This window comes from Curtobacterium sp. MCBD17_023, assembly GCF_003224415.1.
Classification (GTDB): Bacteria; Actinomycetota; Actinomycetes; order Actinomycetales; family Microbacteriaceae; genus Curtobacterium.
Genome location: NZ_QKLJ01000019.1, coordinates 1 through 53,568 on the forward strand (window position 1 = coordinate 1; position 53,568 = coordinate 53,568).

The 53,568-nt window shown below is 72.7% G+C and carries 50 protein-coding genes; 21 read left to right on the forward strand and 29 right to left on the reverse strand.

What is annotated here, in order from left to right; all coding sequences use genetic code 11:
* Positions 1 to 368: 368 nt before the first annotated feature.
* From DEI84_RS14150 to aroA, 3 genes are all read right to left on the reverse strand, one after another.
* Positions 369 to 1,154: an inositol monophosphatase family protein gene (locus DEI84_RS14150; RefSeq protein WP_110891328.1), complete on the reverse strand. Its 786-nt coding sequence runs from the start codon at positions 1,152 to 1,154 to the stop codon at positions 369 to 371.
* Positions 1,155 to 1,242: 88 nt separating this feature from the next.
* Positions 1,243 to 2,295, reverse strand: coding sequence for a ribosome small subunit-dependent GTPase A (gene rsgA / locus DEI84_RS14155; RefSeq protein WP_110891329.1), 1,053 nt, complete (start codon positions 2,293 to 2,295; stop codon positions 1,243 to 1,245).
* The gene (gene aroA, locus DEI84_RS14160; protein WP_110891330.1) at positions 2,292 to 3,710 is read right to left on the reverse strand and encodes a 3-phosphoshikimate 1-carboxyvinyltransferase; all 1,419 of its coding nucleotides are present in this window, start codon (positions 3,708 to 3,710) and stop codon (positions 2,292 to 2,294) included. Before aroA ends, rsgA begins: the two co-directional genes overlap by 4 nt.
* A 152-nt stretch (positions 3,711 to 3,862) precedes the next feature.
* Here aroA and DEI84_RS14165 point away from each other — a divergent pair, with 152 nt between their 5' ends.
* Genes DEI84_RS14165 through DEI84_RS14175 form a run of 3 tightly spaced genes read left to right on the forward strand, consistent with a single transcriptional unit; the run spans position 3,863 to position 5,419 of the window.
* Positions 3,863 to 4,684: a sigma-70 family RNA polymerase sigma factor gene (locus DEI84_RS14165; RefSeq protein WP_110891363.1), complete on the forward strand. Its 822-nt coding sequence runs from the start codon at positions 3,863 to 3,865 to the stop codon at positions 4,682 to 4,684.
* Positions 4,681 to 4,923, forward strand: a complete 243-nt coding sequence (locus DEI84_RS14170) for a zf-HC2 domain-containing protein (RefSeq protein ID WP_110825167.1) — start codon at positions 4,681 to 4,683, stop codon at positions 4,921 to 4,923. The genes DEI84_RS14165 and DEI84_RS14170 overlap by 4 nt, the downstream gene beginning before the upstream one ends.
* A 58-nt stretch (positions 4,924 to 4,981) precedes the next feature.
* Positions 4,982 to 5,419 (forward strand): GNAT family N-acetyltransferase, encoded by a 438-nt coding sequence (locus tag DEI84_RS14175; protein ID WP_110825166.1) that lies wholly within the window; start codon positions 4,982 to 4,984, stop codon positions 5,417 to 5,419.
* A gap of 94 nt (positions 5,420 to 5,513) precedes the next feature.
* On the opposite strand, the gene DEI84_RS14180 is transcribed toward DEI84_RS14175, so the two are convergent.
* Complete coding sequence (locus DEI84_RS14180) at positions 5,514 to 9,338, reverse strand: multifunctional oxoglutarate decarboxylase/oxoglutarate dehydrogenase thiamine pyrophosphate-binding subunit/dihydrolipoyllysine-residue succinyltransferase subunit (RefSeq protein ID WP_181420477.1); 3,825 nt, start codon at positions 9,336 to 9,338, stop codon at positions 5,514 to 5,516.
* A gap of 189 nt (positions 9,339 to 9,527) precedes the next feature.
* Here DEI84_RS14180 and DEI84_RS14185 point away from each other — a divergent pair, with 189 nt between their 5' ends.
* Positions 9,528 to 10,967, forward strand: coding sequence for a GuaB1 family IMP dehydrogenase-related protein (locus tag DEI84_RS14185; RefSeq protein ID WP_110891331.1), 1,440 nt, complete (start codon positions 9,528 to 9,530; stop codon positions 10,965 to 10,967).
* Between the two features lie 78 nt (positions 10,968 to 11,045).
* On the opposite strand, the gene DEI84_RS14190 is transcribed toward DEI84_RS14185, so the two are convergent.
* The 3 genes from DEI84_RS14190 to DEI84_RS14200 all read right to left on the reverse strand — a co-directional run bounded on the left by DEI84_RS14190 (position 11,046) and on the right by DEI84_RS14200 (position 14,286).
* On the reverse strand, positions 11,046 to 12,086 hold the full coding sequence (locus DEI84_RS14190; RefSeq protein WP_110891332.1) for a hemolysin family protein: 1,041 nt from the start codon (positions 12,084 to 12,086) through the stop codon (positions 11,046 to 11,048).
* Complete coding sequence (locus tag DEI84_RS14195; RefSeq protein WP_258368398.1) at positions 12,083 to 13,453, reverse strand: hemolysin family protein; 1,371 nt, start codon at positions 13,451 to 13,453, stop codon at positions 12,083 to 12,085. Before DEI84_RS14195 ends, DEI84_RS14190 begins: the two co-directional genes overlap by 4 nt.
* 209 nt (positions 13,454 to 13,662) lie before the next feature.
* Positions 13,663 to 14,286, reverse strand: coding sequence for an HAD-IA family hydrolase (locus tag DEI84_RS14200; RefSeq protein WP_146236385.1), 624 nt, complete (start codon positions 14,284 to 14,286; stop codon positions 13,663 to 13,665).
* A 24-nt stretch (positions 14,287 to 14,310) separates the two neighbouring features.
* On the opposite strand from DEI84_RS14200, the gene DEI84_RS14205 reads away from it, so the two are divergent.
* Complete coding sequence (locus DEI84_RS14205) at positions 14,311 to 15,159, forward strand: ADP/ATP-dependent (S)-NAD(P)H-hydrate dehydratase (protein ID WP_110891334.1); 849 nt, start codon at positions 14,311 to 14,313, stop codon at positions 15,157 to 15,159.
* A gap of 104 nt (positions 15,160 to 15,263) precedes the next feature.
* On the opposite strand, the gene DEI84_RS14210 is transcribed toward DEI84_RS14205, so the two are convergent.
* Positions 15,264 to 15,989: a YceI family protein gene (locus DEI84_RS14210; RefSeq protein ID WP_258368394.1), complete on the reverse strand. Its 726-nt coding sequence runs from the start codon at positions 15,987 to 15,989 to the stop codon at positions 15,264 to 15,266.
* Positions 15,990 to 16,173: 184 nt separating this feature from the next.
* Here DEI84_RS14210 and DEI84_RS14215 point away from each other — a divergent pair, with 184 nt between their 5' ends.
* The 4 genes from DEI84_RS14215 (at position 16,174) to DEI84_RS14225 (ending at position 19,542) form a co-directional block, all read left to right on the forward strand.
* A complete protein-coding gene (locus DEI84_RS14215) occupies positions 16,174 to 17,451 on the forward strand; it encodes a glycosyltransferase family 87 protein (RefSeq protein ID WP_110891335.1) in 1,278 nt (425 codons plus the stop codon).
* Complete coding sequence (locus DEI84_RS14220; RefSeq protein ID WP_110891336.1) at positions 17,448 to 17,756, forward strand: thiamine-binding protein; 309 nt, start codon at positions 17,448 to 17,450, stop codon at positions 17,754 to 17,756. The genes DEI84_RS14215 and DEI84_RS14220 overlap by 4 nt, the downstream gene beginning before the upstream one ends.
* Before the next feature lie 131 nt (positions 17,757 to 17,887).
* Entirely contained in the window at positions 17,888 to 18,064 is a 177-nt protein-coding gene (locus tag DEI84_RS15780) for a hypothetical protein (protein WP_181420478.1), read from the forward strand.
* Positions 18,065 to 18,273: 209 nt separating this feature from the next.
* A complete protein-coding gene (locus DEI84_RS14225; protein ID WP_110891337.1) occupies positions 18,274 to 19,542 on the forward strand; it encodes an MFS transporter in 1,269 nt (422 codons plus the stop codon).
* A gap of 245 nt (positions 19,543 to 19,787) precedes the next feature.
* Here DEI84_RS14225 and DEI84_RS14230 read toward each other — a convergent pair whose 3' ends face one another.
* The 5 genes from DEI84_RS14230 to DEI84_RS14250 form a co-directional block, all read right to left on the reverse strand.
* Positions 19,788 to 20,459, reverse strand: coding sequence for a response regulator transcription factor (locus DEI84_RS14230; RefSeq protein ID WP_110825158.1), 672 nt, complete (start codon positions 20,457 to 20,459; stop codon positions 19,788 to 19,790).
* 130 nt (positions 20,460 to 20,589) lie between these two features.
* Complete coding sequence (locus tag DEI84_RS14235) at positions 20,590 to 21,906, reverse strand: hypothetical protein (protein WP_110891338.1); 1,317 nt, start codon at positions 21,904 to 21,906, stop codon at positions 20,590 to 20,592.
* Positions 21,903 to 23,060 (reverse strand): sensor histidine kinase, encoded by a 1,158-nt coding sequence (locus tag DEI84_RS14240; protein ID WP_110891339.1) that lies wholly within the window; start codon positions 23,058 to 23,060, stop codon positions 21,903 to 21,905. Before DEI84_RS14240 ends, DEI84_RS14235 begins: the two co-directional genes overlap by 4 nt.
* Positions 23,061 to 23,241: 181 nt before the next feature.
* A complete protein-coding gene (locus DEI84_RS14245; RefSeq protein WP_110825155.1) occupies positions 23,242 to 24,441 on the reverse strand; it encodes a homoserine O-acetyltransferase in 1,200 nt (399 codons plus the stop codon).
* 135 nt (positions 24,442 to 24,576) lie between these two features.
* Positions 24,577 to 25,908 (reverse strand): bifunctional o-acetylhomoserine/o-acetylserine sulfhydrylase, encoded by a 1,332-nt coding sequence (locus DEI84_RS14250; RefSeq protein WP_110825154.1) that lies wholly within the window; start codon positions 25,906 to 25,908, stop codon positions 24,577 to 24,579.
* Between the two features lie 213 nt (positions 25,909 to 26,121).
* Here DEI84_RS14250 and DEI84_RS14255 point away from each other — a divergent pair, with 213 nt between their 5' ends.
* Complete coding sequence (locus DEI84_RS14255) at positions 26,122 to 27,111, forward strand: helix-turn-helix domain-containing protein (RefSeq protein WP_110891340.1); 990 nt, start codon at positions 26,122 to 26,124, stop codon at positions 27,109 to 27,111.
* A gap of 7 nt (positions 27,112 to 27,118) precedes the next feature.
* Here DEI84_RS14255 and DEI84_RS14260 read toward each other — a convergent pair whose 3' ends face one another.
* Complete coding sequence (locus DEI84_RS14260; RefSeq protein WP_110891341.1) at positions 27,119 to 28,210, reverse strand: acyltransferase family protein; 1,092 nt, start codon at positions 28,208 to 28,210, stop codon at positions 27,119 to 27,121.
* Positions 28,211 to 28,294: 84 nt separating this feature from the next.
* Between DEI84_RS14260 and DEI84_RS14265 the strand changes: the two genes are divergently transcribed.
* The 5 genes from DEI84_RS14265 to DEI84_RS14285 are packed head-to-tail and all read left to right on the forward strand — an operon-like array spanning position 28,295 to position 31,702.
* On the forward strand, positions 28,295 to 29,092 hold the full coding sequence (locus DEI84_RS14265; RefSeq protein WP_110891342.1) for an SDR family oxidoreductase: 798 nt from the start codon (positions 28,295 to 28,297) through the stop codon (positions 29,090 to 29,092).
* A 43-nt stretch (positions 29,093 to 29,135) separates the two neighbouring features.
* A complete protein-coding gene (locus DEI84_RS14270; protein ID WP_181419527.1) occupies positions 29,136 to 29,666 on the forward strand; it encodes a phosphoribosyltransferase in 531 nt (176 codons plus the stop codon).
* A complete protein-coding gene (locus tag DEI84_RS14275; RefSeq protein WP_110891343.1) occupies positions 29,663 to 30,382 on the forward strand; it encodes a Type 1 glutamine amidotransferase-like domain-containing protein in 720 nt (239 codons plus the stop codon). Before DEI84_RS14270 ends, DEI84_RS14275 begins: the two co-directional genes overlap by 4 nt.
* A gap of 1 nt (position 30,383) precedes the next feature.
* Positions 30,384 to 31,070: a uracil-DNA glycosylase gene (locus tag DEI84_RS14280; RefSeq protein WP_110891344.1), complete on the forward strand. Its 687-nt coding sequence runs from the start codon at positions 30,384 to 30,386 to the stop codon at positions 31,068 to 31,070.
* A gap of 23 nt (positions 31,071 to 31,093) precedes the next feature.
* Complete coding sequence (locus tag DEI84_RS14285) at positions 31,094 to 31,702, forward strand: GNAT family N-acetyltransferase (RefSeq protein ID WP_110825149.1); 609 nt, start codon at positions 31,094 to 31,096, stop codon at positions 31,700 to 31,702.
* A 39-nt stretch (positions 31,703 to 31,741) separates the two neighbouring features.
* On the opposite strand, the gene DEI84_RS14290 is transcribed toward DEI84_RS14285, so the two are convergent.
* Positions 31,742 to 32,440 carry a FadR/GntR family transcriptional regulator gene (locus tag DEI84_RS14290; RefSeq protein ID WP_110891345.1) on the reverse strand — a complete coding sequence of 233 codons (699 nt, stop codon included), beginning with the start codon at positions 32,438 to 32,440 and terminating at the stop codon, positions 31,742 to 31,744.
* Between the two features lie 215 nt (positions 32,441 to 32,655).
* Between DEI84_RS14290 and DEI84_RS14295 the strand changes: the two genes are divergently transcribed.
* Together DEI84_RS14295 and DEI84_RS14300 are read left to right on the forward strand one after the other, a co-directional pair.
* The gene (locus tag DEI84_RS14295; RefSeq protein WP_110891346.1) at positions 32,656 to 34,158 is read left to right on the forward strand and encodes a GntP family permease; all 1,503 of its coding nucleotides are present in this window, start codon (positions 32,656 to 32,658) and stop codon (positions 34,156 to 34,158) included.
* On the forward strand, positions 34,155 to 34,697 hold the full coding sequence (locus tag DEI84_RS14300; RefSeq protein ID WP_110891347.1) for a gluconokinase: 543 nt from the start codon (positions 34,155 to 34,157) through the stop codon (positions 34,695 to 34,697). The genes DEI84_RS14295 and DEI84_RS14300 overlap by 4 nt, the downstream gene beginning before the upstream one ends.
* Before the next feature lie 38 nt (positions 34,698 to 34,735).
* Here DEI84_RS14300 and DEI84_RS14305 read toward each other — a convergent pair whose 3' ends face one another.
* Complete coding sequence (locus DEI84_RS14305; protein WP_110891348.1) at positions 34,736 to 35,740, reverse strand: SPFH domain-containing protein; 1,005 nt, start codon at positions 35,738 to 35,740, stop codon at positions 34,736 to 34,738.
* Between the two features lie 108 nt (positions 35,741 to 35,848).
* Between DEI84_RS14305 and DEI84_RS14310 the strand changes: the two genes are divergently transcribed.
* Complete coding sequence (locus DEI84_RS14310; RefSeq protein ID WP_110891349.1) at positions 35,849 to 37,165, forward strand: cytochrome P450; 1,317 nt, start codon at positions 35,849 to 35,851, stop codon at positions 37,163 to 37,165.
* A 21-nt stretch (positions 37,166 to 37,186) separates the two neighbouring features.
* Here DEI84_RS14310 and DEI84_RS14315 read toward each other — a convergent pair whose 3' ends face one another.
* The 3 genes from DEI84_RS14315 to DEI84_RS14325 form a co-directional block, all read right to left on the reverse strand.
* The gene (locus tag DEI84_RS14315; RefSeq protein WP_110891350.1) at positions 37,187 to 37,672 is read right to left on the reverse strand and encodes a tetratricopeptide repeat protein; all 486 of its coding nucleotides are present in this window, start codon (positions 37,670 to 37,672) and stop codon (positions 37,187 to 37,189) included.
* Positions 37,673 to 37,693: 21 nt separating this feature from the next.
* Positions 37,694 to 39,358, reverse strand: coding sequence for an ABC-F family ATP-binding cassette domain-containing protein (locus tag DEI84_RS14320; RefSeq protein ID WP_110891351.1), 1,665 nt, complete (start codon positions 39,356 to 39,358; stop codon positions 37,694 to 37,696).
* A 115-nt stretch (positions 39,359 to 39,473) separates the two neighbouring features.
* On the reverse strand, positions 39,474 to 40,211 hold the full coding sequence (locus tag DEI84_RS14325) for a hypothetical protein (RefSeq protein ID WP_110891352.1): 738 nt from the start codon (positions 40,209 to 40,211) through the stop codon (positions 39,474 to 39,476).
* A 71-nt stretch (positions 40,212 to 40,282) separates the two neighbouring features.
* Between DEI84_RS14325 and DEI84_RS14330 the strand changes: the two genes are divergently transcribed.
* A complete protein-coding gene (locus DEI84_RS14330) occupies positions 40,283 to 41,722 on the forward strand; it encodes an amidase (protein ID WP_110891353.1) in 1,440 nt (479 codons plus the stop codon).
* A gap of 188 nt (positions 41,723 to 41,910) precedes the next feature.
* Here DEI84_RS14330 and DEI84_RS14335 read toward each other — a convergent pair whose 3' ends face one another.
* The 6 genes from DEI84_RS14335 to DEI84_RS14360 all read right to left on the reverse strand — a co-directional run bounded on the left by DEI84_RS14335 (position 41,911) and on the right by DEI84_RS14360 (position 47,952).
* Positions 41,911 to 42,723, reverse strand: coding sequence for an ABC transporter ATP-binding protein (locus DEI84_RS14335; protein ID WP_375537656.1), 813 nt, complete (start codon positions 42,721 to 42,723; stop codon positions 41,911 to 41,913).
* Entirely contained in the window at positions 42,720 to 43,523 is an 804-nt protein-coding gene (locus tag DEI84_RS14340; RefSeq protein ID WP_110891354.1) for an ABC transporter ATP-binding protein, read from the reverse strand. The genes DEI84_RS14335 and DEI84_RS14340 overlap by 4 nt, the downstream gene beginning before the upstream one ends.
* Positions 43,520 to 44,419, reverse strand: a complete 900-nt coding sequence (locus DEI84_RS14345) for an ABC transporter permease (protein ID WP_258371797.1) — start codon at positions 44,417 to 44,419, stop codon at positions 43,520 to 43,522. The genes DEI84_RS14340 and DEI84_RS14345 overlap by 4 nt, the downstream gene beginning before the upstream one ends.
* 2 nt (positions 44,420 to 44,421) lie before the next feature.
* The gene (locus DEI84_RS14350; protein WP_110891355.1) at positions 44,422 to 45,375 is read right to left on the reverse strand and encodes an ABC transporter permease; all 954 of its coding nucleotides are present in this window, start codon (positions 45,373 to 45,375) and stop codon (positions 44,422 to 44,424) included.
* Between the two features lie 9 nt (positions 45,376 to 45,384).
* Entirely contained in the window at positions 45,385 to 46,884 is a 1,500-nt protein-coding gene (locus tag DEI84_RS14355; RefSeq protein WP_110891356.1) for an ABC transporter substrate-binding protein, read from the reverse strand.
* A 111-nt stretch (positions 46,885 to 46,995) separates the two neighbouring features.
* A complete protein-coding gene (locus DEI84_RS14360; RefSeq protein WP_181420479.1) occupies positions 46,996 to 47,952 on the reverse strand; it encodes an alpha/beta fold hydrolase in 957 nt (318 codons plus the stop codon).
* A 79-nt stretch (positions 47,953 to 48,031) separates the two neighbouring features.
* On the opposite strand from DEI84_RS14360, the gene DEI84_RS14365 reads away from it, so the two are divergent.
* The gene (locus tag DEI84_RS14365; RefSeq protein ID WP_110825134.1) at positions 48,032 to 48,946 is read left to right on the forward strand and encodes a siderophore-interacting protein; all 915 of its coding nucleotides are present in this window, start codon (positions 48,032 to 48,034) and stop codon (positions 48,944 to 48,946) included.
* A complete protein-coding gene (locus DEI84_RS14370) occupies positions 48,943 to 49,758 on the forward strand; it encodes an ABC transporter ATP-binding protein (protein ID WP_110891358.1) in 816 nt (271 codons plus the stop codon). The genes DEI84_RS14365 and DEI84_RS14370 overlap by 4 nt, the downstream gene beginning before the upstream one ends.
* Positions 49,759 to 49,996: 238 nt before the next feature.
* Here the strand turns inward: DEI84_RS14370 and DEI84_RS14375 are convergent, their stop codons facing one another.
* From DEI84_RS14375 to DEI84_RS14390, 4 genes are all read right to left on the reverse strand, one after another.
* Positions 49,997 to 50,353 (reverse strand): Fe-S oxidoreductase, encoded by a 357-nt coding sequence (locus DEI84_RS14375; protein WP_110891359.1) that lies wholly within the window; start codon positions 50,351 to 50,353, stop codon positions 49,997 to 49,999.
* Positions 50,354 to 50,356: 3 nt separating this feature from the next.
* A complete protein-coding gene (locus DEI84_RS14380; protein ID WP_110891360.1) occupies positions 50,357 to 51,757 on the reverse strand; it encodes an NAD(P)/FAD-dependent oxidoreductase in 1,401 nt (466 codons plus the stop codon).
* 80 nt (positions 51,758 to 51,837) lie between these two features.
* Positions 51,838 to 52,659: an arginase family protein gene (locus tag DEI84_RS14385; RefSeq protein ID WP_110891361.1), complete on the reverse strand. Its 822-nt coding sequence runs from the start codon at positions 52,657 to 52,659 to the stop codon at positions 51,838 to 51,840.
* A gap of 57 nt (positions 52,660 to 52,716) precedes the next feature.
* Entirely contained in the window at positions 52,717 to 53,442 is a 726-nt protein-coding gene (locus tag DEI84_RS14390) for a PspA/IM30 family protein (RefSeq protein WP_110891362.1), read from the reverse strand.
* Between the last annotated feature and the right edge of the window lie 126 nt (positions 53,443 to 53,568).

Genomic DNA, 53,568 nt, shown 5'->3' on the forward strand with positions numbered 1-53,568 from the left:
AGATGTGTATAAGAGACAGCGGTGGGAGGTGCCGGTGTGCATCGGGTGGGTGGCCCGGGACACTGGCAGGGTCGATGTGTGAACGGATCGCGGACGACGAGCCTGGGTGGGCTCGGTCCCGCTCGGGAACGATGAATCCATCGTCGTGGTCACCCCTCGGGTTAGGGCAGTCGGACGAGATGACGGTGGGTCCGTGGTGACCGGGACTAGGGATCCCGACGAGTACTGACCTGCCGCCACGAGAACGGTAACCCACCATCGGTCGTGCTGGAGGAACCGTCAGTCCGATGCGCCGATAGGCGTGCCCCCAGAACGGGGGGGGTGACGGCGGCGCTGGGCGAGCAGGGTCGCAGGTGCCCCCTCAGCGGTCAGGCCCGGCGGATCACCTCGACGACGGCGTCATGCACGAGGCCGTTCGAGGCGAGCGCACTGCCGTGCCACGGACCGGGGTCGCCGTCGAGCGAGGTGAGGCGGCCGCCGGCCTCCTCCACGATCGGGAGGAGGGCGGCGATGTCCCACGGCTTGAGGTCCGGTTCCCCGGCGACGTCGAGGACCCCTTCCGCGACCATCATGTACGACCACATGTCGCCGTAGGCGCGGGTGCGCCAGACCCGTCGCGACAGCGTGACGAGGGCGTCGAGCCGGTCGTCGTCGTCCCACTGCTGCAGCGAGTTGTAGCTCAGGCTCGCGTCCCCGAGGGCAGCGACGCCGGACACGTGCAGCGGTCCGTCGAACGAGTGGGCGCCGAGGCCCGCCGCCGCCCACCAGCGCTTGCCGAGGGCCGGTGCGCTGACCACCCCGAGGACGGGACGGCCGTCCACCGCGAGGGCGATGAGCGTCGCCCACACCGGCACGCCGCGCAGGTAGTTGGCGGTGCCGTCGATCGGGTCGACGACCCACTGGCGGTGTCCAGCGCTCACGGCCTCCTCGCCGGTGTCCGCCGTGGTCTCCTCGCCGAGGAAGACGTCCTCCGGGCGCTCCGCGGCGAGCCGCTCGCGGAGGGCGCGCTCGACGGCCTGGTCGGCGTCGGTGACCGCGGTGTGGTCGGCCTTCTCCGTGACGTGCAGGTCGGCGGCGCGGAACCGGTCGAGGCTGATCGCGTCGGCGGTGTCGGCGAGGGAACGGGCGAATGCCAGGTCGGCGCTGAGGTCCACGGGTCGAGCGTAGCGGCGGTCCGGCGGACCCCCGCACGACCCGGCCGAGTGGGTCCACCCGACGCCGGGGAACGCCGTGCGGGGTAGCTCACGCCGTGCCGGGGTCCTCCGCGCCCATCCCGGTCAGGAGCGCCCGGAACGAGTCGAGCCGCTCGATCCCGGCCGGCCCGAGCTCGCCGCCCGCGACCCGGTCGACGATCTCCCAGTCGTGCGCCTGGTGCAGCGGGATGCCGTCCGGGGCGTCCTGCACCGGCACCGCGTGCGAGGCGAACGCGCGGAACACGTTCTCCGGCTGCACGTGCCCGAGGCCGAACGACCGGACGCCGGGGGTGTCGATGACCCACCCGCCGTCCCGCACCCGGAGGGCGACGGACGACGACGACGTGTGGCGGCCGCGCCCGGTGACCGAGTTGACGACGCCGATCGCCCGCGTGGAGCCGGTCAGCGCGTTGACGAGGGTGGACTTGCCGACGCCGGAGTGGCCGACGGTGACCGTCACCTTGCCGTCGAGGAGCTCGTGCAGCGCCTCGAACGGCACGTCGTCGGCCCGGCTCGTCACGATGCGCAGGTCGAGGCAGGCGAAGTGCGCCAGGAACGGCGCCGGGTCGGCGAGGTCGGTCTTCGTGATGCAGAGGACCGGGTCGAGGCCGGCGTCGAACGCCGCGACGAGGTACCGGTCGATGAGGCGCGGCCGGGGTTCCGGGTCCGCCGAGGCCACGACGATGAGCATCTGGTCGGCGTTCGCCACGATGACGCGCTCGACCTCGTCCGAGTCGTCCGCACTCCGCCGGAGCAGGGTCGTCCGCTCGGCCACCCGGACGATGCGGGCCAACGAGCCCTCGCTGCCGGAGACGTCGCCGGTGAGGGAGACGTGGTCGCCCGTGACGACCGACTTCCGGCCGAGCTCGCGGGCCTTCGTCGCGGTGATGACGTGCTCCCCGTCCGCGTCGGTGACGAGCACGCCGAAGCGTCCGCGGTCGACGTTGGTGACCCAGCCCGACGGCGCGTCCTCGTACGTCGGCCGGGTCTTCGTCCGGGGACGGTTGCCCTTCGGGTTCGGTCGGACGCGGACGCTCGACTCGTCGTACTGGCCGTACGGTTCGTCCTCGTCGCCGCCGTCGGTGTCGTCCCACCAGCTCATGCCGGCGCCCCCTCTGCTGTCTCGGCCGCGCCCGCTGCTCCCGCGACGTCGGTGTCCCGGTCTGCTCGAGCGGTCCGGCCCGCCGTGGCGACCAGGTCGGCCCACAGCTCCGGGAACTGCGGCAACGTCTTCGCGGTGGAGCCGATGTCGTCGACCGCGACGCCCTCGGTCACCAGACCGACGACGGCGCCGGCGGTGGCCATCCGGTGGTCCTCGTACGCAGCCCAGTCACCGCCCGAGAGCCGCGCCGGTTCGATCCGGAGGCCCTCCTCGCGCTCGGTGACCGCGCCTCCGAGCCCGTTGAGGTCCGCCGCGAGCGCCGCGAGCCGGTCCGTCTCGTGCCCGCGCAGGTGCCCGATCCCGGAGACCTCGCTCGGGCCGCCGGCCAGGGCCGCCAGCGCGACGAGTGCCGGGGCGAGCTCGCCGCCGCGGGTCAGGTCCAGCTCCACACCCGGTAGGGAGGCCCCACCCCGGAACCCGACGCCGCCGTCGAACACCAGGTCCGCACCGTCCCGCGTCACGGTCGCGCCCCACAGCGGCAGGAGCGTCTCGAGGTCGGCGCCGACCTGCGTCGTCTCGGTCGGCCAGGTCCGGATCCGGACCGTCCCACCGGCGACGAGTGCGGCGACCGCGAAGGGTGCGGCGTTCGAGAGGTCCGGTTCGATCGTCACGTCCCGTGCCGCGATGGGTCCGGGGTGCACGACCCACTCGCCGACGCCCGGCTCGTCGACGCGGACGCCGCGGGCACGGAGGACCTCGACCGTCATCGCGATGTGCGGCATGCTCGGCAGCCGGTCGCCGACGTGCCGCAGGTGCAGGCCCTCGTCGAAGCGGGGCGCGGAGAGCAGCAGGCCGGAGACGAACTGGGAGGACGCCGAGGCGTCGATCTCGAGCGTCCCACCCCGGACCGAACCGCTGCCGACGAAGGTGAAGGGCATCGCGCCGCCGCCGTCGTCGGTGACGTCCACGCCGAGGTCGACGAGCGCGCGGATGATCGCAGCCATCGGTCGCTTGCGGGCGTAGGGATCACCGTCGATCGTGACCGGTCCCTCGGCCAGTGCCGCCAGGGGCGGCAGGAAGCGCATGACGGTGCCCGCGAGGCCGCAGTCGACACGGACACCGCCGTGCATGGCGGCGGGCGTCACGCGGAGGTCCGGTCCGTACGGGTTCGCCGGGTCACCCGCGACCGGCTCGACCTCGTCGATGCCGACGCCGAGCTGACGGAGCGCGGTCGTCATGAGGGCGGAGTCCCGGGAGTGCAGGGGCAGCCGGATCGTGGAGGGGCCGTCCGCGAGCGCGGCGAGGACGAGCTCGCGGTTCGTCAGCGACTTCGACCCGGGCAGGGCGACGTCCCCGGCGAGCGGGCCCGGCGCGACGGGGGCGGTCCAGGGGCGGGAATGCGTCGTGGCTGCCATCGGTTCACCACACTACTGAACCCATCGGGAGGAGCACGGTGATCGCACTCGCACCGTCACGACCGGTCGCCGCGGATCAACTCCCGCCGGCCGTCACGACGCTGACCGAGCCGCAGGGCCAGGACGTCCTCGTCCGCCTAGACTGGCGGGCGATGACGACCGACGAACCGCAGCACGCACCGGACGACCTGGTCGAGGAGACCGAGGCGCAGCTCGACGCCGTCGAGGACGAGGACCTCGACGTGTCGGACACGGTGGACGAGTCGGACGACCCGACCGCCGACGACGAGCCGGTCGACGCGAAGACGGTCTCGGAGCACGAGCTGCGCCGCCTGTTCGAGGACCAGGCGCTGCCGTTCATGGACCAGCTGTACGGCGCGGCGATGCGGATGACGCGCAACCCCGCCGACGCCTCGGACCTCGTACAGGAGACGTTCGTCAAGGCGTTCGCCGCGTTCCGGCAGTTCCGCCAGGGCACGAACCTCAAGGCGTGGCTGTACCGGATCCTGACGAACACGTTCATCAACACGTACCGCAAGAACCAGCGGAACCCGTACCAGGGCACCATCGACGAGCTCGAGGACTGGCAGCTCGGCGGCGCGGAGAGCGTGACGCAGTCGATCTCGGCCCGGTCCGCCGAGGCCGACGCCATCGACCACCTGCCGTCCTCCGCCGTGAAGGACGCGCTGCAGGCCATCCCGGAGGACTTCCGGATGGCGGTCTACTTCGCCGATGTCGAGGGGTTCTCCTACCAGGAGATCGCCGACATCATGAAGACCCCCGTGGGGACGGTCATGAGCCGCCTCCACCGTGGACGCCGGCTCCTGCGTGGGCTGCTGGCGGACCACGCACGCGAGACCGGTGTCGTCCCGGACGCAGCGTCGACGGCGACGATGCGCGGGCGAGGCCGTGGTGCAGGTACGCGGGCGGCCACGACGGCCGGTGCCCGCACGACCCGGAAGGACGCACGATGAGCGGGTGCGACTGCTCGAAGGCGAAGGCGGAACTCGAGGAGTTCCTCCACGACGAGCTCCGTCACGAGGACGCCGCGGACATCCGCGAGCACATGGACGGCTGCGAGGACTGCCTGACGGAACACCGCGTCGGCGTGGTGCTCATGGAGACCGTGAAGCGCGCCTGCCAGGAGACCGCTCCCGAGCAGCTCCGCGGCGAGGTCCTCGCCCGGCTCCGCGCAGTGCAGTCCACACACTGACGGCACCCGGCCGCGTCACACCGGCGGCCGCGGCGCCGCGAGCGGGTAGGGTGCGGGCATGACCGACGCCGAGCCGATCAGCACCTGGACCGAACCCGACGTCGTCGCGGTGACCGAGTTGGTGCGCCTGCTCGGCCACCAGGTCGAGCCCGCGTCGATGCGCTCGCGCCTCGACCGGCTCACCGCCGAGGCCGGGCACCGCACGTGGGTCGTGCGCGGGGACGACGGTCGGCCCGTCGCGGTCGCCGGGGCGCAGCTCACGTGGACGTACGCCGGGGATGCGCCGACCGCGCAGTTGCTCCTCCTCGTCGTGGACCCCACGGCCAGGAGGCACGGCACGGGCTCTGCGCTCCTGGGCACCTTCGAGACGTGGGCCGTCGAGCAGGGCGCGCGCCAGCTGAGCGCCGTGAGCGCCGCCGCGACGGACAGCGCGCACCGGTTCTACCAGCGCCGCGGCTACCACGAGGCGGGCGTCCGCTACACCAGGCTCGTTTGAACTGTACTGATCCCTCGCGGACGTCGGAGCGCCTCGTGCAGGAGTCCATCGGATCCCTGCACGAGGCGCTTCCTTCGTGATCAGGCCGACGCGCTCATGCCCTCAACGCCCGGTCGATGACCTCGGCCGCCTCGGCGGCGGAGCGCTTCGACGAGCCGGTCGCCGGCGCCGCACTCGCGGACCGGGCCGCGACGGACAGCGGCCGACCGTCCAGGTGCGGGGACAGGTTCATGCAGACGAACGGCCAGGCGCCCTGGTTCTCGGGCTCCTCCTGGGCGAACACGACCTCGGCCTCGGGGTAGCCCGCGATGACCTCGAGGATGCGGTCGAGCGGGAGCGGGGCGAGCTGCTCCAGCCGGACCAGTGCCACGTCCGTCACACCGCGCTTCTCCGCCTCGGCACGCAGGTCGTGGTGGATCTTGCCCGAGTGCAGGACCACCCGGCGCACCGAACCGCGGTCGACACCGTTCGCCTGCAGGCGGTCGTCGTCCAGGACCTCCTGGAACGTGCCGGAGGTGAAGTCCGTCACCGCGCTCGTCGCCTGTCGCAGGCGGAGCATCGCCTTCGGGGAGAACACGATGAGCGGCTTCTGCGGCTTCGCCCACGCCTGGCGCCGGAGCAGGTGGAAGTACGACGCCGGGGTCGACGGGCGAGCCACGACCATGTTGTCCTGCGCGCAGAGCTGCAGGTAGCGCTCGATGCGCCCCGAGGAGTGGTCCGGCCCCTGACCCTCGTAGCCGTGCGGGAGCAGGAGCACCAGGCCGGAGCGCTGGCCCCACTTCTGCTCGGCGGACGAGATGAACTCGTCGATCACGGTCTGGGCGCCGTTCGCGAAGTCGCCGAACTGCGCCTCCCAGAGCACGAGGGCCTCGGGACGCTCGACCGAGTACCCGTACTCGAACGCCATCGCCGCGTACTCGCTCAGGAGCGAGTCGTAGATGAAGAAGCGTGCCTGGTCCTCGGTGAGGTTCGCGAGCGGCAGCCACTCCTGGCCGTTGGTCCGGTCGTGGAAGACCGCCTGGCGCTGGACGAACGTGCCACGACGGGCGTCCTGCCCGGCGAGCCGCACCGGCTTGCCCTCGGTCAGGACCGAACCGATCGCCATGAGCTCGGCCATGGCCCAGTCGATCCCGCCGGTCCGGGTCATCTCGCGGCGCTTCGTGAGGAGCTGCTGCAGCTTCGGGTGGATCGAGAAGCCCGACGGCGGGTTCCCGTGCGCGTCGCCGATGAGTTCGACGAGCTCCTGCGAGACCGCGGTGTCGTGCACCTCGAGCTCGGAGTCGTCGCGTTGGGAGGTCGGGCGCTCGAGGCCGTTCACGGCACCGGAGTCGTCCGTGGCGGGCGTCGACACCGAGCCCGTCTGCGCCTCGTGCGTCTCCGCGAAGGCGCGCTCGAGGCGGTCCTGGAAGTCGCGGTGCGCGTCGTCGTACTCCTGCTGCGTGATGTCACCGCGGCCGACGAGGGCCTCGGTGTACAGCGTGCGGACCGAGCGCTTCGCCTCGATGAGGTTGTACATGAGCGGCTGCGTCATCGAGGGGTCGTCGCCCTCGTTGTGACCGCGGCGGCGGTAGCAGACCAGGTCGATGACGACGTCGCGGTGGAACTCCTCGCGGTACGCGTAGGCCAGGTCCGCGACGCGGGCCACGGCCTCCGGGTCGTCGCCGTTCACGTGGAAGACCGGCGCCTGGATCGTCTTCGCGACGTCGGTCGAGTACACCGAGGTGCGCGCCGACTCGGGCGGCGTCGTGAAGCCGACCTGGTTGTTGATGACGAGGTGCACGGTGCCGCCGGTGCGGTAGCCCCGCAGCTGCGACATCTGCAGGGTCTCGACGACCACGCCCTGGCCGGCCATCGCCGCGTCGCCGTGCACGAGCACGGGGAGCGTGCCGAACGTGCCGGCGGGCTTCCGGTCCTGCTTCGCGCGGACGATGCCCTCGAGCACCCCGTCGACGGCCTCGAGGTGGGACGGGTTGGCGGCGATCGTGACGGGGATGCGGGACCCGTCGGAGGCGCGGAACACGCCCTCGGTGCCGACGTGGTACTTGACGTCGCCGGAACCCTGACCGGAGACCGTGCCCGGGAGCTGGGTGCCCTCGAACTCGCGGAAGATCTGGCCGTAGGTCTTGCCGGCGATGTTCGTCAGCACGTTGAGGCGGCCGCGGTGCGCCATGCCGATCGCGACCTCGTCGAGACCGTCCACGGCGGCGTGCTGGATGAGCGTGTCGAGGAACGCGATGGTCGACTCGCCACCTTCGAGCGAGAACCGCTTCTGGCCGACGTACTTCGTCTGCAGGAAGGTCTCGAAGGCCTCGGCCTCGTTGAGCTTGCCGAGGACGCGGAGCTGCTCGTCCTTCGACGGCTTCGAGTACGGGACCTCGATGCGCTCCTGCACCCAGCGACGCTGCTCCGGGTCCTGGATGTGCATGTACTCGATGCCGACCGTGCGGCAGTAGGCGTCGCGGAGGATCCCGAGGACGTCGCGCAGGGGAGCGGTCGTCGTGCCGGCGAGCCCGCCCGTGACGAACTCCCGGTCGAGGTCCCAGAAGGTCAGCCCGTGGCTCTCGATCTCGAGGTCGGGGTGCGTGCGCTGCCGGTACTCGAGCGGGTCGATGTCGGCCATCAGGTGCCCGCGGACACGGTAGCTGTTGATGAGCTCCTGCACGCGCGCGGTCTTGTTCACCCGGTGCGCCAGGTCGACGTTGATGTCGTTCGCCCACTGGATCGGCTTGTAAGGGATCCGGAGCGCGGCGAAGATGTCGTCGTAGAAGCCGTGCTGGCCGATGAGCCGCTCGTGCACCTTCTTGAGGAACTCACCCGACCCGGCGCCCTGGATGACACGGTGGTCGTACGTGCTCGTCAGCGTGATGGTCTTGCCGACGCCGAGCTCGATGAGGGTCTTCGGCGCCGACCCCTGGAACTGCGCCGGGTACTCGAGGGCGCCGGCGCCGACGATGCAGCCCTGCCCCTTCGTGAGACGCGGGACCGAGTGCTCGGTGCCGATGCCGCCCGGGTTCGTGAGGGAGATCGTCGTGCCCTGGAAGTCCGACGGGGTGAGCTTGTTGTCCCGGGCGCGCTTGACGACGTCCTCGTACACGGAGAGGAACTGGCCGAACGTCAGGGCCTCGGCGCGCTTGATGCTCGGGACGAGCAGGGAGCGCGTGCCGTCCTTCTTGGGAACGTCGATCGCGATGCCGAGGTTGACGTGCGCCGGGGTGACGAGGAAGGGCTTGCCGTCGCGCTCCTCGTACGAGACGTTCTGGCTCGGGAACTCCTTGAGCGTCTGCACCATGGCCCAGCCGATCAGGTGCGTGAAGGAGATCTTGCCGCCGCGGGCACGCCGCAGGTGGTTGTTGATGACGATCCGGTTGTCGATCATCAGCTTCGCCGGGATGGTCCGGACGCTGGTCGCGGTCGGGACGGTGAGCGACGCGTCCATGTTCGACGCGAGGGTCTTCGCCATGCCGCGCAGCGGGGTGGCGACGTCCTCGTGGGTCTCCTCGTGGTCGTCCGCCGCGTCGTTCGCCTCGGCGGGGATCGGCTGCGGGGACGGCTGGCGCGAGGTGGTGCGGGCCTGGAGCGGGGTCTTCGCCTCTCCCGTGGCGGGCTGCTGCGTGGAGGAGGGACCGGAGGCGGCGGCGGGCTGACCGGCGGGGGCGTCCTGCGCGGCGGCTGCCTGCGCCGGAGCCGGGGTGCTCGAGTCGGCGGCGGCCGGGGTGCCCGAGCCGGTGTCGGCCGGGGTGCCGGGGGCGGCGTCCGTCGTGGCGGCCTGCGTCCGGTGGTAGCTCTCGAGGACGGGCCACCAGGACTCGTCGACGCTGTTCCTGTCGGCCACGAACTGCTCGTAGAGCTCGTCCACCAGCCACTCGTTCGCGCCGAAATCGCCCGCGGTTTCGTCCGTTCCGGTCAGATGGCTCGACACAGCCGATCGCCCACTCTCCGTCGATTGATGCTCGTGTGTGTCGTGCGGGGCAACCCTGTCCCGCACGCCGTCAACCCTAACCGCTCCTCCGTGGCCGCGAGGTGGGAGAGGGCGGGCGAGTCGGGCCTCCCGGCGGGCGTCGCGGGGCCTCCCGGCCGGGCCTGACGCCGCCGCCGTACGATTGGCCCCATGAGGTTCTACGAGACGCGGCCGACCCACGACCTGACCTACTCCGACGTCTTCCTCGTCCCGAGTCGGTCGAGCGTGACGAGCCGCTTCGACGTGGACCTCGCGACGGACGACGGCACCGGCGCGACCATCCCGATCGTCAGCGCGAACATGAACTCGGTGACCGGTCCCCGCCTCGCCGCGACGCTCGCCCGACGCGGTGGTCTCGGTGTGCTGCCGCAGGACATGCACCTGCAGGACCTCGCCGAGGCGATCCGCTGGGTGAAGGCGCAGCCGGTCGCGTACGACTCCGCACTCGAGCTCGGCGCCGACGCGACCGTGGCCGAGGCGCTCGAGCAGCTCCTGCCGGTCGAGGGCCGTGGCATCGTCGTGCGCGACCCGGCGGGCGAGTACCTCGGCTGCGTGCCGGCGACCCGGCTCGCGACCGCCGGCGCGGACGCCGTCCTCGGCGACCTGCTGCACGGCGCGACGGTCGCGATCGACGCCGAGGACGCCGGCACCCCGCGGCACGTGTACGACGTGCTGACCGCGGCCGGCGTGGACTTCGCTCCTGTCGTGCGGCACGGCAAGGTCGTCGGCACGACGAGCCCGACGAGCACCATCCGCTCCGACATCTACCGACCGGCCGTGGACGCGTCCGGTCGGCTCCGGGTGGCGGCGGCCGTCGGCATCAACGGCGACGTCGCCGCGAAGGCCTCGGCCCTCGCCGACGCCGGGGTCGACGTGCTCGTCCTCGACACCGCCCACGGCCACCAGGAGGGCATGCTCCGCGCGCTCCGTGCCGTGTCGGCCCTGCAGCTCGGCATCCCGCTCGTCGCCGGCAACGTCGTCACCGCCGACGCCGTCGCGCACCTGGTCGCCGCCGGCGCGTCGATCATCAAGGTCGGTGTCGGCCCCGGTGCCATGTGCACGACGCGCATGATGACCGCCGTCGGGCGGCCGCAGTTCTCCGCGGTGCTCGAGACCGCCGCGGCCGCCCGGTCGCTCGGCGCGCACGTCTGGGCCGACGGCGGCGTCCGCTACCCGCGTGACGTCGCGCTCGCGCTGGCCGCCGGTGCGTCCGCCGTCATGATCGGCTCGTGGTTCGCCGGCACGCTCGAGGCACCCGGCGTGCTCCGCCGCGACCCAGCCGGTCGCGCCTACAAGGAGAGCTGGGGGATGGCGTCCGCGAAGGCCGTGCGGGAGCGATTCGAGCGGCTCGACCCGTACGAGCGTGCCCGCAAGGCGCTGTTCGCCGAGGGGATCTCGTCGTCGACGATCTTCCTCGACCCGGAGCGTCCGAGCGTCGAGGACCTGCTCGACATGATCACGACGGGGCTCCGCAGTTCCGCCACGTACGCGGGCGCGACGAGCCTGGCCGAGTTCTCGGACCGCGCGCTGGTCGGCATCCAGTCCGCCGCCGGGTACGAGGAGGGCAAGCCCCTGCCGGTGAGCTGGTAGCGCGGTCGCGCCGCCGACGCCACGACGGACGGGAGGTGGGACCCTCCCGTCCGTCCCGGGTCGCGGGAGCGACCGGCGTCAGCGACGCCGGGTGGCGTCCTCGACGGTGCCGATGAGCTCCTCGAGGATGTCCTCGAGGAAGAGCACGCCCGTCGTCCGCCCCTCGGCGTCGAACGCCCGGGCCACGTGGCGCCCGGCCCCGCGCATGGTGGCGAGCGCGTCCTCGAGGTCCATCTCCGTGTACAGCGAGATGAGCTGCCGGATGCGCTTCGGCGGCACCGGGTCGTCGAACTCGTCCGGCCGCAGGTCGATGACGTCCTTGACGTGCACGTACCCGGTCGGGTCACCGGCGTCGTCGACGAGCACGTAGCGCGAGAACCCGCGCTGCGACACCATCCGCTCGACGTCCGCCGGGGTGGCGTCCTCGTGCAGCGTCACGAGCCCGGACATCGGCACGGCGACGTCCTTGACCTTCTTCTCGGTGAACTCGAACGCCATCCGGAGCGTGCCCGAGTCGTCGGCGAGGGTGCCCTCGCGCCGGGACTGCTCGACGATCGTCTGCACCTCGTCGACCGTGTAGGCGCTGACCGCCTCGTCCTTCGGCTCCACCTTGAAGAGCCGCAGGACGCCGTTCGCGACCTCGTTGAGGCCGACGACCACCCAGTGCAGGCCGTGGCCGATGTACCAGAGCGTTGGGACGAGCATGAGCGCGGCCCGGTCCGGCATCGAGAACGAGATGTTCTTCGGGACCATCTCGCCGAACACGACGTGCAGGAACGACACGAGCAGCAGCGTGAACACGAACGCCACGACGCCGATGACCTCGGCGCTCCACCCGGTCAGGTGCAGCGGGACCTCGAGCAGGTGGTGGATCGCCGGCTCGGACACGTTCAGGATGAGCAGCGAGCAGACCGTGATGCCGAGCTGCGTGGTCGCGAGCATGCGGGTCGCGTGCTCCATCGCCCACAGCGTCATCTGCGCGGCACGGGAGCCCTGCTCGGCCCGCGGCTCGATCTGCGAGCGGCGTGCCGAGATGACGGCGAACTCGGCGGCGACGAAGAACGCGTTGCCCCCGAGGAGGACGAAGAGCCAGAAGATGCCCCACCAGTCGGAACTCATCGGTCGGCCTCCGCGGTGTCGGTCGTCGTCGTGCTCGTCGTCTTCGTGGTGCTCCCCGTCGGGGTGGGGGCGCTCCCGGTGGGGGAGTCGACCGGGTTCGGCGTGTAGCGGATGCGGTCGATCCGACGGCCGTCGAGGCGCTCGACGCGGAACACGCCGGAGTCGATCGCGACCTCGTCACCCACCACCGGGAGCCGTCCGAGCTCCTGCATGAGGAACCCGCCGACGGTCTCGTACGGGCCGTCCTCGGGCACCGTGACGCTCGCGCGGTCCTCGAGTTCGTCCGGACGGAGCAGCCCGGGGAAGGTGAGCCAGCCGCGGCTGCGCACGACGTCGATGCGGGCGCGGTCGTGCTCGTCCGACACCTCGCCGACGATCTCCTCGACCAGGTCCTCGAGCGTGACGACACCGGCCGTCCCGCCGTACTCGTCCACGACGATGACCATCTGGTACCCACGGCCGCGGACCTCGGTCAGCAGCGTGTCGCCGGGCATGGTCTCGGGGACGCGCTCGGCGTCGGTCATCAGCGCGCCGACCGGGACCTCGGCGCGCTTCTCGCGCGGGACCGAGACGGCCTGCTTGACGTGCACGAGTCCGACGACGTCGTCCGCGTCCTCCTCGATCACCGGGAAGCGGCTGAAGCCGGTCCGGCGGGCGAGGGCGATGACGGCGTCGGCGCTGTCGGACACACGGATCGTCGACAGTCGCGGCCGGGGCGTCATGACGTCGCTCGCGTTGAGCTCGGAGAACGCCAGCGTCCGCTCGAGGAGCGTCGCGGTGTCCTGTTCCAGCGACCCCTCGGACGCCGAACGGCGGAGCAGCGAGGTGAGCTCCTCGGCGCTCCGGGCGCCGGACAGCTCTTCCTGCGGCTCGATGCCGATCGAGCGGAGCACGGCGTTCGCGGTGCCGTTGAGCACGGCGACCGCGGGCTTGAACACCGTCGTGAAGCCCACCTGGAGCGGCACGACGAGCTTCGCGGTCTGGAGCGGCAGCGCGAGGGCGAAGTTCTTCGGCACGAGCTCGCCGAGGATCATCGACAGCAGGGTGGCGATGACGAGGGCGACGATCGACCCGACGGTCTCGACGACCCCCTCGGGCAGGTCCATCGCGAGGAACGGTGCCTCGAGCAGCTTCGCGATCGACGGTTCGAGCAGGTACCCGGTGAGCAGGGTCGTCAGGGTGATGCCGAGCTGGGCGCTCGACAGGTGCGTCGACGTGACCTTCAGCGCACCGATCACGGGGCTCAGGCCCGATTCGCCGCGGTCGCGGCGGGCTTCGACGTCGGCGCGGTCGAGGTTGACGAGCGAGAACTCGGAGGCCACGAAGACCCCGGTGCCGAGCGTCAGCAGGATGCCGCCGATCAGCATGAGGACGTCGACGGGGCTCACGAGGCACACCTCGGAGTCGGGCAGCTCACTGTGTGAGCGGCGGGCATGTGATGGTCAGCGCAACTAGGAGGGTCGTCCACAATGAGGGAATCGTACCGGGCGCTCGCTCGGAGGAACCGAGGAAGCGTCCGGTCGGTGCGCCGGGCCTCCCGGCCGATTCCGGCCCGCCGTCACTCCGTCGGTCGCCGTCACCCCGTCGGGGCGGCGAGTTCCTCGAGCGCCGACCGCAGGGCCGCCGCCGAGGTGAAGTGCACGCCGACCGCACCGACCGCGTCCGCGCCGGCGGCGTTCTCCGCACGGTTGTCGACGAACACCATCGCGGCGGGCTCGATCCCGAGGCGGTCGCACGTGTCGCGGTAGATGGACGCGTCCGGCTTGAGCACGTGCTCCTCCGCGCTCACCACGACGGTCTCGAACATCGAGCCCATCGGCGAGTACCGGTAGGGGTCGCCGAAGTCGAACCCCGCGTTCGACAGGAGCGCCAGCCGCGTGCCGGCGTCGTGCAGTTCCTCGACGAGCGCCAGGACCTCGGGGTCGACGTCGAACCACCCGGTGTAGTCGAGCGCCCAGAACCGGTGGATCTCGGTCACCGACCAGGACCGCCCGGTCCGTTCGCCGATCGCCCGCCAGTAGGCGAGCACGGAGAGGTCGCCACGGTCCAGGTCGTTCCGGAGCTCCTGGTACACGGGGAACAGCTCGTCGGCGTCGAGCCCCGTCGCCTCGAGCAGTGCGGCACGGGCGGCGTGCGGGGTGCGGCTGATCACCTCGCCGTAGTCGAAGACGACGACACGGCCGGGCAGGGGCAGGCTCATGTCCGTCACCGTACCGTGGGGACGATGAACGACTTCGTCTCCGTCCGACCCGCCGACGCCGCCGCCTGGATCACCGTGCCCACCGGTGACACCTCGAAGTACCGGCGCGGGGTCCTCGGGGTCGCCACCGGCTCCGCCGCCTACCCGGGTGCCGCGGTCATGGGCGTCGACGCCGCCGTGCACACCGGGCTCGGCATGGTCCGGTACGTCGGACCCGACCGTGCCACCGACTTCGTGCTGGCCCGACGGCCGGAGATCGTCGCCGGGGTCGGCCGCGTGCAGGCGTGGCTCGTCGGGTCGGGCATCTCGGCGGCCTCGCTGGACGAGCTCGACGCGACGACCCGCGACGGCTTCGCGCACGCGTCCGAGGACGGCGTGCCGGTCGTCGTCGACGCCGGTGCGATCCCGCTCGTCGACCTCGGGCCGCTCGCGGTCCTCACCCCGCACGCTGGCGAGGCAGCGTCCCTGCTCGGGGTGTCCCGCGACGAGGTCGAGGGGGACCCGCAGGGTGCTGCGCTGCGTGCGGCGGAGCGCACCGGCAGCGTCGTGCTGCTCAAGGGTGCGGACACGCACGTCGTCACGCCCGACGGCGGGGTCCGGCTGGTGGCGTCCTCGGCGACGCCGTGGCTCGCCGCGGCCGGTGCCGGGGACGTCCTCGGCGGGGTGCTCGGAGCCCTCGTCGCAGCGCGGGCCGGGACGAGCGAGGTCGGGTCAGAGGAGCTGGCGCACCTCGCCGCCGCCGCTGCGGTCGTGCACGGGGTCGCGGCACGCCGGGCGTCGCGTGGTGGGCCGTTCCCGATGACGGCACTCGTGGAGCAGCTGCCGGGTGTGGTGCGGGACCTCGCGGTGCGGGGTGACGCGCAGGCGGACTGACGGGCCGCCGGTCTGGACTGAGGGACCGACGGGAGGCGCGGTGCCGACCGGTGCCGCGCCTCCCGGCCGTCAGGTGGTCGCGTCGCGACCTTCCGGACGGGTGGTCAGGAGGCGGGCGTGGCGTGCACGAGGAACTCGACCGCGCCTGCGTCGTCGACCTTGACGAACCCGAGGTCCGGGGCCTGCACCGAGTAGTCCGAGAACGTGATCGGGACCGAGCCGGAGACGTCGACGCCGTCACCGCTGAGTCCGACCTGCAGCGTCGCGGTGACCGGCTTCGTGACGCCGTGCAGGTCGAGCGTGCCGGTGGCCCGCACCTCGGTGGTGGCGTCGCCCGACGGGACCGCGTCCTCGATCGGCTCCGTGAGCGTGAAGGTGGCGGTCGGGAACGCCTGGGTGTCGAGCGCCGAGTCGCGGAAGTACGAGTCGCGCTGCTCCGAGTCGGTGGCGATGTCGCCGACCTGCACCGTGATCGTGGCCGCGCTGATCGTCGTCCCGTCGACGGTCGCCGTGCCGGTGACGCTCGACGTACGACCCGTGACGGTGACGTCGGAGCCGTTCAGGACCTCGTGCACGCGGTAGCCCGCCTCGGACCCGTCGCCGATCGTCCACTCGCCGGACAGGTCCTCCGGCTCGAGCGTGGAGGGAGCGCGGGTGGCGGCGACGCTGGGTGTGGCCGAGGCCTTCGCGTTCTCGGTGGACGTGTAGGCGCGGGTGCCGACCACCACGGCGACGACCGCGACGGCCAGGACGACGACGGCGATGACGAGCCACGTCAGGAGACGGCGGCGCGGGCGGCGGGGCGCGGGACGGTCCGGTGCTGAGGTCACAGGAGGACGGTGACACGTCACTCTCCGGATCGGCTGTGGATCCGGGTCGGCTGTGGATCCGGATCGGCTGTCGATCCGGATCGGCTGTGGGCCAGGGGCGGCGTGGTGCCCGGACGGCGGTGGCAGCGTCACCGGCCCTGTGGACAGCGGCGGTCGGCCCGTCCCGACTCGGTACGCTCATCCGGTGCGCAGGAACCCGTGGCCGGAGATCGTCGCGTTCGTGGTCGCGTTCGCCGCGGTGCACGCGCTGCTCTGGACCCTGACCCTCGTCGTCCCGAACCAGCCGATCGGCGACGTGACGATCACGTACCGTCGCTGGATCGAGTCCGGGCACGCCTCGCACTTCTGGGTGGGGATCGACGCTCCGTGGGTGTACCCGATCCTGGCGATCGTGCCGATGGCGGCCGCGTCGCTCGGCGGGACCGCGGCGATCGGCACCGGTTGGCTGCTGCTCATGGTGCTGCTGCACGCGGTCGTCTGCGCGGTGCTCTGGCGCTACCGGGCGTTCGGCGTCCGGGTCGTCTGGTGGTGGCTGGCGTTCCTGCTCGCGCTCGGGCCGATCGGCCTCGGACGCGTCGACACCGTCGCCACCGCGGTCGCGCTCGTCGGGGTCGCGTCCGTCGCGGCTCGTCCGGGGATCGCCGCCGCGGTGTTCACCGTCGCCGCATGGGTCAAGGTCTGGCCGGCGGCGCTCGTCGGCGTGCTCGTCGTCCTCCGTCGGGGGCGTCGTGTCGACGTGGTCGCGGGAGCGCTCACGGTCACCGCGCTCGTGGTGCTCGTGGACGTGCTGTTCGGCGGCGCCGCGCACCTGTTCTCGTTCATCGGCGAACAGACCGGGCGCGGCCTGCAGATCGAGTCACCGCTCGCGACGCCGTACCTGTGGGCGGCAGCGGCGCGGGTGCCGGGCGCCGCGGTGTTCTACGACCAGGAGATCCTGACCTTCGAGGTGTCCGGTGCCGGGACGGAGGTCGTCGCAGCGCTCTCGACCCCGCTCATGGCCGTCGTCGTCGTGGTGGGCGTCGTCCTCGCCCTGCTCGCCGTCCGCACCGGCGCGCAGCGGGCGCGGGTGGCTCCGGTCCTCGCGCTGCTGTTCGTGGCGGCGCTCATCGCGACGAACAAGGTCGGGTCACCGCAGTACATCGGCTGGTTCGCCGTGCCGGTGGTCTGGGGGCTCGTCGCCGGGCGCGGCAGTGCGTGGCGGTTCCTGCCGGTCGCCGGGGCGATGCTGCCGATGGCCTTCCTCACGCAGCTCGTCTACCCGGCGTACTACGACCAGGTGCTCGGTGTGCAGCCGTGGATCCTCGTCGTGCTGTCGCTGCGGAACCTGCTGGAGGTCGCGGTGCTCGTGTGGTCGGTCGTCGTCCTGGTCCGGATGTGGCGGGACGGGATCGAGCCACGCGCCTCCCGTCCGGCCACCGGACCCGCGCACGTGGACCGCGAGCGGGGCAGGATGGGCGCATGATCCTCGCCTTCTCAATCGCCCCGTCCGGCGGACCCGCTGCGAACGAGGACGGTTCCGTGCACGACGCCGTCGCCGCGGCCGTCCGGGTCGTCCGCGAGTCCGGACTGCCGAACCGCACCTCGTCGATGTTCACCGAGATCGAGGGGGAGTGGGACGAGGTGTTCGACGTCGTCAAGCGGGCGACCGAGGCCGTCGCACCGTTCGGCACCCGCATCTCGCTCGTGCTCAAGGCGGACATCCGACCGGGGCACACGGGGGAGATCGACGGGAAGCTCGAGCGGCTCGAGGCGGCGCTCGGGGACTGAGCCCCGCCCGACCGGCCGGTGTGGGTCCGTCCGACACGCCGCCGACGTCGACGCGATGTCGGCGGTCGGGTGTGTGCTGTCTCCATCAGCCGGTGCACGAGCACCGGCACCACGACGGAAGGAGCCCGCTCATGATGCACGACGGTTGGTGCCCGGACTGTGACCTCCGCTCGGTCGTGATCGACGTCGACGACCAGGGCGACAACGCCTGGGCGAGCTGCACCGAGTGCGGCTCCGGGTGGGTGCACCGCGACGACCTGCCGGAGGCGCGTACCGCCTCCCGTGCGCCGGAGCAGCGCGCAGCCTGAGGCGCCCGCGTCCGCGGCCCTGCCGATCGGGAATCCCGATCGGCAGGGCCGCGTTCTGCTGTCTGGTCGTCGTCCAAATCGCGTGCGGGTCGAATCGGTCCGACCGGTGTCTTCCGTCGCCGTGTTGGAGCGGTCTACACTGTTCCAGCCGCGACCTCGGTCGTCCACCGCCTCCGATCCCACCGTGCCCCGGCACGAGAACAGGTCCCATGTCGCAGCTCACGTCGGCCCGCCGCACGCTCGCCATCCTCGCCCTCGCGCTCGGTGGGTTCGCCATCGGCACGACCGAGTTCGTCGCGATGGGCCTGCTGCCGAACATCGCCGAGGCGCTCCTGCCCGGGCAGTACGCGACCGACCCGGAGGGCGGCGTCGCGCACGCGGGATGGCTCGTGAGCGCATACGCCCTCGGTGTCGTCGTCGGAGCGCCGACGATCGCCGCGATGTCGGCCCGGTTCCCCCGCAAGGGCCTGCTCATGGTGCTGCTGATCGGGTTCGCGGTCGCGACGGTCGCCAGCGCGGTGTTGCCGTCCTTCGGGCTCGTCGTCGTCGCACGCTTCGTCGCCGGACTCCCGCATGGCGCGTACTTCGGCATCGCCTCGATCGTCGCCGGCGACATCATGGGCCCGGGCAAGCGGGGCAAGGGCATCGCGCTCGTGCTGCTCGGCCTCTCCGTCGCGAACGTCGTCGGCGTGCCCGCGGTGACGTGGATCGGGCAGGTCGCGAGCTGGCGTGTCGCTTACGGCGTCGTCGCCGCCCTGTTCGGCCTGACCTTCCTCGCGGTCTCCGCGTTCGTCCCCCGCAGCGCGCGGGATGTCCACGCGACCATCGGCCGTGAGCTCCGGGTCTTCCGCCTGCCGCAGGCGTGGATCGTGATGAGCCTGGGCGCGGTCGGGTTCGGCGGGTTCTTCGCCGTCTACTCGTACATCTCGCCGCTCGTGCAGAACGTCACCGGCCTGTCGGAGTCCACCGTCCCCCTGGTGCTCGTCGTCGTCGGGCTCGGGATGGTCGTCGGCGGCCTGCTCGGTGGGTTCCTGGCCGACCACAGCGTGAAGGCCACCATCTTCGTGGGGCTCTTCGCCCTGATCGGCGCGCTGCTCGTGACGGTGCTCACCGCGCAGTGGGTCGTCGGGCTCTTCGTCGGCGCGTTCCTGCTCGGAGCGACCTCGTCCGCGATCCCGCCGGCGGTGCAGTCCCGCCTGATGGACATCGCCGGCGACGCCCGGACCATCGCGGCAGCGCTCAACCACTCGGCGTTCAACCTCGGCAACTCGCTCGGTGCGGCCCTCGGCGGAGCGGTCATCGCGGCCGGCTTCGGGTTCCTCGCGCCGGGCTGGCTCGGCATCGGTCTGGCGCTGCTCGGCGTCGTCGTCGCGGTGATCAGCTACGCGGTGGAGGGCCGCTCGAAGCGTCGCGCAGCGGCGTTCCGGACGGCGGGCGCGAGCACCGGCCCGATCCGCGAGGTCGTGTCCACGCACTGACGCGTCCCCGGCCCCACCCGGCATCCGTCGGGCTCGACGGGGCGCGCTGACTGGTGCCGCGCCTCCCGTGTGCACAGCGATGTCGACGCATCCGGCTGCTGTCGTCGCGGTTCCACGACGCGCCGCGTGTGCACCGTTCCGGTTCCACGATTGCGGCATCTCGACGCTCGAGATGCCGAGATTCCGGAACCTGGCGGGGCGCGGCGATTCCGGAACCTGGCGGGGCGCGGCGGGTCGGAACGTTGCTACAGCCCGTGCGGGGACCCGTCCTGCAGGATGATGCCGTCGGTGATCGCCCGCTTCCGGAGCGCCACCTTCGTGCCCACGTCGAAGCCGGCGACGCGGTACTTCTCGCGGATGCGCTTGAGGTAGCTCTTCGCGGTCTCCTCGGAGATGCCGAGCTGGTACGCCACGCTCTTCACGGGCTCGCCGCCGCCGTAGAGCGCCATCACGCGACGCTCCTGCGCGCTGAGCTTCGGGACGCCACCGACGTCACCGGAGTTGATGGCCAGGTCGAGTTCGGCGGAGACGTACTGCTCGCCGCGCTGCGCCGTCCGGATCGCCTCGACGATCATGGCCGCGTCCTCGCTCTTGACGAGGTAGCCGAGGGCACCGGCACCGAGGGCCTCGCGGACGACGTTCGGCTCCGAGTACGTGCTCATCACGACGGTCTTCACGCCGGCGGTCTTCAGCGTCGAGATCTTCAGCGAGACCGGGATCGAGTCCTTGAGGTCGAGGTCGAGGAGCACGACGTCGACCGGGAACCCCGGGCTGGTGAGCAGCTCGGGCCACGTGGTGACCGCGGTGACCATCTGGATGTCGTCCGCGGCGTTGCGGATCCACTCGGTCAGGGCGCTGAGGAGCATCCGGTGGTCGTCGACGAGTGCGAGTCTGATCGGTTCCGCTGGAGTCGCCATGCTCGGCGTCCTTTCTCGTGGTGTCCGTCCGGGGCCTGCCGATCCTAGGAGGGTCGGTGGTCCGGTCTGGGGAGGCTGGCCTGGTTGTCCGCATGACGCACGTTGACGGTGCCGGGAGGCGCGGGGTGCGTCACATCTGCGGGTGCCGGTCGACGACGCAGTGCGCGGTGACGTGCAGCACGCCGTCCCGCACGCTGTCGGTGTACGGGCCGATGCGCTGGAGGGCGGCCCACGCTGCGGGCCCGAGGCGCCGACGGGGGACCCCGCGGGACTCGATGACGACGGGGACGTCCATCCGGTCGTCGCTGACCGGGTGGCCGTCGGTCCCGACCGGTCCGAGGGTGACCGACACGACGGGGGCGCCGGGTTGCTGGCTCCGGCCGTCGCCGACCATGAGCCAGAGGGCCTGGAGCAGACCGTCGCGCTGCGCCGGGGACAGGTGTCCGGCCAGGGCACCGGGGTCGGCGACGGCGACGGCGCGACCCAGCCGGTCCGACTCGGTGATGGCGTGGTACAGCCACGTCTCGCGACGGCCCTCGATGAGGTGCAGGCGGAGTTCGGTCGCGAGGGAGGCGGCGACGGAGGCGGACGCGTCCGACAGCGGCAACGGGTCGGATCCGTTCGCGACGGCGTCCAGGAGCTTCTCGGCTGCGAGGTCGAGCCGGGCGAGTTCGTCCGACGCGAGCATCCCGACGGCGAACTGCGGCGCACCGACGTTGCTCTGCACGAGGACCCGGTCGAGTTCGCGCTGCACGAGCTGGCGGAACCGGTGCACGACGAAGAGCGCGAGCGACGGCGGCACGACCGTCACGGACAGGAGCGTCACGAGCCCGGGGAGCGTCTCGGGGCTGATCGGCGTCGAGACGACCGCGTAGACGACGAAGGCCAACCCGAGGCCGACGATCGCCGCGATGACCTCGCGCGCTGGCCGGAGGGTCGTGATCGGCAGGAGGGCGAAGCCGGCCGCCATCGACGCGGTCGAGGTGTGCCCGAGGTCGTGCTGGGACCAGATGCCGATGAAGTCGAGCGCGACGACGCTGGCGAGCACGACGCAGATGAGGCCGAACGCGAGACCGGTCAACCGCTCGCCGTAGGTGAGGACGATGGCGATGACGCAGGTCGCGGCGGCCACGAAGAGGAGCCACGCGCTGGCGGTGAACCAGGGGTTGCCGTAGTCCTCCCAGTGCACGAGGAAGAAGACGATGCCGCCGAGTGCCTCGAGACCGGTCAGGACGGCCGCACCGAGCCCGAGGTGGCCGGCTCCGAGGGAGGCGCCGGGCTGGGCGGCCTGGCGGAGCGAACGTGCACCGGTCGACGTGGAGGGGAGGCCGCGCGCCTGCCGACGCTCGGTGCCCCGGTACCGTTCCCGGGCCTCCCGGCGGGTACGGGGTGCGTCCTGGTCACCGGTGAGCCCCCGGCTGATGGTGTCCTCGGGGATGCGGCTCACCGCGGTGCCTCCAACACGACCGTGGTGCCGGAGCCCGGCGCGGAGAAGAGCCGGGCGTCGCCGCCGACCTCACGGAGACGGTTCACGACGCTCTCCTTGAAGCCGAGTCGTTCGGAGCTGACGGCGTCGAGTTCGAAGCCGACGCCGGAGTCGGTGACCATGGCGCGGACCATCGCCTCGTCGTGCACGATCGTGACGTGCGCCTCGGGGACCCCGGCGTGCCGACGGACGTTCTCGAGGCACTCGCCGAGCGCGAGCAGGAAGGCGTCGAGGACGTGGGTCGGCAGGAGGACCTGTCCGGTGCCGTGCCAGGCGACCTCGAGCCCCATCCGGCCGAACCGCTGCTTGACCGACTCGAGGGTCTGCCCGAGCGGGGACTCCTCGGTGCGGGTGAGCGAGTAGTCCCCGGACTGCTGCGGCTGCGGGGTCGCGCCGAGGCGGAGGTGGCGGAGGAGGCGGGCGTCCTCGGCGGCCTGCTCGCGCATCGCGTGCTCGGAGACGCCGACACCGCTGTGCGCGAGGAGGGTCAGGGTCGCGAGGACGGTGTCGTGCAGCAGGCGTGCTCCCTGCCGCCGCTGCGCCTCGGTCTCGCTGGCCTGCCGTTCGGCGCGGTGCGCTGTCCCGATCGTGTAGATGCGTCGCGCCACGCGGGGGATGCTCCGGCTGATCCACACCGCGACGACGGCGACGAGCACCCAGCCGAGCAGGACACCGCTGACGGGCAGGGAGAGGACCGTGCCGCTCGCCCACGACATCAGGGTGACCGAGACGACACCGGCGGCGGCCGCGATGCCGAGGCCGACGGGGTGTCCGCGCTGCGCCATGAGGAGGGAGGCCAGTCCGCCGCCGGCGAGCGGCACGAGCGCGCTCGCGATGACTCCGCGGTCGTCGGGGGCGACGGCGGTGGCGAGGACCGCGACGGCGCCGAGACCGCTCAGCACCGTGAGGGCGGTCCACCAGGTCGACCCGTTCCACCCGAAGGCGACGAGTGCACCGATCATGACGGCGATGCACGTGAACCCGACCACGAGCGGCAGCGCGGGCACGGCGAGCGACGTGGCCACGGCGACGACGCTGACGAGCGCGCAGACGATGCCCACGACACGCGTCGTCGACCGGAGGAGGCGGTCGCGTTCCTGCGCGAGGAGTTCCATCGTTGGTCCTGGCTGTTCCTGGTTCGGGAAACTGGTTGGTCTTGGGAAACCGAGCACTGGTCGAGACCGTGCACTCTGCATCATTCCACGGGCGACACTCGTTGTGGGGTGTTCGGCGCGCGGGGGTCGACGGATCGGTCTGCGGGTGTCCCGTCTTCCGAGGACACGCGCTGCACCCCGATCAGACGAGCAGGCGCCGGAGATGCGCGCCGACGGCCTCGGACTCGATGAGGAAGCCGTCGTGGCCGAACTCGCTCGTGATCACCGCGGCACGGTCACCGTCGAGCGTGTCGGGCACCCCGGCGGCGATGCGGTGCTGGTCCTCGACCGGGAACAGACGGTCGCTCGAGACGCCGACGACGAGGGTCCGTGCAGTCACACGGGCCAGGGCCGCGGCGACCCCACCGCGGCCGGCCCCGACGTCGTGCGAGTCCATCGCGTGTGTGAGCGCGACGTACGAGGCCGCGTCGAACCGCCGGGTGAACTTGTTGCCGTGGAAGTCGAGGTAGCTCTCCACCGAGAACCGGCCGTCGTCGCCGAGCGGGGAGACGTCGCTCTGCCACGTCCGGGCGAACCGGCCGTTGAGCTCGTCCGAGGCGCGGTAGGTCATCATCGCCATCCGTCGCGCGAGCGCCAGCCCCCGGTGCGGCCCCTCGCCGGGTTCGGCGTCGTGGTGGTCGCCGCCGGCGAAGCCCGGGTCCATCTGGATCGCCGCCCGCTGCAGGGAGTTCGCGGCGATCTGGTCCGCGGTGGTCTGCGCGGTCGTCGCGAGCACGGCGAGGCGCGCCACCCGCTCCGGGGCGGTGACCGCGAGTTCCAGCGCGTGCATGCCGCCCATCGAGCCGCCGACGACGGCCGCGAACCGGTCGATGCCGAGTCGGTCCGCCAGCCGCAGCTGCGTCGCCACCTGGTCGCGGGCGGTGACGAACGGGAAGCGGGAGCCCCACTCGACGCCGTCCGGTGCCAGCGAGGAGGGGCCGGTCGTGCCCTGGCACCCGCCGAGCATGTTCGGCGCGACGACGAAGAACCGGTCGGTGTCGATCGCCCGCCCCGGCCCGACGACGTCGCCCCACCAGCCGGCGGTGCGGTGGCCGGGGCCGGCGGGTCCGGTGACGTGCGAGTCGCCGGTCAGGGCGTGCAGCACCAGGACGGCGTTGTCCCGCGCGGGGGAGAGCGTCCCCCAGGTCTCGTACGCCACGCGGACGGCGGGGACGAGCCCGCCGCGGACGGTCTGCTCGCCGAGGTCCTCGAACCGGCGTGCCCCGGGCGGGTCACCCGGTCGCCACGCACCCGTCACGGGCGGTTTGCCGAGCGTGCGGAGTTCGGCGCCGGGCACCAGGGTGGACGGCACGGAGTCCTCGGGGGTCGTCTGCCAGTCCATCGTGGGGTCCAGTCTGCCGGGAGGCCCGCCGCACCGTCGCCGTGTTACGTCGCGACGGGCCGCGGAACGCGACGTGGGCGGGTCCGCGCAGCGGTGGACCGCTGCGGGGAACCGCCCACGTTCCGTGCGGCGGGGCTAGGCGCGCAGGCCCGCCTGGGCGACGGCCCGTGCGGCGGCGAGCCCGGCCTCCAGGTCGGCCTTGAGGTCCTCGACGTTCTCGATCCCGACCGACAGGCGGACGAGCCCCGGCGTCACACCGGTCGTGAGCTGCTGTTCGGGCGTGAGCTGCGAGTGCGTCGTCGACGCCGGGTGGATGACGAGAGAGCGGACGTCGCCGATGTTCGCCAGGTGCGAGAACAGCTGCAGCTCGTCGACGAGCGCGCGGCCCGCGTCCACACCGCCCTTGAGCTCGAAGGACAGCACCGCACCGACACCGCGCGGCGCGTACTTCGTCGCGGCGGGGTACCAGGGGCTGGTCGGCAGGCCCGCGTACGCCACCGTCGCGACGTCCGGGTGCCGGTCGAGCCACTCGGCGATCTCCTGCGCGTTCGCGACGTGGCGCTCCATCCGGAGGCTGAGCGTCTCGATGCCCTGCAGGAGTGCGAAGGCGGTGTCGGGGGAGTTCGACGCGCCGAGGTCACGGAGCAGCTGCACCCGCGCCTTGACGATGTACGCGACCGCGTCGCCGACGACCTGCGAGAACACCGCCCCGTGGTACGACGGGTCCGGGGTGCTGAACTCCGGGAACCGCTCGGCGTGCTCGGACCAGGCGAACGTGCCGCCATCCACGATGAGCCCGCCGATGACCGTGCCGTGCCCGCCGAGGAACTTCGTCGCCGAGTGCACGACGATGTCCGCCCCGTGCTCGAACGGCCGGATGAGGTACGGCGTCGCGATCGTGTTGTCGACGATGAGCGGCACCCCGGACTCGTGCGCGACGCCCGCGACGGTCTCGATGTCGAGCACGTTGATCCGCGGGTTGCCGATCGTCTCGGCGAAGAACAGCTTCGTGTTCGGGCGGACCGCGCGACGCCACTCCTCGGGGTCGTCCTGGTCCTCGACGAACGTCGTCTCGATGCCGAGCTTGGCGAGCGTGTACTTGAACAGGTTGTACGTGCCGCCGTAGATCGACGACGACGAGACGATGTGGTCGCCCGCGCCGGCGATGTTGAGCACCGCGTAGGTCTCCGCCGCCTGGCCGCTCGACACGAGCAGGGCGCCGGTGCCGCCCTCGAGTGCCGCGACCCGCTGTTCGACGACGTCGTTCGTCGGGTTCATGATCCGCGAGTAGATGTTGCCCGGCTGCGCCAGCGCGAACAGGTCGCGGGCGTGGTCCGAGTTCTCGAACACGTACGAGGTCGTCTTGTAGATCGGCGTCGCCCGGGCACCCGTCGTCGGGTCCGGAGCGGCACCCGCGTGCACCTGCGTGGTCTCGAACCGCCAGGCGGCTGCGTCGTTCGTGGTCATCGGGAGCTCCTGTCCGTCACCGTGGTCGTCGGGTCGACACGGACGCGGGCCGGGAGGACCGCCGCGTCTGTCCGTCACGCCTCACGCTACGCAGATGGCGGGGCTGCTACCAGCGCGGGCGTCGTCGGGCGTAACGCGCTCGCGCGACGCAGGATGCGCATCCCGTCCGGGGCGAGGGCGGTCAGGCGGCGGATGGCCTACAGTTCTGCCGTCATGACCTCCCCGCCGACGCCGCCAGACCGCGGACCGCAGCACGGACCCGGGCACGCCGCCGTGCGCCGGGACGACGTGGCCGGGCGGGACGTGGACGAAGCGACGGGGTTCTACGAGCGGGTGCACGACGCCCACGAGGTCCGGCTCACGCAGGACGAGTCGCGGCCGTTCGGGTTCCGGTTCCGTGTCGTGGGTGACGACCGACTCCGCCTCCGCAGCTCCGCCCTCAGCGCCGACCGCTGGGGCCGCATCGAACCCGTCGGTCGCATCCTCGTGGCGTGGGCGCACGACGGACAGCTCGCCTTCGACGCCGGGACGGACCAGGAGCTCGTCGCCCACGCGGGAGTGCCGGCGGTGTACCCGACCGGCCGCCCCTTCACGATCGAGGCGCCCGCCGGCATCACGCTGCACACCATCGACGTCGACGCGCGCGCCCTCGAGGACCTGCACGCCGCCCGCACCGGCACCGCCCCCCGACCGCTCACGATCGCCCGACGCCCGGACGCCGAGGGCCTCGCCGCCCTGCGCGCCGTGCTCTCCGCCTCGGCCCCCGTCCTCCTCGACCCCGCCGCCGACCGCCTGGAGCGTGCTCGACACGTGGACGCCCTGAGCCGTCGCATGCTCGACGCCTTCGTCCCTGCTCCGGCGGCACCGCACCACGCCGGACACCCGCGCAACGTCTCCCGAGCGCTCGAGTACATCGAGGAGCACCTCGGTGAGCCGGTCACCGCCGCCGACATCGCCGGTGCCGCCGGCCTCAGCCAGCGCGGACTCCAGCAGGCGTTCGCCCGCAACGACCTCCCGACACCGCTCGAGGCCCTCCGCGAAGCCAGACTCCGACGGGTCCGCACGGCGCTCGCCGACGGGCGCGTCGGCGAGGACAGCGTCGCAGCGGTGGCACGGGCGCACGGCTTCGTCCACCTCGGCCGCTTCGCCGGCTACTACGCCGAGCGGTTCGGCGAACGTCCGAACGACACGCTCCGGTCCTGACCGCGCGTCACACCGGGTCGCGGCGGAACAACCAGTCGACCTTCGGCTCGAGCAGCCACCGCATCCCGCGCCGGACGAACGGCTGCGCGAGGAACAGGCTCACCGCGCACGCGAGCAGCACCATGAGCAGCACGTACGGCCACGCCGAGTGCTCCCCGGCCAGGATCCCGGACTCGCGGATGGGGTAGAGCACGAATGTGTGCAGGAGGTAGACGTACATCGTCGCCGCACCGAACCGGGTCAGCCAGACCGTCCGGCGGGGCACGAGCAGCAGGAACGCCGCCGTGAGCAGCGCCGCGAACAGCATCAGCCCGAAGCGGACGCCACCGGCCCACCACGTGTCCTCGCCGAGCCCGGAGTACGAGTCGTCGTAGAAGAACCAGTGGTGCAGGTCGAACTGCTCGAACTGCGGGGTGAACAGCACGCACGCTGCCGCCCACGCGGCGAAGAGCAGCGCCGCGACGACCCGCACCCGGACCACGACCCGGCGGGGCGCCTCGTACCAGCGGTCGAACACGCCCCACTGCTTGACCTGCCACCCGAGCAGGAAGAACGGCAGCAGGCTGATCGCGCGCGACAGCGAGAGCGTCGAGTCGACGTTGTCGAAGTACCCGACGCCGATGCTCAGCACCACCGCCCAGAACAGCGGCCACCGCAGCTGCGCGAGGTACGGCAGGATCAGCCGGAAGATCCCCAGCGCGAGCAGGAACCACAGCGTCCACGTCGGCTTCGTCGGGTTGAACTCCTTGCCGCCCTCGACGATCCCCTGCACCACGGTCCAGATCGTCTGCATGACGATGTACGGCACGACGATGTCCGTGAACGTCCGCCGCATGCGCTGCGCGGTCGGGGTGTCCGCCGACGAGAAGTACCCGCTGATCACGCCGAACGCCGGCATGTGGAAGGCGTAGATGAACGTGTACAGCGCCAGAGCGTGCTCGCTGCCCGTCGTCTGCCGCTGGATCGCGTGCCCGATCACCACGAGGGTCACCGCGACGAACCGCGAGGTGTCCCACAGGGGGATGCGGCGCTTCGACCGACCCGCCTCGAGCGGAGCGGCCGGGACCGAAGGCGCGGGAGGAGCGGCGTCCGTCGTCATCTCCCGCACGTTACCGTCCGGCGGCCCCCGGCGTGTCGGTAGCGTTGACGACACCCCGCACCACCGACCACCACGAGGAGCACCATGAGGAACCGTCGAGCCGTCGTCACCGGAGCCAGTTCCGGGATCGGGGCCGCCACCGTCCGGCGCTTCCGCCAGCACGGGTGGGACGTCCTCGCGGTCGCGCGCCGGGCCGACCGGCTCGAGGCGCTCGCCGCGGAGACCGGTGCGGACACGCTCGTCGTCGACGTCACCTCGGACGCGGACGTGTCGGCGCTCGCCGCCCGCGTGGACGAGCTCGGCGGGGCGGACGTGCTCGTCAACAACGCCGGGGGAGCGTTCGGCTCGGCGTCCGTGGAGGAGTCCGACGTCGAGGACTGGCGCGCGATGTTCGAGGTGAACGTCCTCGGCACGAAGCGGGTCACCGCGGCGCTGCTGCCGGCGCTGCGCCGCCGTGCGGCGGCGACGGGCGGTGCGGACGTCGTCACCGTGACGAGCACGGCCGGGTTCGTCACCTACGAGAACGGCGGCGGCTACGTGGCCGCGAAGCACGCCGAGCACGCCGTCGTCGGTGTGCTCCGGCTCGAGCTCAACGGCGAGCCGATCCGCGTCGTGGAGATCGCCCCCGGCATGGTGAAGACCGAGGAGTTCTCCGTCGTGCGGTTCGGCGGCGACACCGCGGCGGCCGCGGCCGTCTACGACGGGGTCGAGGCGCCGCTCGTGGCGGACGACGTCGCCGAGGCGATCGTGCACGCCGTGGAGCTGCCGCCGCATGTCAACCTCGACCTCGTGACGGTCCGTCCGGTGGCGCAGTCGGCGCAGCACAAGCTCGCCCGCGGGCCGCTCACGCCCAAGGGGCAGGCCGCAGCGCCCGGGCGGTGACGACGGGTCGCGGGCGGCGCATCCCTGCCGGTACCGTGGGCGGATGCCGATCAGCAGCGAACCAGCGGAGCCGTCCGCCTCGTCGACCGTGACCGTGACGAGCGGACCGGAGGTGCTCGGCTGGCTCGAGTTCGGCGACGCCGCACGCCTGCTCGCCAAGGACGTCCTGTCCGCCGGGTTCGAGCCCGAGGTGGTCGTGGCCGTCGCCCGCGGCGGGCTCATCATCGCCGGTGCCGTGGCCTACGCGCTCGGCACCAAGGAGTGCGGCTCGATCAATGTCGAGTTCTACACCGACGTCGAGCAGCGCCTCGAGGAGCCGGTCGTGCTCGCGCCGGCCCTCGACGCGCCGAGCCTCGCCGGCAAGCGGGTCCTGGTCGTCGACGACGTGTCGGACTCCGGCCGCACCCTCGCGCTCGTGGTCGACATCATCCGGAACGCCGGTGCCGACGTCCGCAGCGCCTGCCTCTACTCCAAGCCCGGCACGGTGCTCGAGCCCGACCACGTGTGGCGCCGGGTCGACGGCTGGATCACGTTCCCGTGGAGCGCCCTCGCACCGGTGACGGCCGAGTCGTGAGCATCCACCTGGTCGGCGGCGGCTCCTTCGTCGCCGCGGACGTCGCCGCCGCCTTCACCGCCGAGGCCACCGCACGCTCCGCCGCGGTCGGGCGCACCGTCCCCCGCATCGCGCTGCTGTCCGTCGCCGGTGCCGACGGCAGGTCGCCCGGCTCGACCGCCGACATCGCCGAGGTCCTCGGTGGTGCGCGCGCGGCCGAGGTCCTCGTCACCGAGGTCCCCGCCGGCGGGGTCTTCGACACGACGGTCCTCAGCGACGTCGACGCCCTGGTCGTGAGCGGCGGTCGGACCCCGGACTACCTGGACGCCGTCACGCCGCTCGTCGACCAGATCCGCCTGCTCGTGTCGGACGGTCTGCCGTACCTCGGGTACTCCGCCGGTGCGATGATCGCCGCGGACCGCGCCCTGGTCGGCGGACACCGGATCGGCGGCGTCGAGGTCTGCCCCGAGGACGCCTCCGAGGGCCTGGACGAGGTCGAGCTCCGCGAGGGACTCGGACTCGTCGACCTCACCATCGACGTGCACGCCGCGCAGGCCGGCACCCTCGCCCGCCTCGTCGCGAGCGCCGAGGCCGAGTTCGTCACCGCGGGTCTCGCCATCGACGAGGACACCGCGCTCGTCGTCGGCGAAGGTGCGCTCGAGGTCCGCGGCACCGGGAGCGTCTGGCGGGTGATGGCGGGCGAGGAGTCCGTCTCGGTCGCCACCATGGGCGCCTAGCGTGCAGCCGAAGCCCCTCGCGGAGCTCGTCGACCCCGGCTGGGCCGAGGCGCTCGCCCCGGTCGAGGACGAGGTCCACCGGATCGGTGCGTGGCTCCGTGCCGAACACGAGGCGGGCCGACCGTACCTGCCCGCCGGACCGGCGGTCCTCCGTGCCTTCGAGGACCCGTTCGACCGCGTGAAGGTGCTCGTCGTCGGGCAGGACCCGTACCCGACCCCCGGGCACCCGATCGGCCTGTCCTTCGCCGTCGCGCCACACGTGCGCCCGGTCCCGCGGAGCCTGCAGAACGTCTACCGCGAGCTCGCCGACGACCTCGGCGTGACGCCCCCGGCGCACGGCGACCTGCGGGCGTGGTCCCGGCAGGGCGTGCTGTTGCTCAACCGGGTGCTCACCGTCGGCGTGGGCGCGCCCGCCAGTCACCGCGGCAAGGGCTGGGAAGCGGTCACCGAGCAGGCCGTCCGGGCCCTCGTCGCCCGCGACCGTCCCCTCGTCGCCGTGCTCTGGGGCGCGCAGGCGGCGTCGGTCCGGCCGTTCCTCGGCGACACCCCGGTCGTCGCGTCGGCGCACCCGAGCCCGCTGAGCGCGTCCCGCGGGTTCTTCGGCAGCCGACCGTTCTCCGCGGTGGACGACCTGCTCGCCGCCCAGGGCGCGGACCCCGTCGACTGGACCCTGCCGACCGAGCCGTGACGGGCCTCCCGTAGGCTCGAGCCGTGCTCGAGGAGGAATACCAGCAGCGGCGGACCCTGCCGCGACACCTGCGTGCCCCGGCCCCGCCGGAACCGGTCTTCACGTACGCGATCCGACCGGCGACGACCGCGGACCTGCCCGAGGTGCGCGAGATCCACACGCACTACGTCCGGAACTCCTCGGTGACGTTCGACGCGGCGGCCTTCACCTTCGCCGCGTGGAAGCGCCGGTACGACGACCTCCAGCGGCGGAAGCTGCCGTTCCTGGTGGCCCAGGCGCCGTCCGGGCAGGTGCTCGGCTACGCGCTCGTCGAGCCCTGGAACCCGCGGGACCGGTCGAACCACGTGGTCGAGGACTCGATCTACCTCGGGGCGGCCTCGGGCGGGAAGGGCCTCGGCCGGGCACTCATGGAGGCACTGCTCGAGGCGTGCCGGGCGGCCGGCGTGCGCGAGGTCATCGCCGTGATCGCCGACCGGTCCGCGGACGCCTCGATCCGGTTGCACGAGCGGCTCGGCTTCGAGGAGATCGGCCGGATGGGACGCGTCGGGTTCAAGTACGACCGGTGGCTCGGCACGGTGACGATGCGCCTGCGGCTCCGGGGTCTGCGCAGGCGGCCCTCCGGCGGGCGCTGAGCGAGCACCGGTCAGCGAGCACCGGTCAGCGAGCACCGGTCAGCGAGCCTCGGCGACGAACTCGTCGCGCGTGGTGCGCACCAGCGCGGCGGCCGCGTCGGACGCGAGTCGGGCCTCCCGGTCGACGACCGCCTGGCCGACGGCCTCGTGTCGGGCGGCGGCCTCGGCGGTCCATCGGGTGATGGTGTCGCGGGACTCGCTCGTCCGGGTGCGGAGGAGCGCCTCGACCGTGTGCGCGAAGTGCGCGAAGACCGTGTTGCCGGATCCGGTGAGCAGGGCACGGTGGAAGCGCACGTCCGCCTCGAGGTAGGCATGTCCGTCCCCGCGTCCGACGGCCTCGACCATCTCGCGGGCCGCGACGAGCACGGCGTCGGCGGCCGGACCGCCCCGGTCCGCGGTGAGGGCGGCGGCGACCGGCTCGATCCCGAGCCGGAGTTCGAGCAGTTCGCGTTGCTGGGTGAAGTACGCGTCCGAGGCCCCGCGCCAGCGGATCACCGAGGGGGCGAGGAGCTCCCAGTCCGACGACGGCAGCACCTGGGTGCCCACCCGTTGGCGTGGCCGAACCATGCTGAGCGACTGGAGCACGCGGAGTGCCTCGCGGACGACCGATCGTGAGACGCCGAACTCGGCGGCGACGTCCTCCGGTCGGAGCACCGTCCCCGGGGCGACCGCGCCGTCGACGATGCGCTGCCCGAGCGTGTCGAGCACGTGGGCGTGCAGGCCGCGGGGTGTCGGCATCGTTCCTCCTGGTCGGACCGTCGGGTACGGGTGTGTGACGCGGACCCCATTGCAGCGGCAGACTGCGCGCAGGACGAGCTGGCGCGCGGGCGTCGACGATGTAGTCTGATTAATCAGATTATTGGTTCGACGGTCGGGATGGACAGTGACCGGCACGGACCAGCCACCAGCAGCAGGACGGCGCAGCGCAGGAGCTGCACCAGGAAGGGGCGCAGATGCCTCACCTCCAGACCTCGGCGGCGGGCACCCTGCTCGCGGCGGGCCCCGAGCCGGTCGAACCGTCGGGCACGATCCCACAGCTCGTCATCGCTGCCCTCGTCGGCATCGTGGTGATCATCGCGCTCATCACGTGGCTCAAGGTGCACCCGTTCGTCGCCCTGACGATCGGCGCGCTCGGCGTCGGGCTCGGCGCGGGTCTCGCCCCGGAACAGACGGTCACGAGCTTCGGCAACGGCTTCGGCGCGACCATGACGAGCGTCGGCATCCTCGTCGGGCTCGGGTCGATGTTCGGCAAGCTGCTCGTCGACTCCGGCGCCGCCGACCGGGTCGTCGACACGCTGGTCCGCCGGTCCTCGGCCGCCGCCCTGCCCTGGACGATGGCGCTCATCGGCGCGCTCATCGGCCTGCCGATGTTCTTCGAGGTCGGCCTCGTGCTCCTCATCCCGATCATCGTGCTCGTCGCGAAGCGCAGCGGCGTCCCGATCATGAAGATCGCGATCCCGGCCCTCGCCGGTCTGTCGACCATGCACGCGTTCGTCCCACCACACCCCGGTCCGCTCGTGGCCGTCTCGACGGTCGGCGCGGACCTCGGGACGACGCTCGCCTTCGGCATCGTGCTCGCGGTCCCCGTCATCGTCGTCGCCGGTCCGGTGTTCGCCCGCTTCGCGGCACGCTGGGTCGACGTCCCCGCTCCGGACATGTTCGGCTCACGGGACGCGGACCCCGCGCACTCCGGCCGGGAGGCACGCCGCGGCTCCGCCACGCAGGACACGGCGTCCCTGCCGAACGGGAAGAGCGACTTCACCCGGGTCATCAGCGAACCGCGCAGCCCGTCCTTCGCGGTCGCCCTCGTCGGCATCCTGCTGCCCGTCGTGCTCATGCTCGCGCAGGCGATCCGCGAGGCCACGGTGCCGGACGCCGGCGGCGCGTGGGTCGGCGTGCTCGACTTCCTCGGCACGCCGATGATCGCGATCGGCATCGCCACCGTCTACGCGATGGTGTTCTTCGCGGTCGGCGGTGGCATGGACCGGTCGGCCGTCGCGAAGTCCCTCGAGAGCGCCCTGCCGCCCGTGGCCGGCGTCCTGCTCATCGTCGGCGCGGGCGGCGGCTTCAAGCAGGTGCTCATCGACACGGGCATCGGCGGCGTGATCGCCGACGCCGTCCAGGAGTCCGGCGTGTCGGTGCTGCTCGTCGCCTGGGTGGTGTCCGCGCTCGTCCGGGTCGCCACCGGGTCCGCGACCGTCGCGACGGTCACCGCCGCGGGCATCATGGCCCCGATCGCGCAGGACCTCTCGTCCCCGATGACCTCGCTGCTCGTGCTCGCCATCGGTGCCGGGTCGGTCTTCCTGTCGCACGTGAACGACGCCGGGTTCTGGCTCGTCAAGGGCTACCTCAACACGACCGTCGGGCAGACCTTCAAGACGTGGTCGGTGCTCGAGTGCCTCATCTCGGTGACCGGGCTGGTCGGTGTGCTCGTCGCGGGGGTCTTCATCCGATGAGCGGACACGCGACCGACCAGCAGCCGGTACCGCTCGACGCACGGGTGCTCGTGGTCATGGGCGTGTCCGGTTCGGGCAAGTCGACGGTCGCCGCGATGCTCGCCGAGGAGCTCGGATGGGCCTTCGCCGAGGGCGACGACATGCACCCCGCGACCAACGTCGCGAAGATGCAGGCCGGGACGCCCCTGAGCGACGAGGACCGGTGGCCGTGGCTCGACGTCGTGGCCGGGTGGATCCGCGGACACCTCGCCGCCGGTACGAACGGGGTGGTGACCTGCTCCGCACTCAAGCGGTCCTACCGGGACGTGCTCCGGGCCTCCGGGGTGGTCTTCGTGCACGTCGCGGGGGACCGGGCGCTCCTCGGACAGCGCATGTCGTCACGGTCCGGGCACTTCATGCCGACGTCGTTGCTCGACTCACAGCTGGCGACGCTCGAGCCGCCGCAGGCGGACGAGGTCCACGTCACCGTCGCGGCCGACCGTACCCCTGCCGAGGAGTGCGCCGAGGTGCTGCGGGCGCTGGCGCCCCGGGCCGCGTGAGCAGCGGGCGCTCCGGCACGCGCTGACCGGTCCGCCCGTCACTCCGAGCCGCCGCGCGTGCCGGGCAGGCTGAGGATGTTGTCGCTGCCCTGCGGGACGACGATGAGCGAGCCGTTGTCACCGGCGCTCTTCAGGGCCTCGATCTCCCGCTGCTTCAGCGCGGCGTCCGACAGCGGCTGGCCGTTGAGCACCTTGTTCGCGTCGGCCTGCCCCTGCGCCTCGGCGACCTGCTGCTGCGCCTGGACCTTCTTGGCGTCGAGCAGCGCGCGCTCCTTCGTCACCTGGATCTGTGCCTGCTGCGCGGCAGCGTACGAGTCCGTGACCGACTTCGGGGGCGTGATCTCCTGGAGTGCGAAGTTGTCGACGTGCACGCCCGAGCCCTGCCACCGTCGTTCGAGCGCCTGGATCATGGACTTCTCGACCGCCCCGCGCTTGGTGATGAGGGCGATCGTGGTGAAGTCGTTCGGGACCTGGCGCACGACGCTCCGCACCGAGTTGCCGATGAACTGCGTCTTGAAGTTCTCCTCGGTCTTGTACGACCGGTAGATGTCCGTGACGGCCTTCGCGTCGATGCTGTACTGCAGGTTCAGGCTGATGTTCGACGAGACGCCGTCCCGGTCCTGGACGGTGACGTACGGGCCGGAGCGGACGTTGCCGTTGTTGTCCGAGTCCGAGCCGTTGACCGCGTTGATGTACGTCACCGTCTGGTTGCGGATGTTGAACGTGTGCAGCGTCGCCCACGGCGCTTTGAAGTGGAAGCCGGAGTCGGTCGTCTGCCCGACGATGTTGCCGGAGATGTCCACCTGGACCTTCGACTCGCCGGTGTCCTGCGCGTAGAGCGTGCTCGCGAGCGTGCAGACGGCGAACAGGAAGCCTGCCCCGACGGCGAACCAGGCGGCGACGCGGTTCGGGCGACGGGTGGGTGTTGCTTCCTGGGCCTCTCGACCCGGCGTCGCCGGTCGGGCCGGGGTGGTGTAGGTCCGTGTGCGGAACCACAGCGCAGCGAGCGCGACGACGAGGAAGAGGATGGCGAGCACGAACATGAAGAACACTCCTGGAGTTGGTCTCTGCAGTCTGCCGTACCCCGGCGGTCACGGTTCCCGCGGCGGCCCTTGGGAGGACGGCCGGGCGGCTCCCGGCAGCATGGGCGCATGGCGATCGACGACTCCGTGTCCCTGCTCACCCGCGGCTACGGCTTCGGCGCCCACATCTGGCGCCGTGCGTCCGACGGCGCCCGGGCGGTGCCGATGCGGTTCCTGTTCAAGGACGCCCTGCTCGTCCGCGGGAGCGAGGCCGTCGACCTCTTCTACGACGGTGACCGGATCGCCCGCCACGGCGCGATGCCCGCGATCGTCCAGCAGACCCTGTTCGGTGACGGGTCGGTGCACAGCCTCGACGGGGACGAGCACCGGCACCGCAAGGCCACGTTCCTCGACGTCGCGTACGAGGACGAGCAGGTCGCGCGGCTGACCCCGCTCTTCGCGGAGGAGTGGCAGCGCGAACTCGACGACTGGCTCGCCGGTGGGCGCCGGTCCGCCTACGACGCCGCGGTGGGCGCCTTCGGCCGTGCGTCGATGCGGTGGGCGGGACTGCCCGGGACCGCCGATGCGAAGACCCGCTGGGCCGCCCGCCTCGCGCAGATCGTCGACGGGTTCGGCGCACCGTACTCGCCGGAGTACCTGCTCGCCGCGGCCAACCGCTGGTGGTCCGACCGGCACGCCGAGCGACTCATCCGCGCGGTCCGGGCCGGCGAGCTCGAGCCCGCGGAGGGCACTGCGCTGTACGAGTGGGCGTGGCACCGCGACCGCTCCGCGCTGCTCCTGCCCGCTGCGACCGCCGGCATCGAGCTGCAGAACAGCATCCGCCCGATGATCGCCGTCGCCCGGTTCGTCGCGTTCGCCGCCGCGGAGCTACACGACCGCCCGGAGTGGCGCGAGCGCCTCGCCGAGGAGGCCCGCACCCGCGGATCCCTCGTGGACGGCCCGCTGGCGACCGCGTTCGCGCAGGAGATCCGGCGGACGGCGCCCTTCGTCCCGATGCTGCCCGGCTGGGCGACCGAGGACGTCGAGCTCGACGGCGAACGCCTGGCGGCGGGCGGTCGAGTGGTGCTCGACATCCTCGGGACCGACACGGACGAGGCGTCCTGGTCGGAGCCGGAGCGGTTCGACCCGACGCGGTTCCTCGGCGTCGACGACTACGAGGCGATCCGGACCTTCATCCCGCACGGCGGAGCGGACCCGGCGGCCGGCCACCGGTGCCCCGGGGAGAAGCTCGCGATCGCGGGGCTCGCAGCTGCCGTGGCGACCCTCAGTGACCCGCGACTGACCGTGCTCGACGAGGGCCTCGGGGTCAACCGGCGCCGTCTGCCCACCAAGCCGGCGTCCGGAGGGAAGGTGCGGGCCTCCCGGTCCCACGGCGGCGCGACCCGGTCGGGCGGCTGCCCGTTCCACCGTGTCGGCGGACACTGACCGCGGTGTGGCGCTGCCCGGTCAGTCGCCGGTGAGCGCCGCCGCGTACGCGCGGACCGACCGGTTGTAGCGCGGCAGCGTCGGTTCGATGGTCTCGAGGGCGAGCCGCAGCGCCTCGTCGCACCGTCCTGCGCTGTGCAGGGCCAGAGCGAGGAACACCGCCGGCGCATCGCCGACGGCCGGGTGTGCCGGTGCGGCCCGGAGCATGGCGATCGCCTCGTCCGTCCGACCGAGGTTCCGCAGCGTCGAGGCGTGCTGGATCACCATCTGTGCAGCACGGGTCGGGTCGACGGTGTCGAGGCCCGCTGCCGTGGCGCGGGAGTACTCGACGTCCGCCTCGGCCTCCTGCCCACCGGAGTCGTGGGCGCCACCGAGCTCGAACGCGCCGAGCGCCGGGTGCGGTGCCGTCGCCGCGAGGGCACGCATGCGCCGGATCCGACCCTCGTCGTCGACCTGCGTGTCCGCCCACAGGGCGTCGACGCGCTCTTCCCACTCCGCGAGGTCCATGAGCCCACAGTAGGGCGGGTCTCAGCCCTCGGTGACCCGCCCCGCCTCGACCCGCCACTGCCGGTCGAGCTGCACCGTGTCGAGCATCCGCCGGTCGTGCGTGACGAGCAGCAGCGTGCCCTCGTAGGACTCGAGCGCCTGCTCGAGCTGTTCGATGGCGACGAGGTCCAGGTGGTTCGTGGGTTCGTCGAGCACGAGGACGTTCACCCCGCGGGCCTGCAGCAGCGCGAGTCCGGCGCGGGTGCGCTCGCCGGGGGAGAGCTCACCGGCGGCACGGCCGACGTGGTCCGCCTTCAGCCCGAACTTCGCGAGCAGGGTCCGGACGTCCGCGGTGTTCATCTCCGGCACGAGGCCCTCGAACACGGCCGCGAGCGACTCGGTCCCCGTGAACAGCGACCGGGCCTGGTCGACCTCGCCGATCGCGACGCTCGACCCGGTGGACGCGGTGCCCGTCGTCGGCTCCTGGCGCCCGAGCAACGCGCGGAGCAGGGTCGACTTGCCGGCGCCGTTCGGCCCCGTGATGCCGATCCGGTCGCCGCCGTTCACCTGCAGCGACACCGGCCCGAGCGTGAAGTCGCCCTGCACGTACGTGGCGTCCGACAGGGTCGCCACGACGGCGGAGGACCGCGGGGCCTGGCCGATGGTGAACGCGAGCTGCCACTCCTTGCGCGGCTCCTCCACCTCGTCCAGCCGGGCGATGCGCGACTCCATCTGCCGGACCTTCTGCGCCTGCTTCTCGCTCGACTCGCTCGCGGCCTTGCGGCGGATCTTGTCGTTGTCGGGCGCCTTCTTCATCGCGTTGCGCACGCCCTGGCTGGACCACTCGCGCTGCGTCCGCGCACGGGACACCAGGTCGGCCTTCGTCGCGGCGTACTCGTCGTACGCGTCGCGCTTGTGCTGGCGGGCGATCTCGCGCTCCTCGAGGTACGCGTCGTACCCGCCGCCGAACAGCCGGTTCGACGACTGCGCGAGGTCGAGTTCCAGGACGGCCGTCACCGAGCGGGCGAGGAACTCCCGGTCGTGGCTGACGAGCACGACCCCGCCGCGGAGGCCGCGGACGAACTCCTCGAGCCGGTCGAGGCCGTCCAGGTCCAGGTCGTTGGTCGGCTCGTCGAGCAACACGATGTCGAACCGTGAGAGCAGCAGTGCCGCGAGGCCGACCCGTGCCGCCTGCCCACCGGACAACGACGTCATGAGCGAGTCCGCCGTGACCGAGCCGTCACGCGCGTCGAGCGTCAGACCGAGGTCGGCGAGCACCACCGGCATCCGCTCGTCGAGGTCGGCGGCACCCGAGGCCAACCAGCGCTCGAGCGCGACCGAGTACCGGTCCGCCGCGGCATCACCGGCGTCCGGCTCGCCGAGGGCCAGGGCCGTCGCGTCCATCTCCGCCGCCGCCTCCGCGCAGCCGGTGCGGCGCGCGACGTAGGCGGCGACCGTCTCGCCCGGCACGCGCTCGTGCTCCTGCGGCAGCCACCCCACGAACGCGTCGGTCGGTGACAGCGAGACGGTCCCGGCCAGCGGCTCGTCGACCCCGGCGAGCAGGCGCAGCAGCGTCGACTTCCCGGCCCCGTTCACCCCGACGACGCCGATCACGTCACCGGGTGCGACCGTGAGGTCGAGGGAGTCGAACAGCGTGCGGGCGGCGTAGCCGCCGGCGAGCCCCTTGGCGACGAGCGTGGCGGTCATCCGTCCATCGTCCCACCTCGTCGGGCCGGCCATGGACCGGACGGGAGGCGCGGTGCGCGCCCGTCCGGTGCCTCCCGTCGGGTGTGCTGCGGGGCTTCGAGGTGCTGCGCGCGGACTAGCCGGGTGGAGTGACACCAGGCCGTTCCGGACCGGTGACGTCCAACGGCACCGCCGAGTCGAAGGCGATGGTGAGCAGGGACAGCTCGTCGCGCGGGAGCACCGCGGTCAGGAGACGGCCGTCGTCGAGCTCCGCGGCCAGGCCGAGCACGAACGGGTCCGTGTCGAGGAGCAGTCCCGGGCGTTCGGCGCCGTCGACCAGGAGGGGGTGCCCGGACTGGACGCTCCGCTCGTCGACCAGGGTGGGCCAGGTGTGCTCGGCGGTCAGGTCGGGGAGGGCGTGTTCGTCGCGGTACTGGTTGACGAGGACGTTCTGCACGTGCTGGACGAGGGTCTCCGCCGCCGTGGGACGGGTCGGACCGGGTGCGGACCAGTGCGTCTGGACCGCCTCCCAGAGCATCGGGTAGCGCAGGCGCTCGACGGTCGCGACGAGCCAGTCCGGGCGCGGCCACGGCGGGACCTCCTCGAGCGACCGCCGCCGCTCGTCGTCCAGCACCGCCAGGTTCACCGGGTCGTCGCGGTCGTCGGGGTTCCGCCAGAGCGTGTACTGCCGGGACACGGTCGCACCGACGAGCACACCGTCGGACTCGCTGGTCTGCACGCCGAGGGAGCCGGAGTCCTCGAGGTGCCGCTGCGCCACGAGACCGGCGACGTCGAACCCGAGCGCGCGGACCGCGGCCCGCTGCTCGAGCTCGGGGTCAGGAGCGTCCGTGCCGAGCACTCCACCGAAGTCCATGCGGCGAGCCTGGCCCCGGACCACGGCACGGTCAAGGACGGAGTCCGACCGCGTCCGCCTAGGCTCGGTCCGTGTTCGAACTCCACCACCTGTCCGCGCAGGAACTCTGGGACTGGATCCGCCGCGGCGACGCCACCGCCCGCGAGGTCACCGACCACTACCTCGTCCGGATCGACCGGCTCGACGCGGAGCTCGGTGCGTTCGTCACCGTCACCGCCGAGGCCGCGCGTGCCCGGGCCGACCACCTCGGCGACCTGGTGCCGACGTCGCGACCGCTGTGGGGCCTCCCGTCCGGGGACAAAGACCTGACGGACCGTCGCGGCGTCCCCACCCGGTCGGGCACCGCCGCCCTGCCGGGAGACCCGGCGGAGGCCGACCACCCGCTCGTCACCGCGCTCGACGACGCCGGGGCGATCAGCCTCGGCAAGACGGCCACGCCCGAGTTCGGGATGTCATCCTCGTCGGAGACGCGGTTCGGCACGACGCGGAACCCCTACGACACCACACGCGCCCCGGGTGGGTCGTCGAGCGGTGCCGCCGTCGCCGTGGCAGCCGGGCTGCTGCCGGCGGCCGTCGGGTCCGACGGCGGAGGCTCGGTGCGGATCCCGGCGGCGGCCACCGGCCTGGTGGGGCTCAAGCCGAGTCGCGGCCGGGTGCCGTCCATGCCCGGACGCGACGGGCTGGGCGGACTGGCCGTCGCCGGACCGCTCACCCGGACGGTCGCCGACGCCGGGATGCTCCTCGACGCGCTCGTGGCACCGACCGGGCTGCCGGAGCGCCAGCCGTACGCACTCGTGACGCCCGACGTGGGTGACGGCCCGTTCACGGCGGCCGCCGTCCGGGGCGAGGGGCGGTTCGTCGTGGGCCTGCTCGAGGGGTCGCCGTGGGACGACTCCGTCGACGTGGTCGTCGACCCGGCCGCGCGCGAGGCGGTCGACACGGCCGTGCGGGTCCTCGGCGAGGTCGGGCACGGGGTCGAGGACGTGGCGATGCCGCGCGTGCGGTACGCCGAGCCGTTCCGGGTCGCCTGGGAGTCCTCCGGTGCCGGGATCGCCCGGATCCCGGGCATCGACCTGCGTTCTCTGACGCCCCTCGTCGCCTGGCTGGTGGAGCGCGGGCGGGCGCTGACGAGCACGCAGGTCCTCGATGCGATGGCCGGGCTCGACGCGTTCTCGATCGCCCTGATCCGGGCGTTCGACCGGTTCGACGCGGTCCTCACGCCGACCCTCGCGATGACCCCGCGGCCCCTCGGCTGGTACGGCGACGACCCGGAGGAGGACTTCCGCCGCCAGTGCGCGTACTCGCCGTGGACGTCCATGGCGAACGTGTCGGGTCTGCCCGCGATCACGTTGCCCGTCGGGGTCACCGCCGAGGGACACCCGGACGGCGCGGGCCTGCCGATGGGCGTGCAGCTGATCGGGCGCCCGGGTGGCGAGCGGATCCTGTTGGCGATCGGGGCGCAGCTCGAACGGCGGCTGCGCTGGCAGCGGAGGCACCCGGCCGGCTGGTAGCGCCGTCGACGCCCGAGCGCCGAGTGCCGAGCGCCGAGTGCCCTGCGCCGCCCGCCGCGGTTCCACGACTCGCCGCTCGCTCACCGTCCAGGTTCCACGATCGTCGCATCTGGCGGCCCGAGATGCCGCGGTTCTGGAACCGCGGCCCGAGATGCCGCGGTTCTGGAACCCGGGGGAGGAGCGCGCCGCTACGGCAGCGTCGGTGCCGCCGCGACCAGCGCCCGCGTGACCTCGTGGGCGGGAGCGTCGAGCAGGGACACCGGCCCGTGCTCGACGATGCGCCCGGCGCTCATCACGGCGACGGTGTCGCACAGCCGCTGGACGACGCCGATGTCGTGCGAGACGAGCACGAGCGTCGCGCCGAGGTCGTCGACGAACGAGCGGAACAGGTCGATCACGCGCGCCCGGACCACCACGTCGAGGGCGCTCATCGGTTCGTCCCCGAACAGGATCCGCGGACGGTGTACCACCGCCCGCGCGATCGCGATGCGCTGCCGCTGCCCGCCGGAGAACTCGTGCGGGTACCGGTCCGCGGCATCGGCGGGCAGGTCGACCCGTTCGAGCACGGCGGCGACCATCGCCCGGTGGTCGCCTTCGATCCGCAGCGCCCGGAGGGGCTCGGCGACGACGGCCCCGACGCGCATCCGCGGGTCGAGCGAGGCGACCGGGTCCTGGAGGACGATGCCGGTCTCCCGCCGGTACCACCTGCCGGCGGCGGCCGATGCGCGGGCGTCCACGGGGCGGCCGGAGGCGTGCACGGTGCCGGTGGTGGGGGCCTCCAGTCCGGCCAGCAGACGGACGAGGGTCGACTTGCCGGACCCGGACTCACCGACGATGCCGAGCCGGGAACCGGCCGCGACGGTGAGGTCGACGCCGTCGACGGCGGTGCGGAGCGCGCCGGGTTCGAACGGTCCGCGGCGGGGGAGTCGGTAGGTGCGGTGCAGGTCGGCGGCGGCGAGTGCCGGTGCGCCTGCAGTGGCCGGTGCGGGGAGGTCGGTCACGGGGTCCTCCTGGCGGTGGCGCGGGCCGCGTCGACGAGCGCCGCGGTGGCGGGGTGCCGGGGCGCGGCGAGCAGGTCGGCGACCCGGCCCTGCTCGACGACACGTCCGGCCTCCAGCACGACCGCGGTGTCGGCGATCCGGGACAGCACCGCCAGGTCGTGCGTCACGAAGAGCATGCCGGCCCCCCTGGAGGCGGTGAGCGACTCGAAGAGGTCGAGGATCCGGGTCTGCGTGGTGACGTCCAGGGCGGTGGTCGGCTCGTCGGCGACCAAGAGGTCCGGTTCCCCCGCCATCGCCATCGCGATGCAGACGCGCTGCCGTTGGCCGCCGGACAGCTGGTGCGGGTACTGGCGGAGGAGCAGCTCGGGGTCGGGCAGCCCGACGTCGCGTGCGAGGCCGACGGCGGCCTCGGCGGCCGCCCGGCGGTCGAGCCCGCGGTGCAGGCGCAGCGGTTCGGCGATCTGCTTCCCGACCCGGCGGAGCGGGTCGAGTGCGGTGCCGGGCTCCTGGAACACCATGCCGATCGCGGCGCCGCGGGTCCGCGCGCGCTCGCGGTCCGGCAGCCCGACGAGCTCACGCCCGTCCAGGCGGATGCTGCCGGTGACGGCCGCACCCGCCGGTTCCAGACCCATCAGCGCGAGCGCCGTCATGGACTTGCCGGACCCGGACGCGCCGATGACGCCGACGCGACGGCCGGGAGGCACGGCGAACGTCACGTCGTCGAGCACCGTCCGGTCGGCGATCCGGACCGTCAGGCCGCGGACGTCCAGACCACGCGAGGTGGGGCCGTCGGCGGTCATGCGATGCCCTCCGACCCGGTGACGCCCGGGACCCGGTCAGCAGGGCGGGCGCCGGGGCCGTCGCCGTCCCGTCGGCCGGTGCCGAGCCGGGGGTCGGTCGCGTCGCGGACGGCGTCACCGAGGAGGGAGAGCGCCGCGACGACGACCGCGATCGCGGCGCCCGGCCAGGTCGCACTCCAGGGGTGGACACCGATGTAGGTCTGCAGGTCGGACAGCAACCGTCCCCACGAGGCCGTGCCCGCATCGGCGCCGTACCCCAGGTAGGACAGGCCGGCCTCGGCGAGGACCGCCGTCGCCATCGCGAGGGACAGCTGCACGGTGAACAGGGGCGCGGCGTTCGGGACGAGGTGCCGGAACAGCACGCCGGCCGGACCGACGCCGGAGGCCCGCGCTGCGACGACGTAGTCGCTCCGGGCGATGCGGCGGATCTCCCCGCGGGCGACGCGGGCGATCGTCACACCGGAGGCGAGTCCGACGGACACGACGACGACCCCGAGGGAGCCGCCGTACACCGCGGTGAGGAGCATCGCCGTGAGCAGGGTGGGGAAGGCGACGAGCACGTCGAGCAGCACGGCCGTCCCCTCGCGGACCCAGCGGGCGGTGAGCGACCCGATCGCGGTGAGGACGACGCCGACGACGCTCGCGATGACGCCGGAGCCGACCGCGACGACGAGCGTGGTGCGGGTCCCGGCGAGCAGGTAGCTGGCGATGTCGCGGCCGACGGCGTCGGTGCCGAACCAGTGCGCGGCGCTCGGTCGACCCCACTGCGCCGCCGGGTCGGTGCGGAACGGGTCCTGCGGTGTCCAGACGAGCGAAACGGCTGCGAGGACGACGAGCAGCCCGAGGACGACCACGGCGAAGAGCCCGGTCGGGGTGCGGAGCAGACGACGGAGCACGGTCACGATGCGGCCTCCCGCTGCCGGGGGTCGAGCGCACGGTGGAGCACGTCGACGGCGAACCCGACGAGCAGCACCAGACCGGTGAGGACGAGGAGTTCGGACTGCACCTTCGTGATGTCCCGCCGGCCGACGTCGGTGACGAGCATCCGCCCGACGCCCGGGAGCGAGAAGACCTGTTCGACGACGACCGCTCCGACGAGCAGCCCGGCGATCTGCACCCCGAGGACGGCGAGCACGGTCAGGGCGACGCTCGGCAGGCCGTGCCGGAGCAGAGCGCGGGTCTTCGTGAGCCCGACCGCTGCGGCGGTCCGGACGTGGTCGGCGTCGAGGACGGACAGCGTCGCCGAGCGGGTGAAGCGCAGGATGACGGCGCCCTCGACCGCACCGATCGTCAGCGCGGGGAGGACGAGCGCGGCGAACGCCCGGCCCGGCGTCCGCCAGCCGTCGAGCGGGAAGCCCTGCACCGGCAGCCAGTGCAGCGTCACGGCGAACAGCGCGACCAGGAGCAGCCCGGCCCAGACCACCGGGACCGCCGCGACGGCCTGTGCGGCGAACGAGATCACCGCCCCACCCGGACGGCGGCGGAGGACCGCGGCGAGGACCCCGAGCGGGGCGCCGACCACGAGGGCGGCGACCAGGGACATGCCGGCCAGCGGCAGCGTGACCGCGAGCTTCTCCGCGATCTCCGGTGCGACCGGCCCGCGGGTCACGAGCGAGTTCCCGAGGTCGCCGTGGAACAGCGCGCCGATCCAGTCGACGTACTGCAGGACGACCGGACGGTCGAGCCCGAGCTGCTCCCGGAGCGCTGCGACCTGCGCGGGCGTCGCCTCGGCCCCGGCGACGACCTGTGCGACGTCCCCGGGGAGCACGCGCAGCGTCCCGAAGACGATCAGGCTCGCCACGAGCAGGCCGACGGCGAGCAGGAGCACCCGCCCGACGAGGAATCGGGTCACGGTGCGATGCTACGAGACCGCGAGGTCCGCCAGGTCCAGCCGGGTCGTGGTGCTGTCGAACGGGAAGCCCGAGACGCCGTCACGGACCGCGGTCGTCGTCGTCGCGGTGTACAGCCACTCGGCAGCGGCGTCCTCGCTGACGATCCGGGCGGCCTGTCGCAGCGCCTGGGCCTTCTCGTCCTGGTCGGTGGTGGCGAGGGCCGCGGCGTACAGCCGTTGCACCTGTGCGTTGTCGTAGCCGAAGTAGTAGTCCGGGTCCGCCCAGTTGCCGAAGTCCCGCGCCTCGGTGTGGTTGACCATGCTGAGATCGAAGTCCTTCTTCGTGAACACCGTGTCGAGCCAGGTGGCGAAGTCCACGCGCCGCACCTTCAGCGTGATGCCGACCTCGGCGAGCTGCGAGGTCAGGACGTCGCCGATGGCCGTCGGGTAGACGTTCGCGTACGTGAGGGTGAGCGTGGGCTTCGTGACGCCGGCCTGCCGCAGGAGCTTCCGCGCCGACGCGGGGTCGTACGCGTCGATGTCGGTCAGGTCCTGGTAGCCGGGGTCGAGCGCCGGGATGGGGCCGCCCTGCTCGACGCCGCCGCCGCCGATGGCCGTGATGACCGCCTTGGGGTCGATCGCCTGCCGGATCGCCTTGCGCACGCGGACGTCGTCGAAGGGCGCCTTCCGGTCGTTGAAGGCGAGCGTGTACTTGTCGGTGGTCTTGCCGGTGTGCAGGGTGATGCCGGAGGTGCCCTCCAGCTGCCCCTTCAGCGTGCCGTCCACCGCGGTCTGGACGTCGAGGTCCCCGCCGGCCATCGCGTTGACGGCCGTGGACGGGTCGGTGATGTACCGGAAGACGACCGTGCCGACCTTCGCCTTCGGACCCCAGTAGTCCGGGTTCCGCTTGAAGGTGAGCGAGTCGCCCTGCTTCCAGTTCGCGACCTCGAACGGCCCGGTGCCGTTCGCGGTCTTCGTCCGGTCGCCGTCAGCGCCCTGCTCGAGCACGAGCCCGGCGCGTCCGGTCAGGTTCCACAGGAGTTCGGAGTCGGGCCGGGTGAGCCGGAGCTGCACCTGGTCGTCGCCGGTCGCCGTCACGGTGTCGACCGAGGCGAGGTCGTCCGCGTCGACGTAGGAGTCGTTCGCCTTGACGTCCTCGAGCGAGGACACGACGTCGTCCGCCGTGAGCGGCTCGCCGTCCTGGAAGGTGACGCCCTCGCGGAGCGTGAACGTGTACGTCAGGCCGTCGTCCGAGACCTCGTGCGAGGACGCCAGCACGTCGCGGATCCCGCCGTCGGCGGTCCGGCCGACGAGCCCCTGGTAGACGTTGTCGATGAGGACCTGGTCGAGCGCGTTGCCGGACTGGGTGCGGATGTCGAGGCTCGTCGGTTCGAGCACCAGGCCGACCCGGACCGTCGCGTCGGGACCGCCACGGGTCTCGTCGGGGCCGCCGGAGCAGCCGGCCAGGGCGACCGAGGTCGCGACGACGAGTGCTGTCGCGGCGAGTGCGGTGCGGTGGAGCGGACGCATGCTGGGTTCCTTCCCGGAGCCGGGCCACGCAGGGTCCGGAACGAGGGCGGCGCGACGACGGTCGTCAGCGGCGCTCGGACGAGGCTACCGGGATGCGTCGCACCGGCGGTGTCAGGGCTCCGACGAAGTCGAGGGGGGTTCTTCGACGCCGTCCGACAAACCGTGCGTGGTCGCCCAGGACCGGATGGCAGCGGCGAGGGGCAGGGGCGCCTGCGTCTGCACCGCGTGCCGGGACGCGACCGTGACGATCGTGGCATCCGGGAGCCGTTCGGCGAAGGACTGGTGCAGCTTGGGGGAGACGTACCCGCGGTCCCCGCGCACGAGCAGCAGCGGTACGTCCAGCTGCTCCAGGTCCGGCCAGGCGTCGGCGAAGCGCCCGACCGAGGCCGACCGTCCGACGCCGAGGTGCGGGAAGTGGTGGCGTCGCACCAGCCGACCGTCGTCGCCGAGCCGGGTGGTGTGCCGGGCCTCGCGGAGCAGCGTGGGTCGGTCGTCGCCGACGCGGGCCGCGATCGCCCGGTCGACGACCTCGTCGAGGTCCGAGAACGGTTCCTCGGCCTCCAGTGCGCGGGCGATCCGGTCGACGGCGCGCTGCGCGAAGTCCGGCGACATGTCGACCAGCACGAGACCGGTGACACGCTCCGGTGCGAGCGCGGCGAGGCGGGCGGACAGGATCGCGCCGAGGGAGTGCCCGACGACGATGCCCGGCGGGACGTCCAGGGCGTCGAGCGCGGCGAGGACGGTGGGGGCCGTGGTGGTGGCGGCGTAGTCGGCGTCTGCACGCCACGCGGACCGCCCGTGCCCGGGGAGGTCGAGCGCGACGGCCGGCTCGTCGACGGCGATCGCGGTCTGGTCGAAGCTGTGCGCGTCGATGCCGAGCCCGTGCAGGTAGGTGATCCGGGCCTCCCGAGCGGGGACCGGCGGACCGGTGCGCGACCAACGGATGGCCGAGACGTCACCACCGGGGACGGTCGGCACCACCTGCCGGGAGGCACGGAGCGGCTCCGTCACGCCGCTCGCGGCGGCCAGGGCGGGGACGTCGGAGAACTCGTCATCGTGCACGGACACCGTCCCAGTGTCGCAGCCGACGCGGGCTGTGAGATGACCCGTCCTTCTCCCCTTAGGTAAGGCATGCCATACTCGAGGTGTGGCTGCCCGGTACCGCGTCTTCTCCGTCCGCGTGGCGGCCGTCACCTCGCTCACCCCGCACTTCGTCCGCGTGACGCTGACCGGTGCCGAACTCGCGGAGTTCTCCGCCGTCGGGCTGGACCAGCGCATCAAGGTGCTCCTGCCGCTCGACGGCCACGGGTTCTCCGACCTGCCGGAGGGCGAGGACTGGTTCGCGGCGTGGCGCGCACTGCCGGACGCCACCCGGAACCCGATCCGCACGTACACCGTCCGCTCCTTCCGTCCGGACGCGCACGAGCTCGACATCGACTTCGTCGCCCACGGGGACGGCGGGCCGGCCTCGCGCTGGGTGTCCGCGTGCCGTGTCGGCGACGAACTGCGGATCGTCGGCCCCCGCGTGCCGGAGTCGCCCGAGGACCTGCCGTCCGGCGCGGCGGAGTTCGCGCCCGGGTCGGCGAACCGGATCCTCCTCGCGGGCGATGAGACGGCCGCTCCCGCGATCTGCGCGATCCTCGAGGCCCTCGACGTCTCGGCCGTCGGACACGTGTTCATCGAGGTCCCGACCGACGCCGACCGCCTGCCCGTCTCCGCGCCCGCCGGGGTCGAGGTGCGGTGGATCGCCCGCAACGGCGCGTCGCACGGCGTCCGCATGACCGACCACGTGCAGGCCTGGGCATCGACGGTCGCGGTGCCGGCGCCCGTCCTCACCGATGGGCGCGCGGCGGTGCCGGTGGAACTCGCGGACGTCGACGTGGACCACCAGGTGCTCTGGGACGTCCCGCGCGAGGACGACGACCTGCCCGTCTACGCCTGGATCGCGGGGGAGGCCGGCTGCGTCAAGGAACTCCGACGCCACCTCGTGCGCGGCGTCGGCCTGGACCGCAAGCAGGTCGCGTTCATGGGGTACTGGCGCCACGGCAAGGCGGAGTGTTGAACCCTGCCAGCGTCCTCACCCCCGAGGCGCCCGTCACCGCACTCGGCGCCCGCGGGTTGCGGCTCGGCTACGACGACCGCGTGGTCGTCGACGGGCTCGACGTCGACGTGCCGGACGGTGAGCTCACCGTCATCGTGGGTCCGAACGCCTGCGGGAAGTCGACGCTCCTCAAGGCGCTGGCGCGGACGCTCAAGCCCACCGCCGGGACGGTCTACCTGGACGGCCGTCCGATCACGTCCTACCGCCCGAAGGCCGTGGCCCGGCGCGTCGCGATGCTGCCGCAGACGCCGATCGCCCCGGACGGCATCAGCGTGCGCGACCTCGTGTCCCGCGGACGCTTCCCGCACCAGGACCTGCTGCACCCCTCGAGCGGCACCGACCGGCAGGTCGTGCAGGCCGCCCTGGCGCAGACGGACATCGTGGGCCTCGCCGACCGCGGCGTCGACGAGCTGTCCGGCGGCCAGCGGCAGCGCGTCTGGATCGCGATGGTGCTCGCGCAGGAGACCGACATCGTGCTGCTCGACGAACCCACCACGTTCCTCGACATCGCGCACCAGTACGACGTGCTCGAGCTCGCCTCGACGCTGCACGCGGCCGGTCGCACGGTCGTGGCGGTCCTGCACGACCTCAACCAGGCTGCGCGGTACGCGACGCACATGATCGCGATGCGGGACGGGGTGATCGTGGCACAGGGGCCGCCGGCGACGGTCGTGACCGCGGAGCTCGTCGAGGACGTCTTCGGCCTGCCGTGCGTGGTCGTGCCGGACCCGGAGACCGGCACGCCGCTCGTCGTGCCGCGTCGCGCGCGCTGACGGGCGCGCTGCGCGCTGCGCGCTGCGGCGCGATCCGGGTCCGACGGGGCCGGCGCGATCCGGGTCCGACGGGGCCGACGCGGTCCGGCGCCGGCGCGGTCCGGCGCCGCACAACGGAAACCGGCTCGAACCACGGGAGACCGTGGTTCGAGCCGGTTTCCGTTGTGCGTGACCGGCGGACGCTGCGGCCGACGCCGAGCCGGGCGCGGGCCGGCGCTCGGCGCTGAGCGCTCGGCGCTCAGCGGTAGCCGCCGTCCTCGAGTCCGGCCTCGACCTCGAAGCGGTTGTGCAGCGGGTCGCGCCCCGCCAGCGCGTACAGCAGCGGCATGAGCATGCCGTACCGCCGCCACTGGTCGACGTGCACCCGCTCGTGCCGCAGGACCCGGTCGCCGTCGTTGTCCCGGGTGAGGTAGACCGAGCCGACGCAGGTCCCGCCACGCCGGAAGACCCAGCGGGGCAGGCCCCGGCAGACGACGAGCCCGTCGACGACCCGCACGGGCCCCGTCGACAGCGTCAGGCCGATCGCGAGGCCGACGGCCGTCGCGAACGCCCACCCGGCGCGGGACACCGGCGAGTCGACGAGCGGGTTCAGCACCGGCTACTCGGGTCGGCCGTACGTCTCGAGCAGGCGGAGCCAGATCTCGTTCATCGTCGGGTAGGCGGGGACGGCGTGCCAGAGTCGGTGCACGGGGACCTCGCCGACCACGGCGACCGTCGCGGCCTGCAGCATCTCGGCGACGTCCTGCCCGACGAAGGTCACGCCGACGACGACCCCGCGGGACTCGTCGACGACCATCTTGGCGCGCCCGGTGTAGCCGTCGGCCTGCAGTGCCGAGCCGGCGACGGCGCCCAGGTCGTACTCGACCGCACGGACGTCGATGCCCTGCTGCCGGGCCTGCTCCTCGGTGAGGCCGACGCTCGCGACCTCGGGGTCGGTGAAGGTCACCTGGGGGACCGCGGCGTGGTCGGCCGTGGCGACGTGGGCGCCCCACGGTTCCGCGTGCACGGGCTTCCCCTGGAGGCGGGCGGCGATCGCCTCACCGGCGGCGCGGGCCTGGTACTTGCCCTGGTGGGTGAGGAGGGCGCGGTGGTTCACGTCACCGACGCCGTAGAGCCAGTCGGTGCCGGTGACGAGCATGGTGTCGTCGACCTCGAGCCACTCGCCCGGGGTGAGTCCGACGGCCTCGAGCCCGAGGTTGCCGGTGCCCGGGGCGCGGCCCGTCGCGGCGAGGACCTCGCTCGTGACGAGCGTCGTGCCGTCGTCGAAGGTCGTCGTGACGAGGCCGTGCTCGTCGCGGTCCACGCGCGTCGGGTTGACGCCGGTGCGGACGTCGATGCCGGCCTCGCGCATGGCGTCGCCGACGAGTTCACCGGCGAACGGTTCCATCCCGCCGAGCAGGCCGTGGCGGGCGACGAGTGTCACCTTCGCGCCGAGGGCCGCCCACGCGGTGGCGAGCTCGGACCCGGCGACGCCGCCGCCGATGACGAGCAGGCTCTCCGGGACCTCCTGTGCACTCGTGCCCTCGCGCGTGCCCCAGGGCTTCGCCGCTTCGAGTCCGTGGACCGGCGGCAGCGTGTGCAGCGAGCCGGTCGCGACGGCGACGGCCCCGGCCGTGTACGAGGTCCCGTCGACCTCGATGGTCTTCGCGCCGGTGAACTTCGCGTACCCGCGGATCAGCGCGATGTCGGACGACTCGAGCCACTGCACCTGCGACGCGTCGTCCCAGTTGCTCGTGAACGAGTTGCGACGGGCCAGGACGGCGGCAGCGTCGACGGTGCCGGTGACGGCTTCCTCCGCTCCGCCGAGGCGCTTGGCCGCGGCGACCGCGTGGCTGCTGCGCAGGAGGGCCTTGGACGGCATGCAGGCCCAGTACGAGCACTCACCGCCCACGAGCTCGGCTTCGACGACCGCGACCGACAGGCCGCGCTTGTGGGCGTAGTCCGCCACGTTCTCGCCGACAGCGCCGGCTCCGATCACGATGAGGTCGTAGTCCGTCATGGGGTCGAGCGTAGCCGCCCGGGGTGGGGTCCCGGCCGGGAGCGCTGCGCTGTGTGGAGCGTCCGGTGTGGACGGGCGGGTCAGGAGGCCCGTGCTGCGGTGGAGAGTGCGCCGACGATCCGGAGGATCACGCCGAGGTCGTCGACCGCCCGCTCCGGGTCGACGGGTGCGAAGCCGGTGAGGGCGGCGCCGACGAGCCGTCGGCCGGCGGTGGCCGCCTGGACGAGGGCGACCAGGGCGGCGCCGTCGAGTCCGAACGGCACGGGTTCCAGCAGGCCGTCGACCTCGGAGGGGTCGAGCACGTCGAGGTCGACGTGGACGAAGACCCCGGCGGCCCCGGTCCGCTCGACGGCGGCTGCGAGCGCGTCGGGCGTGGCCGCGTCCACGTCGAGGTGTGCGACGCCGGCGCGCTCGAGGGCGGCGGCCTCGGCCCCCTCGGTCCCGCGGGTGCCCGCGACGACGACGGACGCGGCGGGGACGACCGGGAGCTCCGGGAACAGGTCTGCCGGGCGGTCGACCAGCAGGCGCAGCGCGGCCGTCTCGGCGGCGACCGGCTGCGCGCGGTTCAGCGCTCGGTAGCCGCTCGAGCCGGACAACCGGACGACGGTGGTGTCGGGGCCGACGAGGACCGAGGCACCGAGGACGGTCGAGCCGTCCCCGCCGATGACGAGCACGGGTTCGCTCGCGACGGCGCACTCCTCGGCGACGGATCCGGAGACGGAGAGGACCGAGGTGTAGCGGGCGATCGCGGTGTCGAGCCGGTCGCCCGCACCGGGTGGGACGGCGATCGTGGTCGTCGCGGCTCGGGGGAGGTCCGCGGCGACGGCGGCGGCTCCGTCCGCCAGCCGCATGGCGCGAGACGACGCCGAACCCTGCCACTGACCGACCACGAGGAAGCGCATCCTGTCAGTCTGTCAGCCGGGTCCGACGTCGTCCGGAGCTGCCGGTGGTGCGCGGTGTCAGACCGCGGACGTCCCGCCGGCCTTGAGGGCTGCGAGACGGGCCTCCACCTCGGCGTCGCGGCCGACGTCCTCGAGGCTCTCGAACTGCGCGTCGAGGCTCGACGCCTGCAGCTCCTGCTGGCCGATGACCTTCGCCTCTTCGCGACGGACCTTCTCCTCGAAGCGCGCGAGGTCGCTCGTCGGGTCGGTGATGTCGATCGTGCCGATGGCGTCGTTCACCTTCGACTGCGCCTCTGCGGTCTTGGCGCGGGCGACGAGGCTGTTGCGCTTGGCGCGGAGCTCCTCGAGCTTCTGCTCCATGCCGGCGAGGCCCTGCTTGAGCTTCTCGACCTGCTCGTTCTGCGTGGCGAGCGGTGCGGCGTTGTCCTTGACCTCCTGCTCGGCGGCGATCTGCTTGCCGATGGCGATCTTGGCGAGGTTGTCGAACTTGTCGGCCTCGGCCGTCTTGCCCTCGGCACGGTACTTGTCCGCTGCGGCGGAGGCGTTGCCCGCCTTCTGGCCCCACTCCTGGGCGGCGCGGACGTCCTCCTCGTTGTCCTGCTCGAGCAGGCGGAGGTTGCCGATCGTCTGCGCGATGGCGCTCTTGGCGTCGGCGATGTTGTTCGAGTAGTCGCGGACGAGCTGGTCGAGCATCAGCTGCGGGTCCTCGGCGTCGTCGATGATCTGGTTGATGTTCGCCCGGACGAGCGAGGAGATCCGGCCGAAGATGGTCTGCTTTGCCATTGCTGTGTCCCTTTCGTGGTTGGTTGTCTAGGTGGGTCTGACCGGTCAGAAGCGGCCGCCGCCGGAGAAGCCGCCGCCGGGCCACCCGGTGGTGTCGTCGTTCGCCTCGTCGATGGCGGCCGCCGC

Bases quoted from the DNA above. Each gene is read 5' to 3' on its own strand.
- rsgA (WP_110891329.1), bottom strand. From the start codon at position 2,295: ATGAGCTGGTGGGACGACACCGACGGCGGCGACGAGGACGAACCGTAC.
- aroA (WP_110891330.1), bottom strand. From the start codon at position 3,710: ATGGCAGCCACGACGCATTCCCGCCCCTGGACCGCCCCCGTCGCGCCG.
- DEI84_RS14165 (WP_110891363.1), top strand. From the start codon at position 3,863: ATGACGACCGACGAACCGCAGCACGCACCGGACGACCTGGTCGAGGAG.
- DEI84_RS14170 (WP_110825167.1), top strand. From the start codon at position 4,681: ATGAGCGGGTGCGACTGCTCGAAGGCGAAGGCGGAACTCGAGGAGTTC.
- DEI84_RS14175 (WP_110825166.1), top strand. From the start codon at position 4,982: ATGACCGACGCCGAGCCGATCAGCACCTGGACCGAACCCGACGTCGTC.
- DEI84_RS14185 (WP_110891331.1), top strand. From the start codon at position 9,528: ATGAGGTTCTACGAGACGCGGCCGACCCACGACCTGACCTACTCCGAC.
- DEI84_RS14190 (WP_110891332.1), bottom strand. From the start codon at position 12,086: ATGAGTTCCGACTGGTGGGGCATCTTCTGGCTCTTCGTCCTCCTCGGG.
- DEI84_RS14195 (WP_258368398.1), bottom strand. From the start codon at position 13,453: ATGCTGATCGGCGGCATCCTGCTGACGCTCGGCACCGGGGTCTTCGTG.
- DEI84_RS14200 (WP_146236385.1), bottom strand. From the start codon at position 14,286: ATGAGCCTGCCCCTGCCCGGCCGTGTCGTCGTCTTCGACTACGGCGAG.
- DEI84_RS14205 (WP_110891334.1), top strand. From the start codon at position 14,311: ATGAACGACTTCGTCTCCGTCCGACCCGCCGACGCCGCCGCCTGGATC.
- DEI84_RS14220 (WP_110891336.1), top strand. From the start codon at position 17,448: ATGATCCTCGCCTTCTCAATCGCCCCGTCCGGCGGACCCGCTGCGAAC.
- DEI84_RS15780 (WP_181420478.1), top strand. From the start codon at position 17,888: ATGATGCACGACGGTTGGTGCCCGGACTGTGACCTCCGCTCGGTCGTG.
- DEI84_RS14225 (WP_110891337.1), top strand. From the start codon at position 18,274: ATGTCGCAGCTCACGTCGGCCCGCCGCACGCTCGCCATCCTCGCCCTC.
- DEI84_RS14230 (WP_110825158.1), bottom strand. From the start codon at position 20,459: ATGGCGACTCCAGCGGAACCGATCAGACTCGCACTCGTCGACGACCAC.
- DEI84_RS14240 (WP_110891339.1), bottom strand. From the start codon at position 23,060: ATGGAACTCCTCGCGCAGGAACGCGACCGCCTCCTCCGGTCGACGACG.
- DEI84_RS14245 (WP_110825155.1), bottom strand. From the start codon at position 24,441: ATGGACTGGCAGACGACCCCCGAGGACTCCGTGCCGTCCACCCTGGTG.
- DEI84_RS14250 (WP_110825154.1), bottom strand. From the start codon at position 25,908: ATGACCACGAACGACGCAGCCGCCTGGCGGTTCGAGACCACGCAGGTG.
- DEI84_RS14255 (WP_110891340.1), top strand. From the start codon at position 26,122: ATGACCTCCCCGCCGACGCCGCCAGACCGCGGACCGCAGCACGGACCC.
- DEI84_RS14260 (WP_110891341.1), bottom strand. From the start codon at position 28,210: ATGACGACGGACGCCGCTCCTCCCGCGCCTTCGGTCCCGGCCGCTCCG.
- DEI84_RS14265 (WP_110891342.1), top strand. From the start codon at position 28,295: ATGAGGAACCGTCGAGCCGTCGTCACCGGAGCCAGTTCCGGGATCGGG.
- DEI84_RS14270 (WP_181419527.1), top strand. From the start codon at position 29,136: ATGCCGATCAGCAGCGAACCAGCGGAGCCGTCCGCCTCGTCGACCGTG.
- DEI84_RS14290 (WP_110891345.1), bottom strand. From the start codon at position 32,440: ATGCCGACACCCCGCGGCCTGCACGCCCACGTGCTCGACACGCTCGGG.
- DEI84_RS14295 (WP_110891346.1), top strand. From the start codon at position 32,656: ATGCCTCACCTCCAGACCTCGGCGGCGGGCACCCTGCTCGCGGCGGGC.
- DEI84_RS14300 (WP_110891347.1), top strand. From the start codon at position 34,155: ATGAGCGGACACGCGACCGACCAGCAGCCGGTACCGCTCGACGCACGG.
- DEI84_RS14305 (WP_110891348.1), bottom strand. From the start codon at position 35,740: ATGTTCGTGCTCGCCATCCTCTTCCTCGTCGTCGCGCTCGCTGCGCTG.
- DEI84_RS14310 (WP_110891349.1), top strand. From the start codon at position 35,849: ATGGCGATCGACGACTCCGTGTCCCTGCTCACCCGCGGCTACGGCTTC.
- DEI84_RS14315 (WP_110891350.1), bottom strand. From the start codon at position 37,672: ATGGACCTCGCGGAGTGGGAAGAGCGCGTCGACGCCCTGTGGGCGGAC.
- DEI84_RS14320 (WP_110891351.1), bottom strand. From the start codon at position 39,358: ATGACCGCCACGCTCGTCGCCAAGGGGCTCGCCGGCGGCTACGCCGCC.
- DEI84_RS14325 (WP_110891352.1), bottom strand. From the start codon at position 40,211: ATGGACTTCGGTGGAGTGCTCGGCACGGACGCTCCTGACCCCGAGCTC.
- DEI84_RS14340 (WP_110891354.1), bottom strand. From the start codon at position 43,523: ATGACCGCCGACGGCCCCACCTCGCGTGGTCTGGACGTCCGCGGCCTG.
- DEI84_RS14355 (WP_110891356.1), bottom strand. From the start codon at position 46,884: ATGCGTCCGCTCCACCGCACCGCACTCGCCGCGACAGCACTCGTCGTC.
- DEI84_RS14380 (WP_110891360.1), bottom strand. From the start codon at position 51,757: ATGACGGACTACGACCTCATCGTGATCGGAGCCGGCGCTGTCGGCGAG.
- DEI84_RS14385 (WP_110891361.1), bottom strand. From the start codon at position 52,659: ATGCGCTTCCTCGTGGTCGGTCAGTGGCAGGGTTCGGCGTCGTCTCGC.
- DEI84_RS14390 (WP_110891362.1), bottom strand. From the start codon at position 53,442: ATGGCAAAGCAGACCATCTTCGGCCGGATCTCCTCGCTCGTCCGGGCG.